This window comes from Rhodanobacter sp. B04, from assembly GCF_002001125.1.
Classification (GTDB): Bacteria; Pseudomonadota; Gammaproteobacteria; order Xanthomonadales; family Rhodanobacteraceae; genus Rhodanobacter.
Window position 1 is genome coordinate 167,389 of record NZ_MUNV01000026.1, and the last position, 52,900, is coordinate 220,288.

General features: G+C 62.0%; 71 protein-coding genes and 2 tRNA genes (1 of these 73 cut by a window edge). 31 read left to right on the forward strand and 42 right to left on the reverse strand.

Annotated features, from left to right (window positions below; all coding sequences use genetic code 11):
- Positions 1–137: 137 nt before the first annotated feature.
- From rnhB to rpsB, 14 genes are all read right to left on the reverse strand, one after another.
- Positions 138–800, reverse strand: coding sequence for a ribonuclease HII (gene rnhB / locus B0E46_RS15440; RefSeq protein WP_077556629.1), 663 nt, complete (start codon positions 798–800; stop codon positions 138–140).
- Positions 790–2,004: a lipid-A-disaccharide synthase gene (gene lpxB / locus B0E46_RS15445; RefSeq protein WP_077556630.1), complete on the reverse strand. Its 1,215-nt coding sequence runs from the start codon at positions 2,002–2,004 to the stop codon at positions 790–792. Before lpxB ends, rnhB begins: the two co-directional genes overlap by 11 nt.
- A gap of 58 nt (positions 2,005–2,062) precedes the next feature.
- On the reverse strand, positions 2,063–2,836 hold the full coding sequence (gene lpxA / locus B0E46_RS15450; protein WP_077556631.1) for an acyl-ACP--UDP-N-acetylglucosamine O-acyltransferase: 774 nt from the start codon (positions 2,834–2,836) through the stop codon (positions 2,063–2,065).
- Positions 2,833–3,306, reverse strand: a complete 474-nt coding sequence (gene fabZ / locus B0E46_RS15455; protein ID WP_077556632.1) for a 3-hydroxyacyl-ACP dehydratase FabZ — start codon at positions 3,304–3,306, stop codon at positions 2,833–2,835. The genes lpxA and fabZ overlap by 4 nt, the downstream gene beginning before the upstream one ends.
- Positions 3,299–4,345: a UDP-3-O-(3-hydroxymyristoyl)glucosamine N-acyltransferase gene (lpxD, locus tag B0E46_RS15460; RefSeq protein WP_077556927.1), complete on the reverse strand. Its 1,047-nt coding sequence runs from the start codon at positions 4,343–4,345 to the stop codon at positions 3,299–3,301. The genes fabZ and lpxD overlap by 8 nt, the downstream gene beginning before the upstream one ends.
- A gap of 124 nt (positions 4,346–4,469) precedes the next feature.
- Positions 4,470–6,884, reverse strand: coding sequence for an outer membrane protein assembly factor BamA (gene bamA, locus B0E46_RS15465; protein ID WP_077556633.1), 2,415 nt, complete (start codon positions 6,882–6,884; stop codon positions 4,470–4,472).
- Between the two features lie 195 nt (positions 6,885–7,079).
- The gene (gene rseP / locus B0E46_RS15470; protein ID WP_077556634.1) at positions 7,080–8,426 is read right to left on the reverse strand and encodes an RIP metalloprotease RseP; all 1,347 of its coding nucleotides are present in this window, start codon (positions 8,424–8,426) and stop codon (positions 7,080–7,082) included.
- Positions 8,427–8,462: 36 nt separating this feature from the next.
- On the reverse strand, positions 8,463–9,638 hold the full coding sequence (locus B0E46_RS15475; RefSeq protein WP_077556635.1) for a 1-deoxy-D-xylulose-5-phosphate reductoisomerase: 1,176 nt from the start codon (positions 9,636–9,638) through the stop codon (positions 8,463–8,465).
- A gap of 1 nt (position 9,639) precedes the next feature.
- Positions 9,640–10,458, reverse strand: coding sequence for a phosphatidate cytidylyltransferase (locus B0E46_RS15480; RefSeq protein ID WP_077556636.1), 819 nt, complete (start codon positions 10,456–10,458; stop codon positions 9,640–9,642).
- Positions 10,459–10,466: 8 nt separating this feature from the next.
- Positions 10,467–11,207: a polyprenyl diphosphate synthase gene (gene uppS, locus B0E46_RS15485; protein WP_077556637.1), complete on the reverse strand. Its 741-nt coding sequence runs from the start codon at positions 11,205–11,207 to the stop codon at positions 10,467–10,469.
- 25 nt (positions 11,208–11,232) lie between these two features.
- On the reverse strand, positions 11,233–11,790 hold the full coding sequence (gene frr / locus B0E46_RS15490) for a ribosome recycling factor (RefSeq protein WP_077556638.1): 558 nt from the start codon (positions 11,788–11,790) through the stop codon (positions 11,233–11,235).
- 85 nt (positions 11,791–11,875) lie between these two features.
- The gene (gene pyrH / locus B0E46_RS15495) at positions 11,876–12,598 is read right to left on the reverse strand and encodes a UMP kinase (RefSeq protein WP_077556639.1); all 723 of its coding nucleotides are present in this window, start codon (positions 12,596–12,598) and stop codon (positions 11,876–11,878) included.
- A gap of 205 nt (positions 12,599–12,803) precedes the next feature.
- Positions 12,804–13,682 (reverse strand): translation elongation factor Ts, encoded by an 879-nt coding sequence (gene tsf, locus B0E46_RS15500; protein ID WP_077556640.1) that lies wholly within the window; start codon positions 13,680–13,682, stop codon positions 12,804–12,806.
- 93 nt (positions 13,683–13,775) lie between these two features.
- Positions 13,776–14,642, reverse strand: coding sequence for a 30S ribosomal protein S2 (gene rpsB, locus B0E46_RS15505; RefSeq protein WP_077556641.1), 867 nt, complete (start codon positions 14,640–14,642; stop codon positions 13,776–13,778).
- A gap of 325 nt (positions 14,643–14,967) precedes the next feature.
- Here rpsB and map point away from each other — a divergent pair, with 325 nt between their 5' ends.
- The 3 genes from map (at position 14,968) to B0E46_RS15520 (ending at position 18,989) form a co-directional block, all read left to right on the forward strand.
- Positions 14,968–15,732, forward strand: a complete 765-nt coding sequence (map, locus tag B0E46_RS15510; protein ID WP_077556928.1) for a type I methionyl aminopeptidase — start codon at positions 14,968–14,970, stop codon at positions 15,730–15,732.
- Between the two features lie 75 nt (positions 15,733–15,807).
- Entirely contained in the window at positions 15,808–18,456 is a 2,649-nt protein-coding gene (gene glnD / locus B0E46_RS15515) for a [protein-PII] uridylyltransferase (RefSeq protein WP_077556642.1), read from the forward strand.
- Between the two features lie 83 nt (positions 18,457–18,539).
- The gene (locus tag B0E46_RS15520) at positions 18,540–18,989 is read left to right on the forward strand and encodes a CopD family protein (protein ID WP_077556643.1); all 450 of its coding nucleotides are present in this window, start codon (positions 18,540–18,542) and stop codon (positions 18,987–18,989) included.
- A gap of 20 nt (positions 18,990–19,009) precedes the next feature.
- On the opposite strand, the gene B0E46_RS15525 is transcribed toward B0E46_RS15520, so the two are convergent.
- Positions 19,010–20,020, reverse strand: a complete 1,011-nt coding sequence (locus B0E46_RS15525) for an NAD-dependent epimerase (protein ID WP_077556644.1) — start codon at positions 20,018–20,020, stop codon at positions 19,010–19,012.
- A 255-nt stretch (positions 20,021–20,275) separates the two neighbouring features.
- Between B0E46_RS15525 and thrS the strand changes: the two genes are divergently transcribed.
- The 9 genes from thrS (at position 20,276) to B0E46_RS15570 (ending at position 27,913) form a co-directional block, all read left to right on the forward strand.
- On the forward strand, positions 20,276–22,177 hold the full coding sequence (gene thrS, locus B0E46_RS15530; protein WP_077556645.1) for a threonine--tRNA ligase: 1,902 nt from the start codon (positions 20,276–20,278) through the stop codon (positions 22,175–22,177).
- 44 nt (positions 22,178–22,221) lie between these two features.
- Positions 22,222–22,749 carry a translation initiation factor IF-3 gene (gene infC, locus B0E46_RS15535; RefSeq protein WP_077556646.1) on the forward strand — a complete coding sequence of 176 codons (528 nt, stop codon included), beginning with the start codon at positions 22,222–22,224 and terminating at the stop codon, positions 22,747–22,749.
- Between the two features lie 299 nt (positions 22,750–23,048).
- Positions 23,049–23,246: a 50S ribosomal protein L35 gene (gene rpmI, locus B0E46_RS15540; RefSeq protein WP_038615747.1), complete on the forward strand. Its 198-nt coding sequence runs from the start codon at positions 23,049–23,051 to the stop codon at positions 23,244–23,246.
- Positions 23,247–23,262: 16 nt separating this feature from the next.
- A complete protein-coding gene (gene rplT, locus B0E46_RS15545; RefSeq protein ID WP_007804486.1) occupies positions 23,263–23,622 on the forward strand; it encodes a 50S ribosomal protein L20 in 360 nt (119 codons plus the stop codon).
- A gap of 109 nt (positions 23,623–23,731) precedes the next feature.
- On the forward strand, positions 23,732–24,727 hold the full coding sequence (gene pheS / locus B0E46_RS15550; RefSeq protein WP_077556647.1) for a phenylalanine--tRNA ligase subunit alpha: 996 nt from the start codon (positions 23,732–23,734) through the stop codon (positions 24,725–24,727).
- Positions 24,728–24,749: 22 nt separating this feature from the next.
- Positions 24,750–27,128, forward strand: coding sequence for a phenylalanine--tRNA ligase subunit beta (gene pheT / locus B0E46_RS15555; RefSeq protein WP_077556648.1), 2,379 nt, complete (start codon positions 24,750–24,752; stop codon positions 27,126–27,128).
- A gap of 1 nt (position 27,129) precedes the next feature.
- On the forward strand, positions 27,130–27,429 hold the full coding sequence (gene ihfA, locus B0E46_RS15560; protein WP_007804491.1) for an integration host factor subunit alpha: 300 nt from the start codon (positions 27,130–27,132) through the stop codon (positions 27,427–27,429).
- On the forward strand, positions 27,410–27,766 hold the full coding sequence (locus B0E46_RS15565; RefSeq protein WP_007804493.1) for a MerR family transcriptional regulator: 357 nt from the start codon (positions 27,410–27,412) through the stop codon (positions 27,764–27,766). The genes ihfA and B0E46_RS15565 overlap by 20 nt, the downstream gene beginning before the upstream one ends.
- Positions 27,767–27,836: 70 nt before the next feature.
- Positions 27,837–27,913, forward strand: a tRNA-Pro gene (locus B0E46_RS15570).
- Positions 27,914–27,983: 70 nt separating this feature from the next.
- Here the strand turns inward: B0E46_RS15570 and B0E46_RS15575 are convergent.
- From B0E46_RS15575 to B0E46_RS15675, 24 genes are all read right to left on the reverse strand, one after another.
- A complete protein-coding gene (locus B0E46_RS15575) occupies positions 27,984–29,201 on the reverse strand; it encodes a tyrosine-type recombinase/integrase (RefSeq protein WP_254425180.1) in 1,218 nt (405 codons plus the stop codon).
- 98 nt (positions 29,202–29,299) lie between these two features.
- Complete coding sequence (locus B0E46_RS15585) at positions 29,300–29,650, reverse strand: hypothetical protein (protein WP_077556929.1); 351 nt, start codon at positions 29,648–29,650, stop codon at positions 29,300–29,302.
- A complete protein-coding gene (locus B0E46_RS15590) occupies positions 29,647–30,144 on the reverse strand; it encodes a DUF1643 domain-containing protein (protein WP_217316359.1) in 498 nt (165 codons plus the stop codon). The genes B0E46_RS15585 and B0E46_RS15590 overlap by 4 nt, the downstream gene beginning before the upstream one ends.
- The gene (locus tag B0E46_RS17795; protein ID WP_168171220.1) at positions 30,137–30,283 is read right to left on the reverse strand and encodes a hypothetical protein; all 147 of its coding nucleotides are present in this window, start codon (positions 30,281–30,283) and stop codon (positions 30,137–30,139) included. The genes B0E46_RS15590 and B0E46_RS17795 overlap by 8 nt, the downstream gene beginning before the upstream one ends.
- On the reverse strand, positions 30,280–30,510 hold the full coding sequence (locus B0E46_RS17460) for a hypothetical protein (protein ID WP_139350572.1): 231 nt from the start codon (positions 30,508–30,510) through the stop codon (positions 30,280–30,282). Before B0E46_RS17460 ends, B0E46_RS17795 begins: the two co-directional genes overlap by 4 nt.
- Entirely contained in the window at positions 30,507–31,559 is a 1,053-nt protein-coding gene (locus B0E46_RS15595) for a phage Gp37/Gp68 family protein (RefSeq protein WP_077556652.1), read from the reverse strand. Before B0E46_RS15595 ends, B0E46_RS17460 begins: the two co-directional genes overlap by 4 nt.
- The gene (locus tag B0E46_RS15600) at positions 31,552–33,168 is read right to left on the reverse strand and encodes an ATP-binding protein (RefSeq protein WP_168171228.1); all 1,617 of its coding nucleotides are present in this window, start codon (positions 33,166–33,168) and stop codon (positions 31,552–31,554) included. Before B0E46_RS15600 ends, B0E46_RS15595 begins: the two co-directional genes overlap by 8 nt.
- Positions 33,169–33,209: 41 nt before the next feature.
- Positions 33,210–33,800 (reverse strand): hypothetical protein, encoded by a 591-nt coding sequence (locus B0E46_RS17465; RefSeq protein WP_139350573.1) that lies wholly within the window; start codon positions 33,798–33,800, stop codon positions 33,210–33,212.
- Entirely contained in the window at positions 33,797–34,126 is a 330-nt protein-coding gene (locus B0E46_RS15605) for a hypothetical protein (RefSeq protein ID WP_077556654.1), read from the reverse strand. Before B0E46_RS15605 ends, B0E46_RS17465 begins: the two co-directional genes overlap by 4 nt.
- Positions 34,123–34,452 carry a hypothetical protein gene (locus B0E46_RS15610; protein WP_077556655.1) on the reverse strand — a complete coding sequence of 110 codons (330 nt, stop codon included), beginning with the start codon at positions 34,450–34,452 and terminating at the stop codon, positions 34,123–34,125. Before B0E46_RS15610 ends, B0E46_RS15605 begins: the two co-directional genes overlap by 4 nt.
- A gap of 58 nt (positions 34,453–34,510) precedes the next feature.
- Positions 34,511–35,776, reverse strand: coding sequence for an RNA-directed DNA polymerase (locus tag B0E46_RS15615; RefSeq protein WP_254425181.1), 1,266 nt, complete (start codon positions 35,774–35,776; stop codon positions 34,511–34,513).
- Positions 35,777–35,862: 86 nt separating this feature from the next.
- Positions 35,863–36,297 carry a four helix bundle protein gene (locus B0E46_RS17470; RefSeq protein WP_139350574.1) on the reverse strand — a complete coding sequence of 145 codons (435 nt, stop codon included), beginning with the start codon at positions 36,295–36,297 and terminating at the stop codon, positions 35,863–35,865.
- A 9-nt stretch (positions 36,298–36,306) separates the two neighbouring features.
- Positions 36,307–36,852, reverse strand: a complete 546-nt coding sequence (locus tag B0E46_RS15625; RefSeq protein ID WP_077556658.1) for a DUF1566 domain-containing protein — start codon at positions 36,850–36,852, stop codon at positions 36,307–36,309.
- Between the two features lie 60 nt (positions 36,853–36,912).
- Positions 36,913–37,584 carry a DUF1566 domain-containing protein gene (locus tag B0E46_RS15630; protein ID WP_168171229.1) on the reverse strand — a complete coding sequence of 224 codons (672 nt, stop codon included), beginning with the start codon at positions 37,582–37,584 and terminating at the stop codon, positions 36,913–36,915.
- A gap of 340 nt (positions 37,585–37,924) precedes the next feature.
- A complete protein-coding gene (locus B0E46_RS15635; RefSeq protein ID WP_077556660.1) occupies positions 37,925–38,764 on the reverse strand; it encodes a DUF2303 family protein in 840 nt (279 codons plus the stop codon).
- Positions 38,765–38,769: 5 nt separating this feature from the next.
- Positions 38,770–39,117: a hypothetical protein gene (locus B0E46_RS15640; RefSeq protein WP_077556661.1), complete on the reverse strand. Its 348-nt coding sequence runs from the start codon at positions 39,115–39,117 to the stop codon at positions 38,770–38,772.
- Positions 39,118–39,120: 3 nt separating this feature from the next.
- Positions 39,121–39,429 (reverse strand): hypothetical protein, encoded by a 309-nt coding sequence (locus B0E46_RS15645; protein WP_077556662.1) that lies wholly within the window; start codon positions 39,427–39,429, stop codon positions 39,121–39,123.
- Entirely contained in the window at positions 39,429–39,653 is a 225-nt protein-coding gene (locus B0E46_RS17475) for a hypothetical protein (RefSeq protein WP_139350575.1), read from the reverse strand. The genes B0E46_RS15645 and B0E46_RS17475 overlap by 1 nt, the downstream gene beginning before the upstream one ends.
- Positions 39,650–39,853: a hypothetical protein gene (locus B0E46_RS15650; RefSeq protein ID WP_077556663.1), complete on the reverse strand. Its 204-nt coding sequence runs from the start codon at positions 39,851–39,853 to the stop codon at positions 39,650–39,652. The genes B0E46_RS17475 and B0E46_RS15650 overlap by 4 nt, the downstream gene beginning before the upstream one ends.
- Complete coding sequence (locus B0E46_RS15655) at positions 39,850–40,116, reverse strand: hypothetical protein (RefSeq protein ID WP_077556664.1); 267 nt, start codon at positions 40,114–40,116, stop codon at positions 39,850–39,852. The genes B0E46_RS15650 and B0E46_RS15655 overlap by 4 nt, the downstream gene beginning before the upstream one ends.
- Positions 40,113–40,340 carry a hypothetical protein gene (locus B0E46_RS15660; RefSeq protein ID WP_077556665.1) on the reverse strand — a complete coding sequence of 76 codons (228 nt, stop codon included), beginning with the start codon at positions 40,338–40,340 and terminating at the stop codon, positions 40,113–40,115. The genes B0E46_RS15655 and B0E46_RS15660 overlap by 4 nt, the downstream gene beginning before the upstream one ends.
- Entirely contained in the window at positions 40,337–40,543 is a 207-nt protein-coding gene (locus B0E46_RS17480) for a hypothetical protein (protein WP_139350576.1), read from the reverse strand. The genes B0E46_RS15660 and B0E46_RS17480 overlap by 4 nt, the downstream gene beginning before the upstream one ends.
- A gap of 189 nt (positions 40,544–40,732) precedes the next feature.
- Positions 40,733–41,266, reverse strand: a complete 534-nt coding sequence (locus tag B0E46_RS17485) for a hypothetical protein (RefSeq protein ID WP_254425182.1) — start codon at positions 41,264–41,266, stop codon at positions 40,733–40,735.
- Positions 41,267–41,476: 210 nt separating this feature from the next.
- Positions 41,477–42,148, reverse strand: coding sequence for a helix-turn-helix transcriptional regulator (locus B0E46_RS15675; RefSeq protein ID WP_168171230.1), 672 nt, complete (start codon positions 42,146–42,148; stop codon positions 41,477–41,479).
- Positions 42,149–42,220: 72 nt separating this feature from the next.
- On the opposite strand from B0E46_RS15675, the gene B0E46_RS17800 reads away from it, so the two are divergent.
- Entirely contained in the window at positions 42,221–42,433 is a 213-nt protein-coding gene (locus B0E46_RS17800) for an XRE family transcriptional regulator (protein WP_168171231.1), read from the forward strand.
- Between the two features lie 248 nt (positions 42,434–42,681).
- On the opposite strand, the gene B0E46_RS15680 is transcribed toward B0E46_RS17800, so the two are convergent.
- Complete coding sequence (locus B0E46_RS15680) at positions 42,682–42,936, reverse strand: hypothetical protein (protein WP_139350578.1); 255 nt, start codon at positions 42,934–42,936, stop codon at positions 42,682–42,684.
- Positions 42,937–43,019: 83 nt separating this feature from the next.
- Here B0E46_RS15680 and B0E46_RS15685 point away from each other — a divergent pair, with 83 nt between their 5' ends.
- The 8 genes from B0E46_RS15685 to B0E46_RS15710 are packed head-to-tail and all read left to right on the forward strand — an operon-like array spanning position 43,020 to position 46,460.
- Entirely contained in the window at positions 43,020–43,430 is a 411-nt protein-coding gene (locus tag B0E46_RS15685) for a hypothetical protein (protein WP_077556670.1), read from the forward strand.
- Complete coding sequence (locus B0E46_RS17805) at positions 43,427–43,570, forward strand: hypothetical protein (RefSeq protein WP_168171232.1); 144 nt, start codon at positions 43,427–43,429, stop codon at positions 43,568–43,570. Before B0E46_RS15685 ends, B0E46_RS17805 begins: the two co-directional genes overlap by 4 nt.
- Positions 43,570–44,532 carry a hypothetical protein gene (locus tag B0E46_RS17915; protein WP_217316360.1) on the forward strand — a complete coding sequence of 321 codons (963 nt, stop codon included), beginning with the start codon at positions 43,570–43,572 and terminating at the stop codon, positions 44,530–44,532. The genes B0E46_RS17805 and B0E46_RS17915 overlap by 1 nt, the downstream gene beginning before the upstream one ends.
- Positions 44,516–45,292 (forward strand): ATP-binding protein, encoded by a 777-nt coding sequence (locus B0E46_RS15695; RefSeq protein WP_168171233.1) that lies wholly within the window; start codon positions 44,516–44,518, stop codon positions 45,290–45,292. Before B0E46_RS17915 ends, B0E46_RS15695 begins: the two co-directional genes overlap by 17 nt.
- Complete coding sequence (locus tag B0E46_RS15700; RefSeq protein ID WP_077556672.1) at positions 45,289–45,510, forward strand: hypothetical protein; 222 nt, start codon at positions 45,289–45,291, stop codon at positions 45,508–45,510. The genes B0E46_RS15695 and B0E46_RS15700 overlap by 4 nt, the downstream gene beginning before the upstream one ends.
- Entirely contained in the window at positions 45,507–45,656 is a 150-nt protein-coding gene (locus B0E46_RS17810) for a hypothetical protein (RefSeq protein WP_168171234.1), read from the forward strand. Before B0E46_RS15700 ends, B0E46_RS17810 begins: the two co-directional genes overlap by 4 nt.
- A complete protein-coding gene (locus B0E46_RS15705) occupies positions 45,656–45,943 on the forward strand; it encodes a hypothetical protein (protein ID WP_077556673.1) in 288 nt (95 codons plus the stop codon). Before B0E46_RS17810 ends, B0E46_RS15705 begins: the two co-directional genes overlap by 1 nt.
- Before the next feature lie 40 nt (positions 45,944–45,983).
- A complete protein-coding gene (locus tag B0E46_RS15710) occupies positions 45,984–46,460 on the forward strand; it encodes a VRR-NUC domain-containing protein (protein WP_139350579.1) in 477 nt (158 codons plus the stop codon).
- A 240-nt stretch (positions 46,461–46,700) separates the two neighbouring features.
- On the opposite strand, the gene B0E46_RS17490 is transcribed toward B0E46_RS15710, so the two are convergent.
- On the reverse strand, positions 46,701–47,483 hold the full coding sequence (locus B0E46_RS17490; RefSeq protein WP_139350580.1) for a hypothetical protein: 783 nt from the start codon (positions 47,481–47,483) through the stop codon (positions 46,701–46,703).
- Positions 47,480–47,635, reverse strand: a complete 156-nt coding sequence (locus B0E46_RS17495; protein ID WP_139350581.1) for a valine--tRNA ligase — start codon at positions 47,633–47,635, stop codon at positions 47,480–47,482. The genes B0E46_RS17490 and B0E46_RS17495 overlap by 4 nt, the downstream gene beginning before the upstream one ends.
- A gap of 35 nt (positions 47,636–47,670) precedes the next feature.
- On the opposite strand from B0E46_RS17495, the gene B0E46_RS15715 reads away from it, so the two are divergent.
- The 10 genes from B0E46_RS15715 to B0E46_RS15750 all read left to right on the forward strand — a co-directional run.
- A complete protein-coding gene (locus tag B0E46_RS15715; RefSeq protein WP_077556675.1) occupies positions 47,671–48,321 on the forward strand; it encodes a hypothetical protein in 651 nt (216 codons plus the stop codon).
- Positions 48,322–48,431: 110 nt separating this feature from the next.
- Positions 48,432–48,507, forward strand: a tRNA-Trp gene (locus tag B0E46_RS15720).
- Positions 48,508–48,526: 19 nt separating this feature from the next.
- A complete protein-coding gene (locus B0E46_RS15725) occupies positions 48,527–49,033 on the forward strand; it encodes a glycoside hydrolase family 104 protein (RefSeq protein WP_077556676.1) in 507 nt (168 codons plus the stop codon).
- A complete protein-coding gene (locus B0E46_RS17500; RefSeq protein ID WP_139350582.1) occupies positions 49,030–49,239 on the forward strand; it encodes a hypothetical protein in 210 nt (69 codons plus the stop codon). The genes B0E46_RS15725 and B0E46_RS17500 overlap by 4 nt, the downstream gene beginning before the upstream one ends.
- Positions 49,224–49,490, forward strand: coding sequence for a hypothetical protein (locus B0E46_RS17505; RefSeq protein WP_139350583.1), 267 nt, complete (start codon positions 49,224–49,226; stop codon positions 49,488–49,490). Before B0E46_RS17500 ends, B0E46_RS17505 begins: the two co-directional genes overlap by 16 nt.
- On the forward strand, positions 49,487–49,963 hold the full coding sequence (locus B0E46_RS15730) for a hypothetical protein (protein ID WP_077556677.1): 477 nt from the start codon (positions 49,487–49,489) through the stop codon (positions 49,961–49,963). The genes B0E46_RS17505 and B0E46_RS15730 overlap by 4 nt, the downstream gene beginning before the upstream one ends.
- Positions 49,960–50,526, forward strand: coding sequence for a lipase family protein (locus B0E46_RS15735; RefSeq protein ID WP_077556678.1), 567 nt, complete (start codon positions 49,960–49,962; stop codon positions 50,524–50,526). Before B0E46_RS15730 ends, B0E46_RS15735 begins: the two co-directional genes overlap by 4 nt.
- Positions 50,527–50,705: 179 nt before the next feature.
- Positions 50,706–51,332 carry a hypothetical protein gene (locus B0E46_RS15740; protein ID WP_077556679.1) on the forward strand — a complete coding sequence of 209 codons (627 nt, stop codon included), beginning with the start codon at positions 50,706–50,708 and terminating at the stop codon, positions 51,330–51,332.
- A 122-nt stretch (positions 51,333–51,454) separates the two neighbouring features.
- Positions 51,455–52,060 (forward strand): hypothetical protein, encoded by a 606-nt coding sequence (locus tag B0E46_RS15745; protein ID WP_077556680.1) that lies wholly within the window; start codon positions 51,455–51,457, stop codon positions 52,058–52,060.
- Positions 52,002–52,900 carry the start of a terminase gpA endonuclease subunit gene (locus tag B0E46_RS15750; protein WP_077556681.1) on the forward strand. The gene runs 1,246 nt beyond the window's last position, so only the first 899 of its 2,145 coding nucleotides appear in the window; it begins with the start codon at positions 52,002–52,004; the stop codon falls past the right edge of the window. The genes B0E46_RS15745 and B0E46_RS15750 overlap by 59 nt, the downstream gene beginning before the upstream one ends.

A 52,900-nucleotide genomic window follows, 5' to 3' on the forward strand; every position in this document is an offset into this window, starting at 1 on the left:
TGTCGAGATCCCTGCAGTGAAGGATGCTCCAGCGCCGGAAAAAGTTGCATAGACGGATGGCCTGTATGGCAGCCACCATCATCGGCGGAGCGCATTTGCTGCCGCAAATCGACAGCATGGGATCAAGCAGCGCTGGATCAGAGCAGTCTCGCCCGATCCAGCAGCAGTCGCACCGGTGCAAAGCTGCTGCGGTGCTGCGCGCAGGGGCCGAGCTTTTGCAATGCTGTCAGGTGTGCCTGAGTCGGGTAACCCTTGTGCACGGCAAAGCCGTAGCCGGGATGGACGGCATCCATCGCCACCATCAGGCGATCACGACTTACCTTGGCGAGGATCGAAGCGGCGCTGATCGCCGGCTCCAGTGCATCGCCACCGATGATGGCGCGGCCAGGGCAGGGCAGGTCCTTTGGCAGCTTGTTGCCGTCGATCAGAGCTTCATGCGCGGCCGGTGCCAGGCCGGCCACGGCACGGCTCATGCCGGTCATGGTGGCCTGGAAGATATTCAGGCGATCGATCTCGTCGGGCTCGATCAGGATCACGCAATAGGCCAGCGCCCGTTCGATGATCAGCGGATACAGCGCCTCGCGCCTGGCTTCGCTGAGCTTCTTCGAATCATTGAGCCCGGCGATCGGACGGTCCGGATCGAGGATCACCGCCGCGACGGCCAGCGGTCCGGCCAGCGGCCCGCGTCCGGCTTCGTCGACCCCGGCAATGAAAAAGTTTCTTGCGCTGACTGCCACGCTGCCGTCGAGAGAGGCGCGCGGTGAGGGCTTGGCGCTCGCCACGGTCTTCTTAGCCGGCATCGCGCTGGTCCATCAATTCTGCAATGGCCGCTGCCGCGCGGTCGCCCGCTTGACCGTCCATGCCTCCGCGCAATGCCTGATGCAGCTGCTCGAAAGCAGCGACGATATGGCTGCGACGTTCGCTGTCGCGGAACAAGGCCAGGGTGGCGGCAGCCAGGTTCGCGGCGTTGCAGTCGTCCTGCATCAGCTCGGGCACCAGCCGCTCATCGCCGAGGCCGCAGGCGCGCGCCAGGATGTTGGGCAGCGAATAGATGTCCGTTTTCAGCATCTTCATGGCGCGCGCGATGCGATAGCTCATCGGGGTCACGCGATAGCCCACCACCATGGGCCGCTTCGCCAGCATCGCCTCCAGCGTCGCGGTGCCGGAAGCCAGCAGCACCACGTCGGCGGCCAGCATGGCCTCGTGTGCATGGCCATCGAGCAGCAGCGGTGCGGCTTCGTCGCGCGGACCTTTTGCCAACAGCTCCCTGAGCCTGGCACGGACCTGCGGATTGGCGGCCGGGATCACGATGCGCAAGCCAGGAATGGCCGCGGCCACCTGCGCTGCCGCGTCGATGAAGATCTGTCCCAGTCGCGTGAGTTCGGACAACCTGCTGCCCGGCAGCACGGCCAATACCGGTGCCTGCTGCGGCAGTTGCAGTACGTCGCGCGCACCGGTGCGGTCCGATACCAGGGCAAAGCGGTCGGCCAGCGGATGGCCGACGAAGCGCGCGTCGATGCCGTGCCTGGCGTAAATGGCAGGCTCCATCGGAAACAGGCAGAGCACGCGACGTGCGCTGCGTCCGATTTTCTCCGCGCGCTTCTCGCGCCATGCCCACACCGACGGGCTGACGTAATGCACGGTGAGCAGGCCGGCCTGCTTCAGCCGTTGCTCTACGCCGAGGTTGAAATCGGGAGCGTCGATGCCGACCACCACCGCCGGGCGTGCCGCCAGCAAGCGCGCCATCAGCGCCTTGCGCAGTCGCAGCAGTCGCGGCAGATGGCGGATCACTTCGCTGAAGCCGAACAGCGAAAGTTCGTGGATCTCGTACCAGGACTCGAAGCCCTGCGCCTGCATGCGGGTGCCGCCAATGCCGACGAAACGGGCCTGCGGATAGCGCTGGCGCAGCGCGACGATCAGGTCGGCGCCGAGTTGATCACCGGAATCTTCGCCGGCGAGAATGGCGATCAGCGGGGCTTGTGCAGAGACTTCGCCTGCTTGCATGTGGGTGTCTCCTGCAGGAAGTCAGGGCAAAAGCGCGTACCCGATTTCGCGGTAGGCGCTAACGGGCCAGCGAGCGCTCGCTGCGGCCCAGAAATTCCAGCATGGCCCGCACGTCCTCGCTCTGCCGGGCCTGTTCGGCCAGTTTTTCACGCGCCTCGGGCAGCGAGAGCCCTGCCATGTACAAGGTGCGGTAGGCGCGCTTGATCGCAGCAATGCGGGTGGCGTCGAAGCCGCGTCGCTTCAGGCCTTCGCTGTTGATCCCGCGCGGACGGCCCTGCTGTTCGTTGGCCATCATCACGAATGGCGGCACGTCGTGGCCGACCAGGCAGCCCATGCCGATGAACGCATGCGCACCGACCTTGCAGAACTGGTGCACGCCGGAGTAGCCGGACATGATCGTCCAGTCGCCGATCTCCACATGCCCGGCCAGTGCCGAGTAGTTCGAAAACACCACGTTGTTGCCGACCTGGCAGTCGTGCGCGATGTGCACGTAGGCCAGCACCCAATTGTCATTGCCGATGCGCGTGACGCCGCCGCCGTCGCCGGTGCCGCGGTTGAGGGTGGCGAATTCGCGGATCAGGTTGCGGTCACCGATCACCAGTTCGGTGCGTTCACCGGCGAATTTCTTGTCCTGCGGTGCGCCGCCCAGCGAGGCGAACTGGGCAATGCGGTTGTCGCGGCCGATCCGGGTCGGCCCCTCGATCACCACGTGCGGGCCGATCACCGTGCCGTCGCCGACCTCCACCTCGGCACCGATCACGCTGTAGGCGCCGATGCTGACGTTGGCACCGATGCTGGCGGATGGATCGATCTGCGCTGTGGGGTGGATCATTTGTCGGATCTCGCCGCGCACATCAGTTCGCAGCTGGCCACTTCCTTGCCATCGACCAGCGTGCGCGCCACGAACAGGCCCATGCCGCGCATCAGGCGTTTCAGGGTCACTTCCAGACGCAACTGATCGCCAGGTACGACCGGCGCGCTGAAGCGCGCATTGTCGACCTTGACCAGATAGAACAGCGGGCTGCCCTTGTCACCCTTGAGATGCCGGCTGATCTGGGTCAGCAGGCCGGCGGTCTGCGCCATCGCCTCGACGATCAACACGCCGGGCATCACCGGATGGCCGGGGAAATGTCCCTGGAAGAATGGTTCGTTGATGGTCGCGTTCTTCAGTGCGACCACGCTGACGTCTGGCACGATCTCGATCACCCGATCCACCAGCAGGAACGGATAGCGATGCGGCAGCAACTGCTGGATCTGCTCCACGTTGATCGGCAACGTCAGGGTCCCGGTTTTCTCACTCATTGTTGCTGTCCTTCTCCAGCGCCGACAACCGGCGCGCGTACTCATCCAGATGCTTGAAGCGTGCCGCATTCTTCCGCCACTGGCGGTTTTCCTGCAGCGGCACGCCGGAAGAATATTCGCCCGGCTCGCGGATCGAGTGCGTAACCAGGCTCTTGGCGGTAATGGTAACCCGGTCGGCGAGTTCAAGATGACCGAGTACGCCCGCGTTGCCGCCGATCATGCAATATCGGCCGATTTTTGCACTGCCGGCGACCGCCGCGCAGCCGGCCATGGCAGTGTGCGCACCGACATGGACGTTGTGGGCGATCTGGATCTGGTTGTCCAGCCGTACATCCTCTTCCAGCACGGTATCGTCCAGCGCGCCGCGGTCGATCGTGGTGTTTGCGCCGATTTCGCAGTCATCGCCGATGCGCACGCCGCCAAGCTGCGGCAGCTTGATCCAGCTGCCGTGGGCGGAAGCGTTGCGATCAAAGGCGAGACCGAAGCCGTCCGAGCCGATCACGGCGCCGGGATGCACCAGCACGCGTTTGCCCAGGGTGACCCGGGTCACCAGGGTCACCCGGGCGACCAGCCGCGACTGCGCGCCGACCGTGCAAGCTTCGCCGATGATGCAATGCGGCCCCAGCACGGCACCGTCTTCGATCACCGCGGCGTCTCCGATCACGCAGCACGGGCCGATGCTGGCGCTTTGGCTGATCTGCGCGCTGGCGGCGACCACGGCGCTGGGATGTATTCCCGCCGGCGCGGCCGGCAGGCGTTCGAACAGCGCGGCGATTTTCGCGTAGGCCACATAGGGATCATGCGCGACCAGTGCGGCGACAGGGCAGCCGGCGAGATCCTCCTCGCGCAACACCACTACGCCGGCACGGGTGGCTGCCAGCTGTGCGGTGTACTTGCTGTTGGAGAGAAAGCTCAGCTGGCTGGGGCTGGCGCCTGCCAGCGTGCCGACGCCGTCGAGGCGGATGCCGCCGTCACCGTGGCAGGCCAGACCGAATCGTTCGGCGAGTTCGGCGAGGGAGTAGGTGCTGTTCGCGCTCAAGATGCTCTCCGTGAAACGGTGTTCATTGTATCGGCTCAGCCATGCCGGCGCGCTCGACGGCACCGCAAAGCAGAAAGCGCGGCATGGCCGCGCTTTCCTTGCTTCGCATGTTCGCCCGTGGCGGTCAGAACTGGCTGCCGAAGGTGAACTGGATACGCTCCTCGTAGTGGCTGTCCGATGGCTGGGTACGGAACGGCACGGCCAGGCTGATGATCAGCGGGCCGATCGGCGCCTGCCAGTGCAGCGAGATGCCCGCCGAGGCGCGCAGCGTGCTGGCGCTGAAGCTCTGGATGTTCTGGTAGGCGTTGCCGACGTCGGTGAATACCGACACGCGCGCAGTGTTGGTGTCTTTCAGGAACGGTAGCGGCAGGTAAAGCTCGGCGGTGCCGAGCACCTTGAACGCGCCGCCGACCGGCTGCGCGTAATAGCCACCGTCGCAGTAACCGTTGCTCGCCGGAGTGGTGCCATCGATGCAGACTCGCGGTCCCAGCGTGTTGTCCTGGAAGCCGCGCACGTCGCGCACGCCGCCGGAGTAGAAGTTTGCCCAGAAGGGGAAGTCCTGGCGCATGTCGGGTGGAGCGGCTTCGCCGGCGGCGGCGTAGACGGCCTTCAACGCGTCGTAGGCCTGGTCGCTGATGCCATTGCTGCCGTAGGTCTTGCCGTAACCTGCCTGGCCATCCAGATACAGCACGAAGCCCTTGCCGATCGGCCAGTAGTGGTTGATTTCGGTGGTCAGCTTCCAGTACTGCACGGTCGAGCCGGGCAGTGCGATGTCGGTCGACACGGAGATCAGGCCGCCGCGGGTCGGCGCCCAGTAGCCATTGCGGGTATCGTGGTTCCAGCCCAGCGTACCGGTCCAGGAATGAATGGTCTGGTTGCCGATTTCGTTCTGGTAATCGATCAGCATCTGCGGGCTATAGCCCGGAATCAGGTTGACCTTGTTGCTGCTGATGCCCAGGCCCACGCGGACACCGTCGGTTTCGGTGATCGGGATACCCAGGTAGCTGGAGAAGGCTTTCTGACTAGTGGAGTAGTCCGCGAAATCGGTGTTGCCGTAATCGGTCTTGGAATAGTTGGCGCTGTAACCGATGCCGATGCCGTTGTCGGTCAGGTACGGGTTGTAATAATTCATCCCGTAACTGGTGGTGTAGTAGCTGCGCGAACCGCTCACCGAGAAGCTGTCGCCGGTGCCGAAGAGGTTGTTCTGCGTGACCGAGGCATTCAGGATGATGCCTTCGAGCTGCGAATAGCCGACGCCGAACTGCATGCTGCCGGCGGACTGCTCCTCGACCTTGACGCTGATGTCGACCTGATCCTGCGTGCCTGCCACCAGTTTCTTGTCGATGTCGACCTTCTTGAAGAAGCCCAGTCGCTGCAGGCGGATCTTGGAACGGTCGATCGCCGCCTGTGAATACCAGGAGCCCTCGAGCTGGCGCATCTCGCGGCGCAGCACGCCGTCCTCGGTACGGGTATTGCCCTGGAAGATCACCCGGCGCACGTACACGCGCTGCCCCGGTTCGATGTACATGGTCAGGTCGACGGTGCGCTTGTCCTTGTCCAGCTTGGGGATCGGGGTGACCTTGGCAAAGGCGTAGCCGATATTGGCCAGCACGGCCTTGATCGCCTTCGAGCTTGCCTCGATCGCGCCACGGTTGAAGGTTTCACCCGGCTTGATGAAGATCAGCTGGCGCAAGGTCGCTTCCGGCAGGATCAATTCGCCAAGCAGCTTGACGTCGGTCACCTTGTAGATCTCGCCCTCTTTCACGCTGGCGTCGATGTACATCCCGCGCTTGTCCGGCGAGATCGAGACCTGGGTGGAGTCGACCCCGAAGTCGGCATAGCCGCGATCCATGTAGTAGGACTGCAGCTTCTCCAGGTCGCCGGAGAGTTTTTCGCGTGAATACTGGTCGTCCTTGGAATACCACGACATCAGGCCGCCGGTATCCGACTCGAAACCCTTGCGGATCTGCTTGTCGGTGAAAGCGTGGTTGCCGAGGATGTTGATTTCCTTGATCTTGGCGACTTTGCCCTCGCGGATCTCAAGGTCGATGGAGACACGGTTGCGGTCGAGCTGGGTTACGTGCGGGATCACCGACACGTTGTACTTGCCGCGGTTGTAGTACTGGCGAATCAGCTCCTGCTGCACGTTGTCCAATGCCAGCCGGTCAAACGTCTCGCCCTCGGTCAGGCCGATATCCTTCAGGCCCTTCTTCAGGTCCTCGGTCTTGATGTCATGGTTGCCGCGGATGCTCAGCTTGGCGATCGACGGCCGCTCGACCACCTTGATCACCAGGATGTTGCCGTCGCGGTCAAGCGTGACGTCGCTGAAGAACTTGGTGTTGTACAACGCACGAATGGCCCGTTGGGCCTCGTCATTGGTCAGCCGGTCGCCCTTGTTGATCGGCAGGTAGTTGTACACGGTACCGGCGGAGATGCGGCTGAGGCCGTCGATGCGGATGTCCGACACCACGAACGGGTCGAACGCGAACGCATTGGCGGAGAGGGAGGCAAGCAGGATCAGCGCGGCGATACGCTTCATCGTCGGTTCCGTTGGGTTATTTCGATGAGGCAGCCAGCGTGGCCGCCTCGATCAAGAGCATGAAACAGGGCCTGACCCTGTCTCGAAAGGGTGTTTGCACTCCGCCGGAGTGCCTGGTTTGACTTGCCGCCGCGCTGCACTGCGGATAGCGCAGGCAGGCTCGCATCGACATGCCGCGATCGCCGCTGATCATGGTCATGACAGCAGCATGCGGTGAATATCGTTGTAGAACGCCAACCCCATCAGGGTGAACAGCAACGCCAGTCCGATGTATTGACCGACGAGCATCACCTGTTCACTGACCGGGCTGCCTTTGGCCAACTCCACAAGATAATACAGCAGGTGCCCGCCATCCAGCAGCGGGATCGGCAGCAGGTTCAGGATGGCCAGGCTCAGCGACACCAGCGCCAGGAACTGCAGGAACCAGGACAGGCCCATGCTGGCTGACTGGTTGGCCACCTGGGCGATGCCGATCACGCCGGACAGGTTGTTGGCGGAGGCCTGCCCGCTGACCATCTTGCCGATCAGGTTGAAGGTTTGCGCGGTGTTGAACCACGTAGCCCGCAACGCGGCGCCGAAAGCCCGGACCGGGCCGTAGCGCAGGGTCACCTGTTCGGGCCCGGGACCACCCACACCGATCACCCAGTTGACGGGCTGGCCTTGCAGCGACTCCCGTTGGGCATCCACGGCCAACAGCATCGGTCTGCCGGCGCGCTCGATGGCCAGTTGCAAATGGGGCGACTTGGCTGCTTCGGCGGGTATCAGCTTCTGGAACACGGAGTAATCGGCGACAGGCTGGCCGTTGACCGCCACGATGCGGTCGCCGCCCTGCATGCCGGCCAGCGCAGCCGGCTTGCCCGGCAACACGTTGGCGGCAATCGCCGGGGAGGGCGCCAGGTCCAGGCCGAGTTTCTTCAGGTATTGATCGATGGGCTGACCAGCTGGCAGCTGCTCCAGCGGTATCACCAGCTGGCGCAAGCTGCCGTTGTTGCCGCGCACAGTGAGTGGCAGTGGCGTGCGCCCGAGCAGTGCATTGGCCACGCTGTCCATCGCGTCGGTGAAGGTGCCCACCGGGCGGCCATCGATGCTGAGGATGCGATCACCTGGCTGGATGCCCGCCTCGGCGGCTAGGCTGTGCGGCGCGGCGTTGACGATGGGGGCTACGTCCGGCCGGCCCAGCATGAACATCAGCCAGAACGCGGCAATCGTGAAAATCAGGTTGAAACCGGGCCCGGCCGCCACGATCGCAATGCGCTGCCACACGGATTTGCCGGTGAATTCCTGGTCGCGCAAGGCGGGATCGACTTCCCCCTCGCGCGCATCCAGCATCTTGACGTAGCCGCCGAGCGGGATCGCGGCGATCTGGTATTCGGTGCCGTCGCGGCCGATGCGCTTCCAGATCGCGTTGCCGAAGCCGATCGAAAAACGCAGCACCTTGACGCCGCAGCGGCGCGCGACCCAGTAATGGCCGAATTCATGAAAGGTCACCAGCACGCCCAGCGTGACCAGCAACCAGAACACCGAGCCGAAAAAGGAAGTCATCAAGCGCCGTAAAAGGGAGTCATCGAACCAAGGATATCAGCAAGCATTGCGCAGAATACGGCGGGCCGCCTCGCGGGCGACCCGATCGCGTTCAGCAAGGGTCCCAACATCGACCACGGCTTGCGCCGGCAGTTCCGCAAGTACGGCCTCGACCACGTCAGCGATCGACAGGAACGGCAGCGTGCCGGCCAGAAATGCGTCCACGGCAACTTCGTTGGCGGCGTTCAGCACTGCCGGGGCGTCGCCGCCGGCGCGCAGCGCGTGGAATGCCAATGCCAGGCAACGGAAGGTGGCCAGGTCCGGGGGCTCGAATTGCAGCGGTGCGCAGGCGGCCAGATTCAGGGGCGCCACACCGGCTTCGACCCGCTCCGGCCACGCCAGTGCATGGGCGATCGCGGTACGCATGTCCGGATTGCCGAGCTGGGCCAGTACCGAACCATCGACGTATTCGACCAGCGAATGCACCAGACTTTGCGGATGCACCAGCACGTCGATGGCTTCTGCCGGGGCGCCGAACAGGTGATGTGCCTCGATCACCTCCAGCCCCTTGTTCATCAGGGTCGCCGAGTCGACCGAGATCTTGCGGCCCATCACCCAGTTCGGATGCTTGCAGGCCTGCTCCGGCGTGATGTCGACCAGCTGCGACCGGCTACGGCCGCGGAACGGGCCGCCGGAGGCGGTCAGGATCAGCCGGCGCACGCCGCTGGCGCGCAGATCCGGACGTCCGCCCGGCAGGCATTGAAAGATCGCATTATGTTCGGAATCGACCGGGATCAGCGCACCACCGCCGGCCGCGACCGCCGCCAACAGCAGCGGGCCGGCCATCACGATGGATTCCTTGTTGGCCAGCAGCAAGTGTTTGCCTGCACGCGCGGCGGCCAGGGTGGAATCCAGCCCGGCGGCACCGACGATCGCCGCCACCACGGTGTCGCACAGTTCGCCGGCCGCGGCGGCAGTCAGCGCAGCATGACCGCTGGCCACTTCGCAGCGCACGCCGGCGGCGGCCAGGCGTCGTGCCAGTTCGGCCTCCAGTGCCGGATCGGCGATCACGGCCAGCTGCGGTCGATGCCGGGCGCACAGCTCGGCCAGCGCCTCGACTTGCCGGTGTGCGGTCAGCACGCTGGCACGGAAACGATCCGGGTGCCGCGCGATGACGTCGAGCGTGTTGCCGCCGATCGAGCCGGTCGCGCCAAGGACGGCGACGTGCTTCATCTCAAAGCCCCAGCAGCAACAGGCCGGCAGCGAACAGCGGCAGCGCCGCAAAGACACTGTCGAGCCGGTCCATCAGGCCGCCATGGCCGGGAAACAGGGTGCCGGAATCCTTCACCTGGGCGTGCCGCTTCATCAGGCTTTCGATCAGGTCGCCGACGATCGATATCGCCACGGTCGGCATGGCCAGCAAGGCCAGGCCGAGCAGCTGGCTTCCGCGCACGTCGAGCAGCCATCCGCCGGTCAGGGCGACCAGTACCCCGGCCACCATGGCGCCGTAGGCGCCGGCCCAGGTCTTGCCGGGACTGATCTGCGGTGCCAGCTTGCGCTTGCCGAAGAAGCGGCCGCTGAAATAAGCGCCGATGTCGGCGGCCCAAACGATCACCAGGGCGAGCAGGGTCCACCAGTGGCCGTGCGGCACTCGTTCATGGATGCTTACCAGGGCGATCCATGCCGGGAATATCACGAACGCGCCGGCCAGCAGTTTCAACATGCGGTTTTCGCTGGTCGGAGCAGCGGCGAAGGCGAAATGGCGCAGCCAAAGGCAAGCCAGCAACCACCATGCGACACCGGCAAGCAGCAGCACCGAGCTCGTGATGCCGGCATGTGCGTACCACAGCATCGAGAACACGACGGCGGCGGCGACAAGCAGGCCGATCCGGGCGGACCGGTTCTTCAGCCCGCTGAGCTGGGCCCATTCCCACAGTGCCGCGAGGAACGCCGCTGCGCAGATCAGTGCGAACACCGAAGTCGATGGCAGCAGGATGATCAGGATCGCCAGCGGTGCAAGCAGCAGGGCGGTGAGGGTGCGCTGTAGCAGCATCGGAATCCTTAAGGAGCGGCGGCGATCTGCTCGCCGGTGCGACCGTAACGACGCTCGCGACGGGCATAGTCCTCGATGGCCCGGCGCAGGCAAGCCTGGTCGAAGTCCGGCCACAAGGTGTCGGTAAAGTACAACTCGGCGTACGCCGCCTGCCACAACAGGAAATTGCTGATGCGGCATTCGCCGCCGGTACGGATGAACAGATCCAGCGGCGGCAGCTCGGCCAGGCTTATCCACCGGTTCAGCCGGGCCTCGTCGATCTGGTCGGGGCGCAGCTCGCCGCGGAGCACGGCTTCCGCCGCCAGGCGACTGGCTTGCACGATGTCCCAGCGGCCGCCGTAGTTCACCGCGATGTTCACGTGCAGCCGGTCGTTGCCGGCCGTGCGGCTCATCGCCAGCTGCATGCGCTGGCGCAACGGTTCGTCAAACGCGCTCAGGTCGCCGATGAAGCGCAGGCGCACGCCGTTGGCGTGCAGCTCGTCGACTTCCTTGTCCAGTGCGCGCACGAACAGGCTCATCAAGGCGCCCACCTCGTCCTGCGGGCGCTGCCAGTTTTCGCTGGAGAACGCGAACAGGGTCAGCGCATGCACGCCTTCGCGCATGCAGGATTCGATCGCGGCACGCACGGCCTTGCGCCCGGCATTGTGGCCAAAGCTGCGCGGACGATGGCGAGCCCGGGCCCAGCGACCGTTGCCATCCATCACGATGGCGATGTGGCGCGGAATCTGCGAGGCCTTGCCCTTGGTCATGCGAGGAGGAACCGTGATGGCCCGGTCAGAGGGCCATCAGCTCCTCTTCCTTCGCCTTGACCACGGCGTCGACGTCCTTGACGGCCTTGTCGGTGAGCTTCTGGATTTCATCGTCGACGCGGCGGTCATCGTCCTCGGTGATCAGCTTTTCCTTGAGCAGATCCTTGACCTGCTGCAAGGCATCGCGGCGCACGTTGCGGATTGCGATCTTCGCGTTCTCGCCTTCATGGCCGACGTGCTTGGCCAGTTCCCGGCGGCGCTCTTCGGTGAGCGCGGGCATGTTGAGGCGGATCACCGTGCCGGCGGTGGTCGGCGTGATGCCGATGTCCGAGGCCATCAGGGCTTTTTCGATCGGTGCCACCATGGTCTTCTCCCATGGTGTGATGATGATCGTGCGGGCATCGGCCAGCGATACCGAGGCGACCTGGGTCAACGGCATGTCGGCGCCGTAGTAAGGCACCTTGATGTGCTCCACCAGCGCGGTGCTGGCGCGGCCGGTACGCAGGCGGGTGAGGTCGTGCTTGAGCGAGTCGATGCTCTTGCCCATGCGGGTCTGGGCATCGGTTTTGATGTCGTTGAGCATGTGGCGTGTCCCGGTGAATCTGGCAACGTTCGATTATAGCAGTGCCGGCAGCTGCAGCCTGGCGCCGGAGAATGTTTCGGCGAGTTCAGCCGCCGTCGACCAGGGTGCCGATCGCTTCGCCGTGCATGATCCGCATCAGGCTGCCCGGCACGGTCATGTCATAGATGCGCAGCGGCATGTCGTGGTCGCGGCACAGCGCGATCGCGGCGGTGTCCATGACGGCCAGCTTGCGCTCGATCACATCGTCGTAGCTGAGCCGTTCGTAGCGGGTGGCATCCTGGTGCTTGGCCGGATCGGCGGTGTATACGCCGTCCACCTTGGTTGCCTTCAGCAGCAACTCGGCGCCCACTTCCACCGCACGCAGGGCCGCAGCCGAATCGGTGGTGAAGAACGGGTTGCCGGTGCCGGCGGCGAACAGCACGATGCGCCCCTTCTCGATGTGGCGGATCGCACGACGGCGGATGAAATCCTCGGAGACGTCATGGATCTGGATCGCGCTCATCACGCGGGCGAAGCCGCCGCGCCGCTCGATCGCATCCTGCATGGCCAGTGCGTTCATCACCGTGGCCAGCATGCCCATGTGGTCGCCGGTAACCCGGTCCATGCCGGCGGCAGCGAGGCCGGCGCCGCGGAAAATGTTGCCGCCGCCGATCACCACGCCGATCTGGATGCCGGCGCGTTGCACCTCGATGATCTCGTCGGCAAGGCGGCCGATCACCTTCGGGTCGATGCCGTAATCGGCGTCGCCCATCAATGCCTCACCGGAGAGCTTGAGCAGGATGCGGCGGTACTTGGGCTGGTCGCTCATGAAATCTCCGGATTTGTGTGGGGCAAACCGCTGCATTGTAGCGGTAGCGGGCTCCTGCCGGAACGCTGGCCTCGGGCTGTCGCTGCAATGGCCGCAAACTTCCCGCCGCCACGAATCGGATGGCGGCGTGATTTCGTGAGCGGCGCACCCATGAAAAAGCCGCGGTTTCCCGCGGCTTTTTCGCAGCCTGATGGCGCGGAGCGGCTTAGACCTGCATCGCCTTGGCCACTTCGGCCAAGTAGTCTTCCTGGACCTTCTCGATGCCTTCGCCGACGGCCAGACGGGCCACCGAGATGACATCCGCGCCTTCCTTCTTCAGCGCGTCTGCGACGGTCGTGTTGGTGTCCAGCACGTACGGCTGACCGAGCAGGGTGACTTCGGCGATGATCTTGTGGACCTTGCCGGCGACAATCTTCTCGAGGATCTCGGCCGGCTTGGCCTTTTCCTTGTCGGACATCTGGCTCAGCGCAATGTCCTTTTCCTTGGCCAGGAACTCGGCGGGAACGTCATCGGCGCGGACATAGGCCGGGTTCATCGCGGCGACATGCATCGCGATGCCCTTGGCCAGCTCCTCGGAGCCGCCCTTGAGTGCGACCAGCGCGCCAATGCGGCCGCCGTGGGTGTAGCTGCCGATCACGCCATCAGTCTTGACGACGGCCATGCGGCGCACGTCGATCTTCTCGCCGATGGTGGCAATCAGGACCTTGGCGGCTTCCTCGACGTTGCTGGCACCCGGGTAGGCGGCAGCCTTCAGCGCGTCGATGTCGGCGGCGCCGGAATTCAGCGCGACGTCGGCGACGGTGTCGCTGAACTTCAGGAAGCTGGCATCTTTGCCGACGAAGTCGGTCTCGCAGTTGATCTCGACCAGCACGGCCTTGCCCGGTACCTGGGCGGCCACGATGCGGCCTTCGGCGGCGATGCGGCTGGCCTTCTTGTCGGCCTTGGCCAGGCCGGACTTGCGCAGCCATTCCATCGCGATCTCGATGTCGCCGTTGTTCTCGACCAGCGCCTTCTTGCATTCCATCATGCCGGCGCCGGACCGCTCGCGCAGATCCTTGACCAGTTGGGCGGAAATATTGCTCATCGGTAGTCCTCTAATGCTTTGATGGCGCCGCGGCAAGGCATGCCGCGGCGCGTTATCGCTTGTTGATCCGACGTCGAAGCGTCGTGATCGCGCTTACTTGGCGGGTGCGCCGTCGTTGCGCGGGCCACGACCGCCATCACGACGCGGAGCGCCGGCGCCCTTCTTCGGGGCGGCGTCGCGGCGCGGGCCGGACGGCTTGCGATCGATCTTGGCGACCGGGTTGCCTTCCTCGTCCAGCTCGACGAAGTCGTTGGCGTCGCCCTGGGCGGCGGCCGGGGCGGCAGCCTTGCCTTCGAGGATCGAGTCGGCGGCGGCGCGGGCGTACAGCTGGATCGCGCGGATCGCGTCGTCATTGCCCGGGATGGCGTAGTCGACCAGTTCCGGATTGTAGTTGGTGTCGACCACGGCGATCACCGGGATGCCGAGCTTCTTGGCTTCCTGCACGGCGATGTCTTCGTGGCCGATGTCGATCACGAACAGCGCGTCGGGCAGACGGTTCATGTCCTTGATGCCGCCCAGCGAGGCCTGTAGCTTGTCGCGCTCGCGGCGGCGGGCCAGCACTTCGTGCTTGACCAGCTTGTCGAAGCTGCCATCGGTCTCGGCCGCTTCCAGTTCCTTCAGGCGCGAGACGGACTGCTTGACGGTGCGGAAGTTGGTCAGCATGCCGCCGAGCCAGCGCGAGGTGACGAACGGCATGCCGGCGCGTGCGGCCTCTTCGGCCAACGGCTCGCGGGCCGAACGCTTGGTGCCGACGAACAGCACGGTGCCGCGCTTCTGCGCCAGGCCCGACAGGAAATTCATCGCGTCGGTGAACAGCGGCAGGGTCTTTTCGAGATTGATGATGTGGATCTTGCCGCGCGCGCCGAAGATGTACGGCGCCATCTTGGGGTTCCAGTAACGGGTCTGGTGACCGAAATGGACGCCGGCTTCGAGCATCTGGCGCATGGTGACTTGTGCCATGGGTGTAACTCCTTGCAGTGGTCCTTGAAGGACCTGGGGGTTGGGACCTCCACGCATCCCCGGCTTCGACCGCGGCTTGCCCGATTTTTATGGTGGACAGGCCGCAGCACCCCGAAGGCGGTGCCGATACGTGTGTGGCGTTGGTTTGGGCTTGTACCGCAGCGCGGTTACAATTCCGGTTCGCTTTGCAGGTTGATCGGGGCGCGAAACGCTCCATGCGATCTGCAAAACTCCGAAATTGTAGCCGGTGTACCGGCAGGGCGGCAAGTCACTGACGGAATTCAGTATTGAATTGCGGGACTTGCAGCATCATCTAGGCGAAATCATGGCTATTACCCTGAAAACTCCCGAGGACCTCGAAGGCATGCGTGTTGCCGGCAAGCTGGCGGCCGAAGTGCTGGCGATGCTGAAGGAGCACGTGAAGCCCGGCGTCACCACCGAGGAGCTGGACCGGCTGGCCTACGAGCACATCGTCAACGTGCAGAAGGCGATTCCGGCCAATGTGGGCTACCACGGCTTCCCGAAGACCCTGTGCACTTCGGTCAACCACGTGATCTGCCATGGCATTCCGAACGAGGGCAAGGTGCTCAAGGACGGCGACATCGTCAACCTCGACGTCACCGTGATCAAGGACGGCTGGCACGGCGACACCAGCCGCATGTACATCGCCGGCACGCCGTCGGTGCTGGCCAAGCGGCTGGTCGATACGACGTACGAGGCGATGATGCGCGGTATCCAGGCCGTGCGCCCGGGCGCCACGCTGGGCGACGTCGGTCACGCGATCCAGCAGCATGCCGAGGCGGCCGGTTTTTCGGTGGTGCGCGAATACTGTGGTCACGGCATCGGCAAGGTCTATCACGACGAGCCGCAGGTGCTGCACTACGGCAAGCCCGGCACCGGTGTCGAATTGAAGAAGGGCATGACCTTCACCATCGAGCCGATGATCAACGCCGGCAAGCCGCAGACCAAGCAGCTGCCCGACGGCTGGACCGTGGTGACCAAGGACCATTCACTCTCGGCGCAGTGGGAACACACCATTGCGGTGACCGACGACGGTTTCGAGATACTCACGGCGTGGCCGGACGCCTGAAGGCGCAGCCATAAGCGCGATGCGGAATCATAGGCCCGGGCAGGCCGACAGGCGCTTGCGGAGTTCCATCTGACCATGTTGCCGACACCAGGTCGTGTTGTGTTGCCGCCACTGCCGCGCCTGCCTGTGGCGGTGCCGCGCTCGGGCGTTTCCGCCGAAGCGCGCCGTGCCTTGCGCCAGTTGCTGGGAGACGTCGACCGGGCACTCGCCACTGCGTTCAGGGATGGTGCCGATGCCAGTGTCCTGGCGCGACGCCGCGGCGAGTCGGTCGAGCGGGTGGTGGCGCACGTGTGGATGGCCTGTCTCGGCGAGGTCAGCGAGGCGGCGCTGTTCGCGGTCGGCGGTTTCGGTCGCGGCCTGCTGTTTCCTTATTCGGATGTGGACCTGCTGGCGCTGGTGGAAACGCCCGAGCCGGCGCGCCTGCGTGCGCTGGAGCAGTTCTTTGCCACGTTGTGGGATGTCGGCCTCAAGGTCGGTCATGCCGTGCGCGATCCTGTGCAATGCCGCGCGTTGGCGGCTCAGGACGCCAGCGTCTTCACCAGTTTGCTGGATGCGCGGCGGCTGGCCGGTGACCGGGCGCTGGATGCCCGGCTGCGTGCCATCGTCGATGATCCCGCGTTATGGCCGCCGCGCGAGTATCTGGCCGCGCGGCTGGCCGAGCGCGACGCGCGGCACGCCCGTTACGACGACACCGCCTACAACCTCGAGCCCAATCTCAAGGACGGCCCGGGTGGCCTGCGCACGCTCGATTCGTTGCGCTGGATGGCCCGGCGGCTGGCGCACGTGGACGACCTGCATGGCATGGTGACGGAGGGGTTGCTCGATCCTGCCGAACAGGCTGCGCTGGAACAATCCGAAGCCACGCTGCGTCGTTATCGCTACGCACTGCATCTGGAGGCTGGCCGTCCCGAGGAGCGGCTGCTGTTCGACTATCAGCGCGCGCTGGCCACGCGGCTGGGGTTCGAGGACGAACACGAGAAAAACCTCGGCGTCGAGCAATTCATGCAGGGTTATTACCGTGCGGCCAGCCAGGTCGAGCGGCTCGGGGTGCAGGTGGCCGAACGTTTCGAGGAAATGCTCGAGCAACCGGGCACGGCTGAGCCGGTCGGCAGCGACTTCGTGCGCTATGGCAAACGGTTGGCGGCGCGGGACCCGCAACTGTTCATGCAACGACCCGCTGCGCTGGTGGAAATCTTCATCGCCCGGCTGGATCAGCCGGGCGTGGCCGGCTTCAGTGCCGACACCATGCGCCGCATTCACCAGGCGACCGCCGTGCATGGTGGTGCGCTGGCGGATGACCGCGACGTGCTGGCGGCTTTCCTGCAACTGCTGCGGCGCGGGGCGCCGGCGGTGGAGGCCTTGTGGCGGATGAACCGGCACGGCTTGTTGGCTGCGATCCTGCCGGCCTTCGGCAAGGTATTCGGCCGCATGCAGTACGACCTGTTCCATGTCTACACGGTCGACGAACATACCTTGCGCGTGCTGCGCAACATGGCGCGGTTTGCCGACCCGGCGGCACAGCGCGAGTTTCCGCTGGGTTGCGAAATCTGGTCGGGATTGCCCACGCCGGAAGTGCTGTTGCTGGCCGCGCTGTTCCACGATATCGCCAAGGGTCGCGGGGGTGATCACTCGGTGCTGGGCGAGGAGGAGGCGCGCGATTTCTGCACACGGTTGGCTCTGCCACCTGGCGATGTCGAGCGCGTCGCATGGCTGGTGCGCTGGCATCTGCTGATGAGCACCACCGCGCAGCGCCAGGACATCACCGATCCGGACGTGGTGCACCGGTTTGCCGAACAGGTCGGCAGTCGCGAGCGGCTGGGTCAGCTGTACCTGCTGACGATTGCCGACATCATCGGTACCAGCCCGCGACTGTGGAATGGCTGGAAGGACCGTCTGCTCTCCGACCTGTGCACCGCCACCCGCTATGCCCTGCGCAGTGACGTGGAACTGCCGCGTGACATCGGTGTGCGCGTGCAGGAATGCTCCGAATACGCGCTGGCGCTGCTGATGAACGAGGGGCATGCGGAAGCGGATGTCGTCAGAGTCTGGGCCGACTTCCCGCAGCTCAGCTTCCTGCGCCACCGGCCCGAGCAGATCGCCTGGCAGGCCGCCGCGATCCTGCACGCGCAAGGTTCGGTGCCGCTGGTCGCCGTGCATCCGTTGTCGGTACGTGGCAGTACCGAACTGTTTGTCTACGCGCCTGATCGCGATGGCCTGTTCGCGACCGTCACCGCCGTGCTGGATCGCCTGCGCTTCTCGGTGATGGAGTCGCGCATCCTCAGCTCGCCGACCGGGATGGCACTGGATACGTTCCTGCTGCTGGATGCGGACAGCCAGCAGCCGGTCAGCACCGCCCGCGCCGAAGAGCTGCAGCAGCGGTTGCAACGTGCATTGACGCAATCCAGCGGCGTACAGCCGAGCAGGCGCGGCATGTCGCGCCATCAGAAACATTTCCAGATGGCCCCGCAGATCAGTTTCCACGCGGCGGGCGACCGCACCCAGCTGGCCCTGATCGGCGCCGATCGGCCCGGCTTGCTGGCCGCCGTGGCACAGGTCATGTTTCACGCCGAAGTGCGCGTGCACGACGCGCGCATCGCGACGTTCGGCGAGCGCGTGGAGGATTTCTTCCAGCTGACCGACCGCCACGATGCGCCGCTCGGCGCCGCGCAACAGGAGCGCTTGCTGCAGGCGCTGCTGGAGCGGATCGGCGTCACCAGGTACTGAGTGCCGCAGTGCCAGCGTGAGCAGACGGCCCCGCGCTATCATCCCGCTCGCTGCGTATTGCAGCGCTTGCCGGTGATTCCGTCGTGGCCTATCTGTTGATCAAATCGTTGCACCTGCTGTTCGCCATCGCCTGGATGGCCACGGTGTTCTATCTGCCGCGGATCCTGGTGAATCTGGCCGAGTCGGCCAGTGAGCCCGACGTGCAGGCGCGGCTGCAGCTGATGGGGCGACGCCTGTACAAGTTCGGCCACAATATGTTCGGTATCGCGTTCCTGTTCGGGTTGACGTTGTGGCAGGGCTGGCGCGTGTTTCCCGGGGCGTTGCCAAACATGGTGGCTTCGATGCACTGGATCGATGCCAAGCTGACCTTGGTGGCCTTGCTGCTGGCGTATTTCATATGGTGCGGCCGCATGCTCAAGCGCAGCGAGAAGGGCGGCGCGCTGCCCTCGTCACGTACCTTGCGCTGGTTCAACGAGTTGCCGGTGCTGCTCTTGCTTGGGGTGATCTACCTGGTGATCGCCAAGCCCTTCTGAGGCCTTCCTCGGCGGCGCGATCAATCCTTCGCGTGGTACTCGCGATACCACGCGACGAAGTTCTCGACGCCTTGCTCGATACTGGTGGTCGGCGCATAGCCGACATCCCGGCGCAGCGCGGACACGTCAGCCCAGGTGTCAGGCACGTCACCTGGCTGCATGGGTAGTAGGCGCTTTTCGACGGTGCGCCCGAGGTGCTGTTCCAGCAATTCGATGAAGCGCAGCAACTGCACCGGCTGGTCGTTGCCGATGTTGTAGACACGATACGGGGCATTCGAGGTGCCGGGATTCGGCAGCTCGGCGTTGTAGTTGAGGTCCGGTTCGGCGGAATGATCGAGCGCGCGGATCACGCCTTCGACGATGTCGTCGATGTAAGTGAAGTCACGGCTGTGGTTGCCGTGGTTGAACACATCGATCGGTTCGCCGCGGCTGATCCGGTCGGCAAACAGGATCGGCGACATGTCCGGTCGCCCCCACGGCCCGTAGACGGTGAAGAAGCGCAGGCCGGTGGTGGGCAGGCCGTACAGATGGCTGTAGGTATGCGCCATCAACTCGTTCGCCTTCTTGCTGGCGGCGTACAGGCTGACCGGGTGATCGACCGCATCCTCCACGGCGAACGGCAGTTTGCGGTTGGCGCCGTAGACCGAGCTGGACGAGGCGTAGACCAAATGCTCGACGCCGCCATGCCGGCAGGCCTCGAGGATGTTGACAAAGCCGACCAGGTTGCTTTGCACATAGGCGCGCGGATTCTGCAGTGAATAGCGCACGCCGGCCTGTGCGGCAAGATTCACCACCCGCTGCGGCTTGAATGTGGCGAACGCGCGATCCACCGCGGCAGCGTCGGCAAGGTCGGCGCGTTGATGGGTATAGTTCGGATGCTCGGCGAAGCGCGCCAGTCGGGCTTCCTTCAGCGCCGGATCGTAGTAATCGTTGTGGTTGTCGTAACCGTAAACCACATCGCCGCGTGCCAGCAGACGCTGCGCCAGGGCGGCGCCGATGAAGCCGGCGGTGCCGGTAACCAGAATGCGCATGGACGATCCTCGGGATGACTCGTTCAATTCTATCGCTGAAGGTCCATTCGCATGGCCGTATTGGCGAGGATTGACAGGCAATTTGGGCTAAACTAGCGTTTCGGCATTATCCACAAGACCTAAGGTGGCCCGCGCTTCGCCGGCCGAGTGTGCGACATGGCAACTACACGCTGCTCCCGCTGATACCCACGACGCCTTGTGCTTTTATTTGAAGAAGGGCGGATGCCCTTTTTTGCTTTTCAGAGAATGCTTCCCATGATTGAGATCACCCTACCCGACGGCAGCAAGCGGCCGTTCGATCATCCCGTTACCGTGCAGGACGTGGCCGCCTCGATTGGCGCCGGTCTGGCCAAGGCCACCCTGGCCGGCAGGGTTGACGGTCAGCTGGTGGATGCCAGCTTCCTGATCGAGCGCGATGCCAGCCTGCAGATCGTCACCGACAAGAGTCCCGAGGCGCTGGAAATCCTGCGCCATTCCACCGCGCACCTGATGGGGCAGGCCGTGCAGCGGCTGTATCCCGGCGCGCAGGTCACGATCGGCCCGGTGATCGACAACGGCTTCTTCTACGATTTCGCCTACGAGCGCCCGTTCACGCCCGACGACCTGCCGAAGATCGAGGCGGAGATGGAAAAGATCGTCGCCGAGCAGTTGCCGGTGACGCGCAGCGTGAAGTCGCGCGACGAGGCGGTGGCGTTCTTCCGCGGCCTGGGCGAAAACTACAAGGCCGAGATCATCGAGTCGATTCCGTCCGACGAGTCGCTGTCGCTGTATTCGCAAGGCGAATTCACCGATCTTTGCCGTGGTCCGCACGTGCCGAACACCGGCAAGCTGCGCGCGTTCAGGCTGATGAAAGTGGCTGGCGCGTACTGGCGCGGCGATTCCAACAACGCGATGCTGACCCGCATCTATGGCACGGCGTGGTTGAACGACAAGGACCTGAAGGCTTACCTGCTGCAGCTCGAAGAGGCCGAGAAGCGTGACCATCGCAAGATCGGCAAGCAGCTCGACCTGTTCCACCAGCAGGAAGAAAGCCCGGGCATGGTGTTCTGGCATCCGAACGGCTGGGCGATCTGGCAGGCGGTGGAGCAGTACATGCGCGGCGTGTACAAGCGCAGCGGCTACCAGGAAGTGCGCTGCCCGCAGGTGCTGGACGTGTCGCTGTGGAAGAAGTCAGGGCACTGGGACAACTACGCCGAGAACATGTTCTTCACCGAGTCGGAGAAGCACACTTACGCGCTGAAGCCGATGAACTGTCCCGGCCATGTGCAGGTGTTCAACACCGGCCTGCACAGCTACCGCGAGTTGCCGATCCGCTACGGCGAATTCGGTGGTTGCCACCGCAACGAGCCGTCTGGCGCGCTGCACGGCATCATGCGCGTGCGTGCGTTCACCCAGGACGACGGCCACATCTTCTGCACGGCCGAGCAAATCGAGTCGGAGGTCACTGCGTTCCACCGCCAGGCGATGCAGGTCTACGCGGATTTCGGTTTCGAGGATCTCGGCCTGAAGATCGCGCTGCGCCCGGACAAGCGCATCGGCGACGACGCGGTGTGGGATCGTGCGGAGGCGGCCTTGCGTGCGGCGTTGTCCGCCGCCGGCGTGGCCTGGGAGGAGTTGCCGGGCGAGGGTGCGTTCTACGGCCCGAAGATCGAGTACCACATGAAGGATTCGATCGGCCGCGCCTGGCAGGTCGGCACCATGCAGGTCGATTTCATGATGCCCGAGCGCCTGGGCGCCGAGTACGTGGACGAGCACTCACAGAAACAGCATCCGGTGATGCTGCACCGGGCGATCGTGGGCTCGATGGAGCGCTTCATCGGCATCCTGATCGAGCACCATGCCGGCCTGCTGCCCCCCTGGCTGGCCCCGGTACAGGCGGTGGTGCTCAATATCACCGACGCGCAGGGCGATTATGTGAGCCAGGTGACGCAAACCCTTGTCGACAAAGGTTTCCGGGTACAATCGGATTTGCGCAACGAGAAAGTCGGCTATAAAATCCGCGAACATACGATGCAGAAAGTGCCTTATCTCCTCGTGGTCGGTGACCGCGAGAAAGAGACAGGTGCGGTTTCCGTACGTACCCGTTCGGGCGAGGATCTGGGCAGCATGCCGCTGGCCGATTTCGTTGAGCGACTGGTGACCGAAACACGGCGCTGAGCGCCGAGCGGTCAGTTTCATTACTTCTTCTGGAGGATCGTGGTATCGCTACCACCGACAACAAGGGCAATCGTCGTAACCTGGAAATCCGCGTTCCGCGGGTGCGTGTAATCGGCGCGGATGCCGAGCAGCTTGGTATCCTGACCCGTGACGAGGCACTGGCCATGGCGCAGGAAGCGGGCATGGATCTGGTCGAGATCCAGCCCAACGGCGACCCGCCGGTCTGCCGCATCATGGATTACGGCAAGTTCAAGTTCGAAGCCCAGAAGAAGGCGCAGGCCGCCAAGAAGAAGCAGAAGCAGGTCGAGATCAAGGAAGTGAAGTTCCGTCCGGTCACGGACGTGGGCGACTACCAGATCAAGCTGCGCAACATGCTTCGCTTCCTCGAGGAAGGCGACAAGGTCAAGGTCACCATCCGTTTCCGCGGCCGCGAGATGTCGCATCAGGATCTAGGCCAGAACCTGGCCAAGAAGATCCAGGAAGACGTTGGCGAGAACGGCCAGATCGAGTCGTTTCCACGGCTCGAAGGGCGCCAGATGGTCATGATGATCGGCCCCAAGAAGAAGCAATAAGACTCTTTTATCCCCTCTCCTCCTGGGAGAGGGCTGGGGTGAGGGCTCAAGGCTGGCCTCAAGCCCACAAGCCCGGCTTCCGCGCAGGCCCTGCACGCTCACCTCAATCCTCTTCCAAGGGTAGAGGAGGCAATCGTCAGCATTTCGTGCTGGCATTGAGCCTAATGAACCCGTACAATCACGGGTTCGACCCGCATGGAAGGGTCGTGAACCGATCGTGGCAGGACGGAAAGTGTGGCTCGGTTCCTTCGGGAATGGTCACCGCCTGATCAGTCAGAAACCAGATACGGAGCATTCTCATGCCCAAGATCAAGACCAACCGGGCGGCGGCGAAGCGTTTTCGCAAGACCGCGTCGGGCAAGTTCAAGGCAGGCCACGCGTTCAAGTCGCACATCCTGACCAAAAAGTCGACCAAGCGTAAGCGCGGTCTCCGTGCCACCAACCACGTCAAGGCTTGCGACACCAAGGGTGTAGCACGCATGTTGCCGTACTTGTAAGGCGAGGAGATAAACCATGGCTCGTGTAAAGCGTGGCGTTACCGCCCGTCGTCGTCACAAGAAAATCATCGGTCGTGCCAAGGGCTATTACAACGCCCGCCGCAAGGTCTTCCGCGTTGCCAACCAGGCCGTCATCAAGGCCGGTCAGTACGCCTATATCGGCCGCAAGCAGCGCAAGCGCCAGTTCCGCGCCCTGTGGATCGTCCGTATCAACGCCGCTGCGCGCATGTTCGGCCTGTCCTACAGCCGCCTGATCAATGGCCTGAGCAAGGCCGGGATCACGGTTGACCGCAAGGTGCTGGCCGACATCGCCGTGCACGACATCAAGGCGTTTGGCGTGATTGCCGAGAAAGCGAAGGCCAGTCTGGCCGCTTGATCGTCGGACGCTCCTGCGTCAGCGCGATATGATGTAAAGCAAGCGGGGAGGAGGCCATGGTCTCCTCCCCGTTTTCGTTTCTGTGGATCCTCAAGCCGGAATCGCATCGATGGATGATCTGGACAGCCGCGCCACGCAGGCGCTGGCCGAAATAGACAAGGCCGACACGCTGGAGGCGCTTGATGCACTGCGCGTCAGCCTGCTGGGCAAGAGCGGTATTGTCACCGCTGCGCTGAAGGCGCTGGGTGCGTTGGCGCCGGACGAGCGCAAGGCGCGCGGTGCCGAGGTGAACCGGGTCAAGGATCGCCTCGCCGATGCACTGGCTGCCCGCAAGCAGGTGCTGGAGCAGGCCGAGCTGGATCGTCGCCTCGCCTCCGAGAAGCTCGACATCAGCCTGCCCGGACGCGATGGCGAACGCGGTGGCATCCATCCGATCACGCGTGCGCTGGAGCGCATCGCGGCGATCTTCGCGCGGCTCGGTTATCAGCGTGCCGACGGTCCGGAGATCGAGGACGACTGGCACAATTTCGAGGCGCTGAATTTCCCGCCGCACCATCCGGCGCGCGCCATGCACGACACCTTCTACTTCGGCGACGGACGGCTGCTGCGCACGCATACCTCGCCGGTGCAGATCCGCTCGATGATCGGTCGGCAGCCGCCGATCCGCATCATCGCGCCGGGCAAGGTCTACCGCAGCGATTCGGACCAGACCCACTCGCCGATGTTCCACCAGATCGAGGGTTTGCTGGTCGACGAAACGTCCAGCTTCGCCGATCTCAAGGGCACGTTGTCCGAATTCATCCGCGCGTTCTTCGAGCGCGATTTCGAGATGCGTTTCCGCCCCAGCTATTTCCCCTTTACCGAGCCCTCGGCCGAAGTGGACATTCGCTGGGACGCCGAAGACGGTTCCACCCGTTGGCTGGAGGTGCTCGGCTGCGGCATGGTGCACCCGACCGTGCTGGCCAACTGCGGCATCGATCCGGAGCGCTATACAGGTTTCGCCTTCGGTCTCGGTGTGGAGCGCTTTGCGATGTTGCGTTACGGCGTCTCCGATCTGCGCGCGTTCTTCGAGAACGACCTGCGCTTCCTGAAGCAATTCGCGTAACTGCCGGGTAGGAAACGACACGATGAAATTTTCCGAGAACTGGCTGCGCGAGCTGGTCGAGATCAAGGCCGATCGCGCCGCACTGGCCCATGCGCTGACCATGGCTGGGCTGGAAGTGGAGGAACTGACCGTGCTGGGCGAAGGCCTGGCCGGCGTGGTGGTGGCCGAGATCGTCGCCGCCGAGAAGCATCCCGAAGCCGATCGACTGCAGGTGTGCAAGGTGGACGCGGGGCAGGGCGAGTTGCTGCAGATCGTCTGTGGCGCGCCGAATGCGCGCGTCGGCATCAAGGTGCCGCTGGCCATGGTGGGTGCGACCCTGCCGGGTGGCATGTCGATCAAGGCGGCCAAGCTGCGTGGCGTGGAATCGTTCGGCATGCTCTGTTCGGCCAAGGAGCTGGGCATCGACGCCGATGCTTCCGGCCTGCTTGAGCTGCCGCTGGATGCACCGGCAGGTCAGTCGCTCGCTGAATATCTGGGCTTGCCCGACGCCAGCATCGAGCTGAAGCTGACGCCGAACCGTCCCGACTGCCTTGGCCTGGTGGGGCTGGCGCACGATGTCGCAGCGCTGTTTGGCAGCGCAGTGAAAGTGCCGGCACAGGCTGCTGCGGCAGTTACCGGCGCAGCACGCCGTGGCATCCGGCTCGAAGCCGGCAAGGATGCGCCGCGCTATCTGGGCCGCATCGTCGAGGGTGCCGACCCATCCGCACGGACCCCGCTGTGGCTGGCCGAGCGCCTGCGCCGTTCCGGCCTGCGCCCGATCAGTGCGGTGGTCGACATCACCAACTACGTGATGTTGGAACTGGGCCAGCCGCTGCATGCATTCGACAACGACACGCTGCAGGGCGACATCGTGGTGCGTCATGCGCACCCTGGCGAAACACTGAAGTTGCTCGATGGATCGAGCGCAAAACTCGATGCCGGCTTCGTGTTGATCGCCGACGAACACAAGTCGCTCGCGGTGGCCGGCGTGATGGGTGGCTACGACTCGCGTGTCGCCGATGGCACCCGCAACATCTTCCTGGAATCCGCACACTTCGCACCGGCCGCGATCATGGGGCGTGCACGCAAGCTCGGCATGCACACCGATGCCTCGCACCGCTTCGAGCGCGGGGTCGATCCCGAATTGCCGCGTCGTGCGCTGGAACGTGCCACCGAGCTGTTGCTGTCGATTGCCGGCGGCGATGCCGGCCCGGTGCTGGTCGCCGAGAATCTGGCTGACCTGCCAAAACCGGCCACCGTGGTGCTGCGCCGGGCACGCCTCAGGCGCGTGCTGGGCGTGGATGTTGCCGATGCCGAAGTGGCGCGCATTTTCACGGCGCTGGGCATGCGGGTCGAGGTGCATGCCGAGGGTTGGCAGATCACCGCGCCCAGCAGCCGCTTCGACATCGAGCGCGAGGAAGACCTCGTCGAGGAAGTGGCGCGGATCTTCGGCTACGACAACATTCCCACGCATTCGCCGGCCGGTGCGCTGGCACTGGCGATCGAGCCGGAAGCGCGTATCAACGAGCTGGCGCTGCGCGAGCAACTGGCCGCTCGGGGCTATTACGAAGCGGTGAACCTGTCCTTCGTTCCCGCCGAGCTGCTGGCGCGCTGGGGCTTCACCGAACGACTGGTGCCGCTGGCCAATCCGCTGTCCGCCGATCTGGCGATCATGCGTCCGTCACTGCTGCCGGGCCTGATCGAGGCGTTGCGGCATAACCGTGCGCGCCAGCAGGAGCGCGTGCGCTTGTTCGAGGTGGCCCGGGTATTTGCGGCGGGCGATCCGCCGGTGGAGACCCCGAGCCTGGCCATCGTTGCCTGCGGCAACGCGCATGGCGAACAATGGGGCGAGCCGTCCCGTCAGTTCGACTTCCACGATCTCAAGGGTGATCTGGATGCCCTGATTGCCTGGGGCGGTGAGCCGCAGCGCTGGTCGGTGCATGCCGACGACCTGCCGCCCTGGCTGCATCCGGGCCGTGGCGCACGAGTGGCGCGCGATGGCGAAACCGTCGGTTACCTCGGTGCGTTGCATCCGCAGCTGGCCAAAGTGCTGGATCTCGGCGCCGACGTGCACGTGCTGGAAATGGCGCTGGAGCCGCTGTTGGCACGCCGCCTGCCATTGGCACAGCCGGTTCCGCGATTTCCTGCGGTGCGCCGGGACATTGCGATGGATCTGCCGGAAGAGATCAGCTGGTCACAGATTGAGCAGGCGGTTCGCGGCAGTCTCGGCACGCGGCTGCAGGAATTGCGGCTGTTCGACCGCTACAGTGGCAAAGGGGTCGAAGCAGGCCGAAAAAGTCTCGCTATGGGCTTGATTTTACAGGACGCTTCACGCACGCTTACTGACGACGACGCGGACCGCTGCGTACGTGAAGCGATCGCTGTGTTGGAGCAGACATGCAAGGCAAAGCTGCGAGGATGAGATGGCGCTGACCAAGGCGGAAATGGCCGAGCGGCTTTTCCTCGATGTGGGCCTCAACAAGCGTGAGGCGAAAGAATTCGTGGACGCCTATTTCGAGGTCGTCCGTGGGGCGCTGGAAAACGGCGAGCAGGTGAAGTTGTCCGGTTTCGGCAATTTCGATCTGCGACTGAAGAACCAGCGACCGGGACGCAACCCGAAAACCGGCGAGGAGATTCCGATCTCCGCGCGCCGTGTGGTGACGTTCCGGCCGGGGCAGAAACTCAAGGTGAGAGTCGAGGGTTATGCTGGATCAAGGGAATAACACCGAACTGCCCGCCATCCCGGCCAAGCGCTACTTCACCATTGGTGAGGTGGGTGAGCTTTGCGGTGTGAAGCCTCATGTGCTGCGTTACTGGGAGCAGGAATTTCCTGCGCTCAACCCGGTCAAGCGCCGCGGCAACCGCCGCTATTACCAGCGCCATGACGTGCTGATGATCCGGCAGATCCGTTCGCTGCTGTACGACGAGGGTTTCACCATCACCGGTGCGCGTGCGCGGCTGGAAGGCCCGCAGGCACGGATGGAGGCGAGCATGTCGCACCAGATCGTGCGCCAGGTGCGGATGGAGCTGGAGGAAGTGCTGACCCTGCTGCGTCGCTGAGTCTGCATAATCGTCGATGGCTTCCGGCATGGCCCGGTGAGCTGTTAGACTAGTCGTCTTGCCGAACAGTCGGGGCGTAGCGCAGCCTGGTAGCGCATCTGCCTGGGGGGCAGAGGGTCGTGGGTTCGAATCCCGCCGTCCCGACCAATTCGCAAGAAGATTCAACAAGTTACGCGCGTAAAAATCGGCAACTTTTCGCCGTATCCATTAAACCTCCCTATTTCCTCCCTATAGGGCTGAGCTGGATACCGGTTCGCACCTCGGTCCATGGCACTTCGTGACCTTCCAGATAGTGCTCGGTCATGCTCGGGCTGGTGTGCGTCATCAGCGCCTGAACCTCGGCCACTGACCATCCAGCCTCGCGCAGCTGTGCGCCGCCAAGACTGCGGATCTCATGGAACGTCGGCGGATTGTCGCTCACGATTCCGGCCGCCTCTCGCGCATCAGCAAACTCCCTTGACAACTGTTCCGGCATCACCTGGGTGTGGTGCTCGCGTTTCTTCGCTCGCTGGTCGCGTGGTCGCGCCTTTTCGGGCAGCCGGTGGATCAGGTAGGGCGACAGCACGTCATTGCGGCAGCGGGCCACTACGTCAGCCAGCGAGCCATCGAGCGCGATCTTCACTCGCGCACCGGTGCTGTTTTCCGTCTTGCCGGGAATCGCCCACAGCGCGCCGTCATGCACGTCGGCGAACTGGATTGACACCACGTCCTCACGGCGCAGCAGCGTCAGCAGGCTGACGTCCATCGCGTTCTGCAGCCACGAGGGAGCCTGCAGCCAGATCGCGTCATAGACGTCCTTGGTGAGCCTTTCCCGCTGGCGCTTGTAGCTGGTCTTCCGGGTCTGCATCGCTGGGTTCGACTCAATCCAGCCTTCCTCCACGGCGCACGCGAAGATCCACGTCAGCGCGAGCCGGAACTGCTGGCGCGATCGCGGTGATTCGGTGACCTCGCGTATGAAGGTGGCGCAATCGCGCACGGTGAAGCCGACCATCTGCCGCGTGCCGATCTTCCTGTCGATGCGATCGATGACGCTTTTGTACAGCTCTGCGGTTTTCGGCGCCCAGTTCCGGCCCGGCATGTCGGCGGTGCGAAAGACCCCGATGGCATCGGTGATCGTTTCCGACTTTCCGGCCACGCGACTAACCAGATTGTTGCCCGGGGATAGCAGCCCATTGAGCGTCCGCGCCGCGGCGAAGGCCTTGGCCTGATCTTTGCCCATCCATGAATCTTTCCGCGTGACGGGATTGCGGTATTTGAACCCGTCTTTGCAGGTATACAGATTCGCCGGCCAACCTGCCCGGCCACTGGTGCGCGCTCGTCCCATCATCGGAAGATTACCCCGCTTGCAGGACGCGTTGCACCAGGTCGTCACCTTCGGCTGACCAAGCATCGTCGTCGATGAACCAGCTTCCGCCGATTTTCTTTGATGGAACAATGCCTTCCTGCATCCATCGGCGGAGGGTAGTTTCCGGTGGCGCACTGCCTTCAACGAAGGTTTTCTCGGCCCAGGCGCGGGGGGTCATGAGTTTCATTTCATTTTCCCCTCAACTTGGTTTGCTCTGAACGCCATTCTTTCCAACTTGGATCTGTCTGCTTATGGTGAATCCACTCAGCAGTATCAGGGGTTGGCGTGAAAGGTTTTTTGATGCGCGGATAGCACTGCGAGCACAAGTTGAATGGAAGTCGGTCAGATTCTGGATGGCGCATGTGCTCGCTAAAGAAGTACAGGCCGCACCCACGATCACCGCCATAGGGTTCGTCGCCGCACACATATGAAAGTCCGCGATCAATCTCTGCCGTGCAACCAGAGTGATCGCAAATCGATGGCACGCCATAGCCAATGTCACGCTTCCAGCGTTCGTCATAGCCGACTGCCCAGCTCATGGCGTCACCCAAAGGGTAGGACGCGTGTTGTCCTTCACGTACAGCGGATGCTTCGGGCTGCCGTCCTTGTTGAGCTGCAGATAGTGCACGTGCGTACCAACCAGCGATTGCCTTACCTGCGTAGCCTGGTTGAGATATGAACCGTCCTTGCCCCATGCGCAAACCACCAAATCGGCAGCTGATACCGCGTCCATGATCCGGGAAAGGTTGTATTGACCGATCGGCGAACCTGCGGCCTTCATGTCTTCCGGTGAAGTGGCACGCCACGCAAACAGATTGACCACGTGCAGCCAGTCGTAGCCCCAAGCCTTCGCAAACTTCATGCATTTGCGAATCGTTTGATCATCGACTTCAGCGTCCGCGGTACTCGGATTTAGCATGATGAAAAGGCAGGTGAGGGCACCTTCCTGCTGCAACTGGCGGCGCAATAGGTACCGGTAACGGCCGCATGGGGACAATACCGCTGACCGATCCAAAGCGAATAGATCAGCCACGAGCCTTCTCCCTGAGCACTTTCTTCCGCTGGTCTGCGCAGGCCTGGCATACCTTGCGCCCACGGATGATCACCGGCTTGCGACCTTCGAGGATGGCGCGCACCATCGGCGCGGAGAAAAGGATAGGTCGTTCTTTCATGCTTGCGGCTCCGTTTCATGGCCAGGGCAGCCGGTCTTGTAGTCGAAGCCTTGGCATACCGGCCCGAGCGGAATTACCTCATGGCCAGCGGCGACATGGTCGAGCAGCACGTCGCGCGCTCGATCAGCGGACAAGCGGCGACCGTCTGAGTGGCGGAACATTGCACCGAGCTGTCGCTGCGTCATCTTGAGCGCGCCGCGGACGTCCATGCAGCAGTGAACAATCATGGCTGCACCAGCGGGTAGGCGTTGTGTTCCACGCCGTCGAGCAGGCGCCCTGCGCCTTTCTTGCCGATCTTAATCATGTCGGCCGGCTTCACGCCTGGCGGGTGAAAGACGGTGGCCTTCTGCATCGGATAGGGATCGCCTGGCGCGAAATCATAAATTTTGTAGGGCGCGAACTCTCCCCACTGCTTGAAGAAGAACGGCACGCGGGCGCTGGCGCATTGGTCACGCAGCGATCGCGCCCAGTCGGGATGCATTGGTCGTGCGCCAAGACCTGACTCGCCCCCGGTAACAACCCAGTGCAGTCTTCCATTGATACCGGTGCGGTCACTGAATATGCCGTCCGCGCCCGGCGCGTAACGACTTTGAAGATGATTCTTCAGATTGAGCGGCCCAAGCAGCGGTTCGCACGACAGCCATCGCACACCTGCAGGGCATTGCAACAGCAGCGGGATACGTTCGTCAGCGGTCGCCTGGTTCTCTACGCTGACGCCGCACCAGATGTGAGAACGGATATGCATTGCATCTTGCTGCGCCCACTTCGCCGCGGGGCTGTTTTGCATCGCTTCGGTCGGGCAAAGTTTGAATCGCTCAGCATGAGCTTTCTTTTTGGCTAGTCGTTCGGTGACATACGCCAACATGCGCTCAGGCCGTTTGGTGAGGATCTGAAACGTGTGCGTGCCACGGAATGTCCAGCGCCGGGTTCCTGGATTCCAGGAAGTGTCGTTGCAGCGCTCCATCACCTCGAATATCTGGTCGATCCACTCGTCGGGTACCGACTCGTGGAACAAGTCGGACATGCTGTTGACGAAGATCCGGCGCGGCTTCCTCCAGCGCAACGGCTGGTCGAGCACTTCGGGAATGAAGCGCACCTTTCCGTTCCAGCCCTTGGTGACCGGATGGATCAACCCTTCATACGGCAAACCTGGTCCGCTGAACCGTGCGGCTACCCGTTCGGCATAGCAGTGTTGGCATCCGGAAGACACGCGAGAACAACCACGCAGAGGGTTCCACGTGGCATCGGTCCACTCGATGGCGCTGTGATCAGACATTGGACCGCTCCGGAAACAGGATGTCGTTGGCACGGCAGTGGCTACCTTCGTCGGTCATCAGACCGTTGCGCCGCAGGTCCGACAGGTAGGTGTTGAAGGTGCCACCGCTGGCGGTCATGCCGACGGCTTCGGCGATGTCTCGGCGAGCAATGCCACGCGACCCGGCGGCCACGATAGTTTCAAGCATGGTGAAGGCACCGGCTCGCAACGCACCGCGCCACATAGCCATGACATCAGCATGGGTGGTCGGCTTGCTGGGCAGCTTGTCGCCGAGCGAGAGGATGCCAGCTTCGGACGCGAACAGCAGACTGCTACGCTCCACCAGGTAGCCTGCGCGGCGCAGATCGGAGAGATACGTGTTGAACGTGCCGCCCTTGTGGCTGAACTTGGTGAGCGCCCCCACTTGCGGTTTGGAGTAGCCGGCCGGCGATCGCGCGGCAAGCTCCTGCAGGATGCGCACGGCGCCGGCCCGAAGGCCGGATACGGTCGATGCTATCGGTGAGGTCCGAATCTCGCGAGTTGGCTTCACGAGATCGGCGAGATCGCGCGCGTCCAACTTTATATCGCCCGACAACATGGTCTTTGGCAACACCAAGTCAGCCAGCTGCTGTATCAGTCGCTGCGCCTTCTTGAACTCTGGCGGGATCACGATGGTGGCGGCCACTGCCGCCTCAACGCGGCACTGCACGTCCACTTCTGTCATGCCGCTGGCGCTCGGTGCGCCGGCTCGCCTTTCTGCTCCGCGAAGCTGACGGGTTAGCGTCGCAACCTGAGTTTGCAGATCCTCGACGGTGCGTGCTTCGATGTCCGCATCCTTCTGTAGGTCGGCCAGCTTGGCGAGCGAGGCGCGCACCTTGGCCGACGCTGGCGGGGGCGCCTGCATCAGGCGCTGACCAGCTTTCGGGTGACTGGTGCTGACCGCTGCCACGGTGACCAGGGTGGGTTCCGGATGCAGAGCCGGACCGAAGGCGAAGAACGAACCGGCCGGCATCGCGCGCAGGGCGGTCAGGGCTTCGCGGCTGACCATGCCCAGTTCATCCGCCGCGCGCTTCACGTCGACGTCCAGCCCGGTGCGGCCGATCAGCTTGTTGAGCAGTTCGGCCGCGGTGTCCTTGTGCAGTTTCGATAGGCGCTGGGTGGCGGCGACCAGGCATAGACCGCGCTTGCGGCCGCGAGTGGCGATGTCTATCACGGCGCTGGCCGCCTCGGCGCTGCCGGTCTGCGGGCAAAAGATATGCGCCTCGTCCAGCACCACCATGACGGGATGCCACAGTTTGCGCGGCGCGTTGACCAGCGCATCGAGGAACCTGCGCACGAACTGCTGGCGCTCATGCGCCTTGAGGTCGTAGATGTCGAGCACGGCGCTCACGCCGGATTCCAGCAAGCGCCTGGCCAGCAGCGCGGCAGTCTGTGGTGTGGCCACGGCGTCGGCATCGTGCGGCGCGGCGATGATGTAGTCGAACTTTTCGCGCAGGGTGGCGAACTCGCCCTCCGGATCGATGATCAGCTGCTGGACCAGCGGCGCAGTCTGTTCGAGGATCCGGCGCAGCGTGTAGCTCTTGCCGCCGCCGCTGTTGGCCTGCACCAGAAGTCTGGTTTCCAGCAGCACGGGCAGGTCGATGACGTGGCCGGTGGCAAGGTTGGGGATAGTCATGCGGTTGCTCCGACGCGAATGCCATCGATCAGGGAAAGCTCGATAGACATGTCGGGCGCGCATTTGACGTCACGTTTTCGCACCACGGCTTTCATGGTTGCGACATCGAGCGACTTCCACGGCTCAAGGAACATCGCTATCCGTGCAGCTGCTGTGCCGGGCGAAACAATCAAATCTTCGAACCGCAGATCAAGCGTGTTCCGGCCGGCGAAGGTTCCACGAGCTGTGGCCCGATCAAGTGCGAGCTGTTTCATGCATCGGCGTTGTGCGCTGCGATTGTTGAAGCCGTATCCGAGCATTTCCACGAACTTGCATTGAGACTTGGCCTGCTGTTCTGGATCGCGATCCAGCCAGATCACTGCGGTGAGTGCAGACCGCGGAATACCTACACGCTGCGGATCGAGAATCTTCACCGCTTTTCCAGCCTGTTCAGAAAACCACGCCGGCTCAACGCGGTGCTGAGTAGCAGCGTCTTCGAAGGCTGGCGCTTCGCCAACACATGGAAAGCCAGCAGCATGGAGCATCTGCATAGTCAGGCTTGTCCCACAGCGGCCCAGTCCAGCCACCACAACCACGTAAGGCATCATGCTGAAAGCGCCTCAGCAAGGGTCGGTGGCATCAGTTCGCCGTTGGATAGCGGCGGTAGGATCTGGACGAGAAAGGGCTCGCTCGGCTTGCGTCGCAGAAGGCTGCGCGCGTCCAGGTAGAAAATGGCCTGGGCGACAGCCTCGCGTTCGAAGTCATCACGGATCACGGTACTGAGGTCGTGCCATCGGTGCGCAGGCGTCATGAAGCTGGATTCCACTGGCGCGTCCACCCGGTCGTCACGCCACTGCGTGAACGATTCGATATCGGCCCGTGATGTCGCATAGGCGATCTGGTGGGCGAGGGTATTGAGTTCGGTGCGGGTCATAGCAGCGGGCTCCATGGATCAATGGCTGGATCAGCGCTGCCGAAAGAGTCGGCAAGGCGCGGGCGTCGCTTCGGTGATGCGTAGACGTGGCAGGTCCAGTCGACCGGGTCGACCGGCTTCTCGTCTAGCCTCTGGACGGCCACGGAATAGCGGCAGGTCGCACCATTCGGCAGCGGCATGCGGTTGCGGATCACCCGCACGCTTCGCACGCGCGCGTAGCTGACGCGACCGCCTGGCGTGACGTGGCGCACGAGGTGGCCAGGCTCGGGCGAGCCTTCGCCAGACCAGTCGATTCGCCAGCGCGCATGGCCGCGTCGAATGAGCATCAGGCTTGCGCCTTGTACATGGCTTCGACGTCACTGGTGCCACTGAAGGTTTCACGGATCATGATTGGCGCACTCGAATGGATACGGGTTGCCCTTCCAGCTGGAAGGTGTAGCGGCGCCGTGTAGATGTGAGGTTGTCTAGCCAAGGGTGACTCGCCAGAATGCGTTGGGTCAGGCGGTAGCTATCGGCGTGACGCAGGTGACCTTGATAGCTTGCCCAGCAAGAGTTCAGCTGGCGCAGTTGCTCGGGTGTAGCGATCGCTTCGCGACCATGGATGTGATCCTGCTTCCAGGCCAGCAGCTTCTGTTTGGCATGCTGCAGAACACGTGCACGAACGCGGGTGTGCGTGGGGAACACAACGTAGCCAAGGAAGTCGCAGCCTGCGCTCAGTGGGCGAAGGCGGATATCTGCTTTCAGCTTCAGGTGCAGACGATCGGCAAGGAACTGCTCGATCTGGATCTGCCAGCGTTCAAGTTGGGCGCGATCACGATGGACCAGCACGAAATCGTCGACGTAGCGCAAATATCGCTCGGCTTTCAACTCGTGCTTCACGAACTGGTCGAACGCGTCCATGTAGACGTTCGCGAAGAACTGCGAAGGTAGGTTGCCGATCGGTAGGCCGCAATCCGGCGCGGAGTTCTCTAACCGCTTATGGCGTGGCACAAGAAGAAGGTCATCGGCAGATTCGAGGTGCAGAACGCCACGCTGCTCGACGTGCTTGGCGAGCAACGCATGTACCACCTGCATGGTCATATCGCTCGCGCCGGAGCGCTCCAGGCGCTTCTTGAGCATCGCCCACAAGACGCGGCGATTGATCGAATAAAAGAAGTTGTGGATGTCGAGCTGCAGATACCAGCCGCCGCCTTGGCCGCTGGCGACCTGGCGGATGAACTGACCAAGGCGCCGGACCGCTGCATGCGTTCCTTTGCCTCGCCGATTCGCATAGCTGTCGTGAATGAATGTCGGCTCGTAGACCGCTTCCACCTTCGGCACGACGAGGTGGTGAACCACCATGTCACCGAACCCGGGTGCATGAATCTGTCTGGCTTTTGGCTGAGTGGCGATGAAGCTGGTAGACCGACCTGGCTGCCAGGTGCGGGTATTCAGCGCCTTCTGGATCCCGATCAGGTTTTCCATCCAGCGCAGCTCGAACTTCAGTTGATCGACGTTCGGCTTTTTCTTTCGACGTGCCGTGCGCATGCAGTCGTAGAGCATGCGCACGCTGACCTCACCCTGACACTCACTGGCCGGCGCCGCGCGCCGCACCGGCCGCGCCCGCAGCTGGTTGTTGGCGTTGTTGTTGTTCACGTTGCCGTTGTTCATGTTGACGTAGAAGAAAGAGCGGGACGAACCCGCGTCCCCGCGCGCTTGCGATCCAACCACGCATCCATTCGGGTAGCAGGGCATCGTCATCGATTGGCCTCATATCGCGAGGCGGCGCGGGTACTCAGTGTCATGGCACGCTGTCCAGGCGCTGACGCCTGGACACTCTGGCCTTTCGGGTGAAAATCACGGTGCCATCCACCAACCTGCTTGCCAAGTTGGATGGCCGAACGCATCAGAGCCTCGAACTGACCGAAGCTGCTGAACTGTTGAAGCCGCTGACCAAGCTGCAGCCGCTGTTTCAGATCGTCCACCTGGTCAACCAGCTCTCCCAGCAGTTCAGCGCGCTTCTCTGGCTTGCGCGCCGCACTATTGGCGGTGGTGAGCACCTTCCAGGCATCGGTAGATAGACTCGTGCCGAAGCTGTAACGGTGCGCCCGCGAGAACTTCGAGACAGCTTGCTCAATGTCACGAGCAAGCGTCTCAGCCAGACGCACGGCAGGTGGTAGATGGAAGGTCATGTCAGGCTGTTATTGACCAATAACCAAGCACTGACTGGCCGGCGCCGCGCGCCGCACCGGCCGCGCCCGCAGCTGGAAGTCGGCGCTGCCGTAGCTCACGCTGCCGAGGTGCACGCTGACGTAGAAGAAAGAGCGGGACGAACCCGCTTCATTCAGCGACCATTTTGTCTGCTGACGTGTCCAGTAACCTCCCGATACTGCATCGGGATATAGGCTCAGATCGGCCGCCGGATCCTCACAGGTGTAATCGACCGAATGCACGCCTTCGGGTACATCAGGCAGCTGCCAATCGCCGTAACCGGCGAACGAAAGAGCGCCGGCCAGCTTCGCCGCATCATCGGGAAGCAGGCGCACATCAAAGCCAGGCGCACGCACCGATTCCATCAGTCCGGTGAGCGGGTCATAGACCAACGCATGATCGATGGAATCCGCCGGCAGATGGATGTGATCGCTGCTGAGCTTAGCCAGGCCCTTGTAGAGCTGGCTGGGGAAGATCACCAGGCCGTCAGGCGTGGTGACACTGGGTGGCACTGGCGTGCCGGCTGCGTCGTTCATGGTTGACTCCACAGGAATGGGAAAGGGAGGGCGCTTTGCGCCCTCCGGACAGAGAAACAATTACTGACTGGCCGGCGCCGCGCGCCGCACCGGCCGCGCCCGCAGCTGGCTGTCGGCGCCGTAGCTGTACACGAAGCCGTCGTACATGCTGACGTAGAAGAAAGAGCGGGACGAACCCGCTTTTCCCTTCGACCAAGCCGTCTGTGTAGACGTCCAAACGGCTTCGCCTTTCGTTTCGAAGATCGGCGGCAGACATGGGCCATGGCGATCAAGATCGAGGATCGTCAGCTGTTCATAGCGGTCAGGCAGGTACCAGTCGGAATAGCCGCCGAGCTTGAAATTCGAACAGGCCTTCGATGACGCATCCCACTCCAGCTCGTCGATTTCCTTCTGCGACCACATCAGTCCGGTCACAGGGTCATAGACGATGCCGCTTCCAGGTTCGGACGTGAAGCGATTGGGATCGGGCTTCAGCAGTGCGCGGATCTGGCTGGCGACCGACTGCACCGTCAACGGCGCGAACGAAGCCGCATCGAAAGGCGCTGCCAATGTGATGTATGCCTTCTCGATCAGTATCTGTGGTGCGGTCGATTTGCTCACTGGGTTACCTCGTTGTGGTGAGTGAAGTACGGCGGTGTACGGGCTTGAGTACCGAATCAGTGAAGGCTTGGGCACCCGGTTGGTGACGTTGTTCGGCTCCCTCGCAGGTCCGCCGTGACCAACCGCTTCCATCGCATCAGCGCACGTCCTTCCGTGCTGCACTGCTGTACATGGAGCGAGCCGGTACCGGTGCTTGTCCCAACCCGGTACCCGACAACCGGAACGCGTTACTCCACGCATCCGGCCCGCTCCATGTGCCCTGTGCTACTCGACAGGGCGGCGAGGAAGCCTTACGTGCTTCGTTGGTCGGGCAGCATTTATCGGACCGCCATGTCGCCATCTCTCTGGAGTCACACCACTCGATCAGCCCACAACAGGCCCGGCAGGTGTCGCGTCGTGTAAGTGGCCGGATATACCGCCGGCCGTCGGTGTCGCCCCACAGGAAGGGCCAGTTATGCTGTTTTTCGGACGATTACGACCCCGGGTTGAATGTTCCGATGGTCAACGGGATGTTTTCGCCAATCTTGGTGCCGAGCACGTGCTTGAACTCACGTGCGATAGCTTCGATGTTTGACTCACGACGTTGCCAGCGCAGCACCAGGATCGGCTGGGCGCCCCCGGTAATCACTGACAACTTCAATGCAAAGCTGCGGGATTCCAATCCATCGTATGGCTCCGTGGCGAGCCGGAACCCAACAGGCAACACATCGGTGCTACGTGCCTCTACGTCCTCCATGGCGCTGCGCGCTGACCCGGTAGCGGTGACGTCGCTGGTCGATTCAGTCTTGCTGCTGATCTTCATCTTGCGGATGGCAGCTACCGCGCGCACCAGCGAACCTTCGCCGGTAATGTCCGATGGAAAGTCAGCGACCAGAAAGTCGTTCCAATCCTCAAGCCACTCAGTGATCTTGGTTTGGTCGAGTTTCACGCCATCAATACCCTGCACGGCCCGGTAAGCTGCCGTGGGTTGCATCGTGAGCGTGGCATTCCAGTCACCATGGCCAGGCGCTGGTACGGTGCCGAGATTGAAGAACATCTTGGCGGCCATCTTGTCGATGTCGACAAAACCGACGGCGCCGTACCCTGGTGTTGGCTGCGCAGGGTTGCAACTCTGCACGTAGGATGCAAAGTCGTCGATTGACGTCGTACTGAGCGCTCCACGGTAACGGTCACGCTCATCCTTGAACTTCTCAAGCGTCTGAAGTGTCTGCCCGGCTTCGAGCACGATGCCGGAAATGCCATTGCCGTTAACCTGAATCAGGCGCTTCCCGGCCGCCTCAACGGCGGTGTTTTGGAGTAGTTGAATGTCCACGGCGGTTAACCCTTATCCGGGACGGCTTTGGAGCCGTCTTTGTCGAACATCTTTTCCTGCTTTTCAGGCAGAGACGTCAGGACGCCGCCGACACCTACGTAGACCGGGGTTTCGGTCTTGTTCTCTTCGGTGACGCGGCCGTTCGGTGTTGGCTTGATGAACTTGAGCGAGTGATGCACGTTCACCTGGTTGCTCGTGCCTATTTGCTTGACGTCGAACGTCAGCACGACTTTGCCGGCCTTGTTGGTGGTGACGGCGCCCAGCGCAACTTCCGTCAGGGCACGAGTGACCTTCTGGATGAATACGCCGGCATCAAGCTCACCGAGCAGGTCATAGAGCTGGTCCTGTTGCATGAGTTACTCCGTGGTGAGAGACTCGGCATCGCCGAGTGTGGATGAATCGCGTTTCACAACGGGCAATGGCGACGGATCCGGAACGGTCACCGACCACGTGCCCGAATGCGGTTCCTCGATCCGTGTAAGTGCGCGGATCGCCAAATGCCCGCGGTCGTAGGCCGCTGGTGATTTCTGCCATTTCTTGCGCGGCGCACCTTTCTGGTGAACGCCCTTGCGCCGCCAAGTTTCCTGCGCGGCATACCAGTTGAGGGCTTGGCGCATGACTTCGTTTTCTCGCAGCAACCGGCGCCGGCTCTTGAAGCCGAACATCAGGCGTGATCCTTCGGCAGCGGATTGACGCGACCATGGAGCGCCACCAACACTTCGCGTCCTTCGATCAGGCGCACACGCGGAGCCGCTGCGCCGGCGTTCTCGCGATCCTGCATATCGGCGGCATGCCGCAGGCTGTAGCGCGCCATGCGCTCAGCGGCTGTCGGCTGATGGCAATATGCCCAACGCGATTTAGGGAAGAACAGAGAGGCAAGGAGGCTCATGAGCAGATCTCCTGGAAAGAAAAGGGGCTGACCACGACAGCATCGGCACACGGGGGAATGATCTCTGCCACCGTGGTCAGCTTTGAAAGGGTGGACGGGTAATACTTGACGCTTCGCTGCATCAGCAGCATTTCGACGCGAGCAATCGACGCCTGGTCTTCCGGCGAATAAGTGCGGAGGTCTTCCATCAGGCAGCTCACGGCTGCATCCTCAAGAAATGCAGGAAAGCCTGGACAGCCGGCAGGTGGTACGCCCATGCGCACAACGGGAAGATGACGAACATGGCAATGACCAGTTCCCAGCGCGCGGCGTTCGTCTCATCCGCATCATGGTCAGAGCATCCCGACGTGTCGTGCTGACGGACGCGGGCGAGTAGGGCGTCTACCTGAAGCTGCGCGGCGATCTGCTGAGCGCGTTCGGCTTCGTGCAGGTAGGTAGCGCGGTGGGGGATCAGGCGGCTCATGCGGCACCGCCTACGCGGGCGAGCGCAAACCGGCCGTTGCTACGCGACCACCCGAAAACTTCACGGCCACGAACATCAATCCAAGTGCTGAAAAGCTCGCGGTTAGCGTCCCAATCTTGGCTGGGCATAACGTCACGATTTTCTGAGCGGAGCGCATCGAAGAAGCGCTCTTTGCTCACCTCGTTCGCCTCGATCACCGCCATCACGTTCACAGGCGCGCTCATGCCGCTATGCTCCGCGCACGTGCTTCCTCAAGACTCACCAGAGAGCGGCAGGCCGCCGCAAGCTGCTGCACCTCGGCCCAGCTAAGGAAGATCGATGTGTCGGGGCCCACGCACAGCCGTGCGCAGATTTCCGGTGCCGGCGGATTCGACACGGCGACGATTGACACCGTCTTGTTCACTTCGTTGGTCAGGAAGCTGGCCATCTCGATCTCCGTCGCCTGGTAGCGTGGGAGAGAGATTACGGCATTCCGTAACTGCCTGTCAACGGGATTCCGTAAAGTTCGTGCAGAAATAATTTGAAGCGGCGCATTTGACCAAAAAAAACCTCGCCGAAGCGGGGTTGATCAGAAAATTCGGTATATCAGTGTTTAGCCGCCATCGCTTTGATCCAATCACTGCGTTGGTAACGACCCTTCCTGCACCTCGACGTTTGTGACCTTCAAGGAGTGTAGATCCAGCGTGCAGAAGTAGGACATTGTGGAGAAGGCATGGAACCCATTTTGAAATTCCACTTTATCACCCACATAAATGATGGCGTCATGTGCGTCGTCGGCCCAGGCTCTTCGGCTGAACATCGGGGTCAACCACCCATCCGTCCATTTCACCTCGTAACGCGCCTTGGCTTCCACCAAAGGCTTACATAGCACTAAGGCATTGGGCATAAAACGGTCTGTGGGGCATTGGATGTCCTTTAGGCATTCCTCATCCGAAATTGTCGCCGTCGCCGTCGTGGATGATGCAACCGGTCGGGATGCAATTGATGGCACCGCTGGCGCGGCTGCTGCCGCTTGCTGCGCCGTGTCGGCTGCTTGCTCGGCATCCTGCTCGAACGCTGGCGTGTCACTCTTATCGTTTGTCGGATAGTGATCACCCGAAACCGAACACGCACGCCATAAAGCAATGATGATGACTATGAGCATAATCAAGCGTATGCGGTTATCCCGTTTCCTCCGCGCGACCTCTGCTTGGGCGGTCAGTACGTCTGATTTGCCGCTCTGCTCAGTGATGCGTAGGGGAAGGGCCGACCCTTGTTGCGGTCGACCACAATGCAGGCATGCTGGGGCGGAATCACTGATGTCATTGCCACAATCTGGACATTTTATCAGCGCCATGAGTTCCCTTTTTTGGTCAGTGCATCAGACCTTACGTTTGTGAGCCGGTAACTGACCGCCATAGCCGCTAACCTTCTCGATATCTCCGGTGTCGAACGTGAAACGTTGACGTCCCCTAATCGATTGGAAGGTTTGCTGTACATCGCTTTTGAATAGGAATTCCATGATGGCCTCGCGTCCATCAGTCAGCACCAGGTGAGCATAGTCGCCAGCAACTGGCGGTTCCGCGTCGAAGACCAGAATGGTGCCTCGCTTGATGACTGGATCAAGTGCATCCGTTCCAACTTGGATGGCAAAGGCTCCTTCTGATGCCTCCCATTTGACATGCCCTACATCGTCATCTTTCTGCGCACTTGTCCAGAATCCGTCCTTATCCATAATTGCGTTGCCCCTGATCTCAACCCGCGTAGCGCGAGACGATTCAGGGTGCAAGGGTTGTGCCGCACCATCTGAGATTGGCGCCAGACTGAAGCTTACGCGTGGTTTCCAGAGCTTTACACCTTTGCCTGTTTCAAGCCAATCGGCGTTGAGACCGAGTTCGTCAGCGAATCGATGTAGTTTGGTGGTGGACTTGGAGTCTCCTCTTTCGAGATCGTAGAGCGTGGTCGGTTTTAAGCCGACCGCTTTAGCCAGCACCTCCACGCTCATACCCAGTTCCAGGCGTCGTTCGCGAATTCTGTCGCCGATCGTATTCATAACTGCATTGCAACGGAACTCCGCTACGGAATGCCGTTGACTATTGATTACGGAATGCCGTAATCTGGAGTTATGAAAGCGACGCCCTGGGCAACCCGCATCAACGATCTTCAGGCCGCCGGCATGACTTATGCCGATATCGCCGAATTCACCGGTCTCGCGCCGTCCACTGTCGGTGACCTCGCGACCGGTCGCAGCAAATCGCCGCGCGGTGATTCCGCTGTCCGTCTTCATGAGCTACATGCCGAGAAGTGCGTGAAACTTGCGGCGAAAGGGGCGGCTTGACATGGTCGCCGACAATCCTCGCAGACCGCCGCCTCCGATGCCGCCTGAACTCTCTGGCACCCCAGCTGATGACGCAGTGCTGCGCCAGCTGCAAGAAGAATGCGAGCAACGCGTCGCGTCGATACCAAGCGCACAAAAGCTTGGACCGGAGACTTTGGAGGCTGAGTGCAAGGCCCAGGGTCGTGATTGGGCTGACGTGGTGGCACGACGCCGCGAAGCCGCCTTGTGGAATCCCATGCCATGGGGTTTTACGGAAGATGTCCGAAATGATTCGCCAGGCGCATCAGCTGTCCGTTCAACGCTTCCTGGAAAGCCTTCGACTGGCCCCAATAGTCGTGATCCATCGACGCGTCGATCCACGGGTTCACGCGTGCGCGCCATAGCTCGGCGACTTTTGGCAAATCTGGGTGCGTGGTGATGAGCACCTTGAATGCAAATTCCATGGCTGTGAGTCGGGCTGTTGCCTCGATCAGTAGCTTGTCTGCTTTGTTGAGTCGTTCCACGAAGCTCTCCGCGTTGGTGGCTTGTACCTGGGCAGGCACAGGTTATCGCGCGGAGAGCTTCTCTATTTCTGGGCTGGTGCGTCATGGGTGAGCATTCTTTCCTGCAGCACCTTGGCAACGCTAGGCAACATCAGGCAACCGGTGGCAACCAGTCATCGCTGGCGCTGGCGTTCGGCGTGCACCATGCCCCGAAGGACGCTCCAGCCAAGCTGCTGCGTCAGATTGAGTCCGAAGCCCAGGCGCTCGCGGTCTCGATCGCAGCCTCCCATTCGAAGCTCGATTACGTCGCCGCCTGCATCGGTAAATCCCGCGGCTACGTGTCGCGCCTGCAGTCCGGCAAGCGTTCCATCCCATTGAAGCTGGTCGGCCCGCTATGCGCCGCTACGGGCTCCAATCTACTGCGTCAGTACGTCGAGCTGCAGGAAGCGCTGAACCGATTCGAAGACGACAAGGATTCGGTCAAGCGTCTGGCGCGCCTGCTGGAGGTTGCATGAAGAAGCGGGCGATCTATGGCTGGGCTGTCCTGACGGAAAGCGCCAGTCAGCATTGGCACATCTTCAAGACCCAGAAGCTGGCGCGTGAGTACAAGCGCCAGCATGGCGGTGTGATTTACAAGATCGAAAGGTCGAGCTGATGGCTGGCGACTGGATCAAGATGCGGTCCGACCTCTTCACGCATCCGAAAGTTGTACGCATTTCGTCCGCATTGAAAGCGGACATGTTGCGCACAGTTGGCGGACTTATGTCCGCATGGTGTCTGTTCGACGCGCACTCCAGCGACGGAAAGTTGGACGGCTACACCTTGGAAGCGCTGGATGAACTTCTGCGATGGACAGGTTTCGCGGCTGCGATGGTCGCGGTCGGCTGGCTTCATTCAGTCGTCGATGAAACCGGCTCAAGCCTTGTTTTGCCTGAGTTTGATACGCACAACGGGCAGTCGGCAAAGCGCCGGGCGCAGGAGTCGGACCGTAAACGAAACGTCCGCAAGGCGTCCGCATTGGATGCGGACAAAAAGCGGACCAGAGAAGAGAAGAGAAGAGAAGAGTCTTTAACAGCTTCTCTCTCTACGGACGCGCACGCGCAAGCAGGCCCGGGCGAACTTCCGGCAGACCAAGCTCGCGGTGCGGTGCTTTCGGCGATCGCGTTGAAAAAGATCGGTGTGCGCATCCAGCCACAGGACCCGACGCTGCTGGCGCTGGTGTCCGAGAAGTTCACGGTGGCCGAACTGGCGCTGATTGCCGCGGAGAAGGCGCTGAAGGACGTGCACCTGTGGAACGACCCTGACACCCACCCCGAACTGCACGACCTGCTGGCCAGCGGTGCCACCCAGGCGCAGATGAACCTCACCACCGCGCAGTTCCAGGCGGTCAAGAGCGCCGCCGCTTGCGTGGGCATCAGCTACATCGCATCGACCCTGCGCGGCCGACGACGAGACGCGGCCGACAGCCAATCGCCGCAGCGCGGAGCCAAGGGCGCCCGCAAGCATCCAGCCAATGAAAATTTCGAGGGGAAAAAGTATGTCGGAACACCAGTCGACCAGCTCGCCCCCGACCTCCGAGCCGCCGTTGAACGAGAACTCAATGGCACCGGCGGTTGAACTGTGCACCTGCGCTTGTGAACGGCACGGGCCGTATCAGGCTTACCGGTTTCCTAACGGCGAGCCTGCTTCACCTGGCGTCAACGACTGCCCGAAATGCGTTGACGAGATGACGGAACGCTACGGCGCGGAGAACCGCCGCCGGGCCGCTGCGGCACTCGAAAAAAAGAAGCTGCAGAAGATCCTGGACATCGCAAGCATCCCGCCTCGGTTCGCTGACCGCACCATCGGTAACTACAAGGCGACGACGACGGAGCAGCGCGTCGCTCGATCGGTATGCCAGGGCTTCGCCGAAAGCTGGGAAGCCCAATCGGTACGGGGCGGCAGCTTGGTGTTGACCGGCGGTCCCGGCACCGGCAAGACGCACCTTGCCTGCGCGATCGCCAACCAGATCATGGTGAACCACCTTGCCACCGTGGCGTTCGGCACCGTGGCCAGCATCCTGCGCACCGTCAAGGCGACGTACGGCGGGAAGGGCGACGAGAACAAGGCGCTCCACGACCTGCGCCGGCCAGACCTGCTGATCATCGACGAGATCGGTGTGCAGAACGGCAGCGACCACGAGCTGACCTTGCTGTTCGAAATCATCAACGAGCGCTACCAGCACCTGCGCTCGATGATTCTGATATCGAACCTCGACGCGGCGGAGCTGGAGAAGTTCCTCGGCCAGCGTGTCGCCGATCGGTTCCGCGAAGTCGGTCCGGTGCTGTCGTTCAACTGGACGAGCTACCGCGGCCAGCAACAGCAGGCGCTGGTATGATCCGGCGCGTCCAAGGCAACCAATGCGACTACGGCATCGTGTTCTGGATCCGCTTCGCCGAGTGGTGCGCAGCGCGGCCGAAGCTGCTCGACGCCATCAGCATGGTCGAGGGTACTCAGCACATACGCGACAACTTCAATGTTTCACGTGCAACGGCCTACCGCTGGCTGGCCGCGTGGCGCGAAGTTCACCCAACCATTCCAGGGGATAGACCGTGAGCAAGATGACGTCCGCACAAGTCGCAGAGATCCTGTGGCAGCAAAACGCTTGGCGCCGTGACGACAGCGAAGAAGCCCCGCTGGAACAGGTCAACCCGACACAGCCAGGCAATCGCTTGCAGGCGGCTGGGCTGGGGAATCGCTGATGGCCTACCAGCGCCACAATCCGGAATACGTTCCTCCTGGGATGAACGCCAAGTTGCTGGCGATGCGCGTCACCTGCAAGTACCACCGCCGCATGTACAACGCGAACCACATGTTGGCCGGCCGGATTGAGGCCGCTATGTGTCCGCGTTGCCTCCGTGATCAGGAGTGGGCACGCCAAGCGAAGGTTCAGATGGAAGTGCAGGGCGAAGTCATCACTGCCGAATCGCTGCTGGCAAAGGCTGAGGAACTCTCCGGCTACCGACTGGCGAGGTACCACCATGGGTAGTCGTCACAGCAGTGCCTTGCGCTTCAGCAGTGTGGCAGCCATGCCTGACTCGATCCGCAACAAGGTCGAGGCGCAAGGGAAAGGAGCTCCGGCGGTGCCGCGCATTCGTCAGCCACGTGCACCAACTCAAGCGCCCGGACAACCGCGGCAGGATCCGGAACATCAGGAACAGGTCAACTTCTTTCGGCGAATTGGTGAACTGGCTGTTCTTGATGCTCGCTATGCGATAGCGGCGCGCCGAACGTTCGCCATTCCAAACGGCGGTGGCCGCTCAAAACGCGAAGCTGGCCGGCTGAAGGCAGAAGGCGTCACCGCGGGGGTATCCGACATCTTCTGCAGCATCGCCCGTGCTGGACGTCATGGGCTATACATCGAAATGAAGTCCCTGACTGGCTATGCCAGCCGCGAACAGAGCGAGTGGATCGCTGAGTCGATCCAGCTTGGATATGAGGCGGCGACATGCCGTGGAGCTGATGTGGCGTTCGCGCTTTGGAAGGGGTATGTCGATGCGACTTAATCGAGTAGCCGCCGTGACGCTCACTCGCGCGCGATTGCATGAACTGCTTCATTACGACCCGGAAACAGGCGTCTTCAAGTGGGTGCACGACCGAGTCGGTAAGGGAGCTGGCCGCAAGAAGGAGATTGCGGGATCGAGGCATAACCGCGGCTACATCTCAATCCGGCTAGATCGCAGCTTATTTTTGGCAATGTTATATTTTACGTACCCAAAGGAGAGGTGCGTAATATGAACGCGCAATCAAGGGATGGATGCGGCTACGATTTCAAGGCATCTAGCTTGGAGGCTTTCTATAACTGCATCAGCCTTATTCGCGAAAGCCCTAAGCCCGTCAATAATATTCACCGGATGCGGAAGAACGGTATCCTGAAAAATTATCTGGAATCCAAAACGGTGATTGCGACTCACATTCGCGTCCCCTTTCCACCGTATCAATTCTGCTTCGTTTTTCTCCGTATCCCACCTTGGATGGTTAATGCTGAGAGATGTGACATTTCCGGATACATCAGGGATGTTGGACGTGGAGATACGGGTATCAACGGAAAGGCCCACGGTGTGTTTGTTATTAGCCAAGCTGGCCAATCCCCGAATAACGTCATTGCCTCCAGAGTAGCTGTCCGATCTGGAATATGGCTCATGTTTGGAGATTGCGTCCCGCAATCTTTCATCGATCTTCCTAATTCGATGTTCCAGATCGCTCGGGTTTTGGCTCCAAGGGAAGTTACTCTTACTGTTAGAAATCCCAATAGCGCTCTGAGAGGCGAATACAGCCTGATCAAATGCGTGCTTAATGTTTGTGAGAGCTTCAGTCGTTTTTCTGCTGAATCCATCAGGAAAAGGGACTTTGAGCCTCAGCTTTTGGATATTCTCTCCGGTTTGCGTATCAACTTGGGTAATGATTTCTGTAACATTACCCTTAAAGAAAGCAGTTGCGGATTCGTGCAGCTCGTTGATTGCATCATTTGCCCATTTGACAGATTGCTTGGACTCAGCGAAATAGGCTATGACTAAATCTGCGTTCATTGCTTGTTTCCAGGATCAATTGGACGCTTACGCGCGATCAACTGAATCGCCACCTCGAAGTTTTTTTCGTCCTCTTCCGTTACAAGACGTTCTGCGGTCTCAACGAACCGCGCAGACTGCTCTTTATCGTCAGGCTCAGGTTTCTTCTTCATATCCGCAAGTTTCTCGAATCGATCAGGGGAAAGTGATGACGCATCCTGCTTATTTGCTGGCAAGGCTCAATCCTGCGAATGCGCGATTCGATGTCGGATCGGGCGGAATCCAGGAACTGACGCAGCAAGACATCGCGGCGTCCATCGCATTCATCCCACAAGGAATCGGTCGCGAGCTGCTGTGTCGGGTTTGGTGGCCGGAGGGCGCTAAGCTCAATGCGGCTGATCTGGACAAACGCTTGATCGATCTGCAATTCGGTGAATGGCGCGAGCGCATGGACGCGCTGGTGACTGCCCAGATTCATGAGCAGACCGCTGAAACGGGGTGGGCACGCAAGCAGGCGCAAAACGAACTGGTTCGCGCGCGGCATCACATGTGGCCACGCATCGACGAAACGTATAGCTTGATTCGCAGGGCGGTGGTGAATGAGCTGATCGACCCACGCACCTGTCCTGACTGCAAGGGCCGCGGCGCCGGTATGGCTGGCGAACTGGTCAGGGGATGCATGCGCTGTGCAGGCACCGGCAAGACGATACGCGGTCCGGTATGGCGTGCCGCTCAGTTGCGCATGAAGCATCAGAGCTACCGGCAAATGTGGGAACAACCCTACGAATGGTTGTTTGAAAAATGTAACGACGAGGTGCATCAGGCGACAAGGGAGTTGTCGAAAGCCGCGTCAGTTTAGTAGTTGTTCACCTACCGATTAATTCCTACAATGCCCTTGACGCTCGCCACCACTGGAGCAATTGCGTACCCGAAACCCTGCCAGAAATGGCGGGGTTTCTTCGTTACTAATAGTCGCTAGCTCAACTGGCAGAGCGCGGAACTCCAAATTCCGAGGTTCTAGGTTCAAGTCCTAGGCGGCTAGCCAATATCTCAGGATATCCGATATGCCACGCATCACTGCCGACCAAGCTGGTGGTGCAAATCGTTGCGCGTTCTTGGACATGATCGCCGCCAGCGACACCGGCGCCGCCCTCCTGCCGCTGACCGACGACGGCTACAACGTCATCGTCGGTTCGACCCCGCAGCATCTGATCCTATTTCCTACGTTGCCGGATGGTTCGCCTGACTATTCCAAGCACCCGGACGAGTTTGAGGCTGAGGAAGACAGCACTGCAGCGGGGCGGTACCAGGAGAAATACTCGAACTGGGTGGCCTATTCGAAGATGCTTGGCTTGTCCGACTTCGGGCCAGTGAGCCAAGACCTGATCACGCTTCAGCAAATCCGTGAAGCGCATGCGCTTCCATTGATCGACGCGGGGAAGCTGCCTGCAGCGATCACATTGTGCGCCCATCTCTGGGCTTCTTTTCCTGGCGCTGATTACGGTCAGCATGAGAACAAACTGGCCGATCTACAGGCGGCCTATACGACAGCAGGGGGCACACTGGCATGAGTGACGGTTCTCAGGGCGAGATCAATCACCACGAAATGCGCTTGCTGCGTGCCGAGGTGCGCGAACTATCGCAGCAGGTACATGACCTAGTCGAGGCCTGGAATACAGCTCGCGGCATGGTCAAGTTCATCAAGCTGCTGGGAAGTATAGCGACAGCAGGCGGCGCGATCTGGCTGATGATTCAAGCGATATGGCCGAAGAAATGAAGAACACCGTTCTCGCCGGATGTCTTGCCATCCTAACGCTGCTACTTACCGGTGTCATCGATGGGTATCTGCTGGCGCGCGGGCTTCCTTCCGGGGCTGACAGCGTATTAGTGGGAACGATCGTCGGTGCATGGAATGCTGCCACAGGCATCGTGCTTTCCTATTTTTTCGGCAGTTCTGCAAGTCATGACAAACAGTCCGCCGCTGCCGATTCAATGGCATCAACCATTACCCCAAAGGTAACCCCATGAAGATCAAAACCATGATTGTGGCGCTTGTCGCCATGCTGTTGCTGGCTGCCTGTGCCACCACTGGCCCGAAGCCGCTGAGTCCCGCACAGATCGCCGCTGTTGCGTGCCCGCAGATCAATCTGGCGATGACGCAGCTGACCGCGTTCAATGCCGTCGCCGAAGCCAATCCGGCCACCAAGGCGTTTGCCACGAAGGCCAATGCCGACTTGATTGCCGCTCAGCCGACCATTGCCGCCGTCTGTGCGGCCGGCGCGACGGTGACTGCCACGAACGTACAGGCGCTGGCCCAGCAGGCGCTGCCGGCGCTGGGAACCATCGTAGGCACGCTGCCATTGCCGCCAACTCAGCAGGCGCAGGTGCAAGGCGCGCTGGTGCTGGCTGAGACAGCGATGGGACTGGCTGGCGTCGTGGAGCAGCAGATCCAAGCCGCGAAGTCGGCCGTTCCCGCAGCGGCATCCAGCGTCGGTAAATGAAACCGGTCGATTTCGCCCTATTGTCCGCGCGTGCCTACACGGACGCGCCGACCATTGGGCAGCCAGATAGCGCCTCGCGCATGCACCTTTACGGAAACGTGCATGTGTTTCGCGGCAGTGATGATATCGACTCGTGGTTGCACAATTTCGATATTGAACTGGTAGATGTGCCGAACCTCGGCAAGCTGCATGCCGGTTTCTGGAACGCCTGGCAAGCCATCCGACTGGAATGCCTGGCGCTTCCGCCACCCTATGCCGTAGCTGGTCATAGCCTCGGTGCCGCCTTGGCGATCATCTGCGCCGCCGAATGGGCGGTTCGTGATGTGAGTGTTCCGGTCTACGCTTTCGAGCCGCCTCGACTCTGCGGCGATGAGGTCATGGCGAACCTGCTACTGACGGTGACGGTTCCGTTCTGTGCGACCCGCAATGGCCGTGATCTGGTGACGGAAGTGCCGCTTGAGCTGACGTTACCCGGGCCGCTGACACTTATCGGTGCGCCTTCGATGCCGGTCGACAACATCGTTGATCACAACATCAATCGGGTGATCTCGGCCCTCGGGTGAATGCCATGTGGATCAAACTCACCATTTTCGGAGTCGCGCTTCTATTGGTCTGCGCTTGGGGTTGGTGGGAGATCCGAACGGATCGCCGCGAGCGCGAAGAAAGGGAATTGTGGGATGACATGACACGGTCGACGGATGAAATGGGGAAGCGCTGGCCAGAGCGTAGCGATCTGTAACCTATGTCTGGCGTCGACATCTCCATTCGATCGAATATCAAGGAGGTCAGCAAAAAGCTGACGGCATTGGCTCACAAGCAGATTGATTACGCCACTACCTTGGCTCTGAACTCGCTCGCCAAGCGTGTTCAGATCGCGGAGCAGGGCCAGATCAAGGCCACGTTCAAGCATCCCAAACCGTTCACTGTGAATGCGGTGGGCATGCGCGGGGCGACCAAGCAGACGTTGACGGCCATCGTATTCATCCGTCCGGTTGCTGCCAAATATCTGGCGCCCTATGAGGATGGCGGTTCGCATGTGCTGCCTGGCAGAGCGTTGCTGAATCCGAAGAACATTCGGCTTGATCAATATGGTCAGCTCACACGCGCCACATTGAAGCGTCTCAAGGCTATGCCTAACGTCTTCATCGGACCAGTGAAGACAGCGCATGGAACAGTCAATGGAGTATGGCAGCGCATCAAGGCGAGCCGTGGGAAGCCTGCACATCTGAAGCTGTTGATCCGCTTCGGTGATGCGTTGCCAGTCAACAAGCGGCTCCAGTTCGGTTCGACAGGGAAGAAGGTCATCGAGCGCGGTTTCGTTCAAGCGTTCACCGATGGCATGGCCAAAGCCATGGCAACGGCAAAGTAAATGGGTCCTTCCGGTCAACCTATGCAACGTGGGCATTGCGCGTCGCGTTAGTTCACCAGCTATAGGGTCTGAAAGGTGTTTGCACTCCTGTTTGCAGTCGCGCCAACTGATTGTTCTGTTCTATGAACGATGGCATATCGATTCGCGAGTTTTCCAGGCGCGAGCACGTATCCGACACGCTGGTTCATCGGGCGATAAAACAAGGCCGGCTGCGGCTTAACGAAGACAAGAAGCTCGATCCAAAGCTGGTTGGTTCGCCTTGGCGAGAAGGCAACGCAGTCGGTGGAAAACCGGCGCCGAAAGCTGCAAACACCGTCCAACAGGTGTTTGCACCCAAAGCTATTTCACCACTGGCGGCCAATATCGATGTTCCGCTTGACGAGTCGCTCGAGGACGCCGCCGAGCGTCTACTCAAAAGCGGTGCGGTGCGCATGCTTCCGTATGGCGAAGCGCTCCAGAACAAAGAGAACTACCTGGCGCTGTTGCGGCAGCTCGAATTCGAACAAAAGTCAGGAGAGTTGATCGAGTTGTCGATGGCTGAGCGGGTGTTGTTCGAAGGCGCCCGAGCTCAGCGGGACGCGTGGCTCAACTGGCCAGCCCGGGTCGGCGCAATGATTGCCGCCGATCTCGGCCTCGAGGCTGACCGGGTCACCGAGATATTGACGACACATGTCCATAAGCACATCGAGCAGCTCGGCGAGCCAGACGTCGACTTCAGGAGCGAATAAGCGGGAACGCTTGGCGCATGCCTGGAGTCGAGGATGGACACCGCCGCCGCGCATCAGCGTGCCCGACTGGGCCGATCGGTACCGGCGCCTGGCCAAGGAGTCTGGCAGTACATCGGGCAGGTGGGAGACGGCGACCGTCGAAGTGGCGCGTGGGCTCATGCTTGCGGTCACCGAGCCGGGCGTGCACGTCATCACGGCGATGGTCAGCACGCAGATCCTGAAGACGGCGCTGCTGGAGAATATTTTCGGGTATTACGCGCATCTGGATCCGTCACCGATGCTGCTTTTGCAGCCAAAGGAGGATGCCGCCGAGCAGTTCAGCAAGGAGCGCATTGCCCCACTGATCCGGGTCACACCGGTGTTGCGGGAGTTGATCGGTGTCGGCAAGACCCGGGCCTCTGATGAGACCCTGCTCTACAAGGCATTCCCGGGCGGTTTTCTGGCGCTTGCTGGCGCCGGCAGCCCGGACAATCTGGCGCGGCGCCCGATTCGCGTGCTGCTCTGCGATGAGGTCGACAAATATCCGATCACCCGTGAGGGCGATCCAATCGCGCTGGCGGAAGAGCGCACGGCCAGCTTCGGAGCCAACTGGTTGTCGGTGCGGGCCTGCTCGCCGACGGTCGAGGATGAAAGCCGCATTGCGGCCAGTTACGCCGAGTCAGATCAACGCCGGGCATCGGTATGCTGCCCGCATTGCCAGCACCGGCAGTTCCTGGATTTCTTCAAGCACGTCCAGTGGGACAAGGAAGGTGGTACCCACCAGACGCGCAGCGCCCGTATCTTCTGCGAGCGGTGCGGTTCGGTATGGTCGGAAGGTGAGCGCCTGCGGGCACTCCAGAC

Excerpts from the sequence above, each read along its gene's own strand:
- B0E46_RS17795 (WP_168171220.1), bottom strand. The coding sequence starts at position 30,283 with ATGAAAGAACGACCTATCCTTTTCTCCGCGCCGATGGTGCGCGCCATC.
- B0E46_RS15660 (WP_077556665.1), bottom strand. The coding sequence starts at position 40,340 with ATGAGCGCGCCTGTGAACGTGATGGCGGTGATCGAGGCGAACGAGGTG.
- B0E46_RS15735 (WP_077556678.1), top strand. The coding sequence starts at position 49,960 with ATGAAACCGGTCGATTTCGCCCTATTGTCCGCGCGTGCCTACACGGAC.
- B0E46_RS17805 (WP_168171232.1), top strand. The coding sequence starts at position 43,427 with ATGAAGAAGCGGGCGATCTATGGCTGGGCTGTCCTGACGGAAAGCGCC.
- B0E46_RS15480 (WP_077556636.1), bottom strand. The coding sequence starts at position 10,458 with ATGCTGCTACAGCGCACCCTCACCGCCCTGCTGCTTGCACCGCTGGCG.
- B0E46_RS17915 (WP_217316360.1), top strand. The coding sequence starts at position 43,570 with ATGGCTGGCGACTGGATCAAGATGCGGTCCGACCTCTTCACGCATCCG.
- fabZ (WP_077556632.1), bottom strand. The coding sequence starts at position 3,306 with ATGAGTGAGAAAACCGGGACCCTGACGTTGCCGATCAACGTGGAGCAG.
- map (WP_077556928.1), top strand. The coding sequence starts at position 14,968 with ATGGCTATTACCCTGAAAACTCCCGAGGACCTCGAAGGCATGCGTGTT.
- B0E46_RS15630 (WP_168171229.1), bottom strand. The coding sequence starts at position 37,584 with ATGGAAGCGGTTGGTCACGGCGGACCTGCGAGGGAGCCGAACAACGTC.
- B0E46_RS15640 (WP_077556661.1), bottom strand. The coding sequence starts at position 39,117 with ATGCAACAGGACCAGCTCTATGACCTGCTCGGTGAGCTTGATGCCGGC.
- pheS (WP_077556647.1), top strand. The coding sequence starts at position 23,732 with ATGGATGATCTGGACAGCCGCGCCACGCAGGCGCTGGCCGAAATAGAC.
- B0E46_RS17490 (WP_139350580.1), bottom strand. The coding sequence starts at position 47,483 with ATGAACGCAGATTTAGTCATAGCCTATTTCGCTGAGTCCAAGCAATCT.
- B0E46_RS15605 (WP_077556654.1), bottom strand. The coding sequence starts at position 34,126 with ATGACCCGCACCGAACTCAATACCCTCGCCCACCAGATCGCCTATGCG.
- B0E46_RS15710 (WP_139350579.1), top strand. The coding sequence starts at position 45,984 with ATGCCTGACTCGATCCGCAACAAGGTCGAGGCGCAAGGGAAAGGAGCT.
- B0E46_RS15700 (WP_077556672.1), top strand. The coding sequence starts at position 45,289 with ATGATCCGGCGCGTCCAAGGCAACCAATGCGACTACGGCATCGTGTTC.
- B0E46_RS15565 (WP_007804493.1), top strand. The coding sequence starts at position 27,410 with ATGCTGGATCAAGGGAATAACACCGAACTGCCCGCCATCCCGGCCAAG.
- B0E46_RS17800 (WP_168171231.1), top strand. The coding sequence starts at position 42,221 with ATGAAAGCGACGCCCTGGGCAACCCGCATCAACGATCTTCAGGCCGCC.
- thrS (WP_077556645.1), top strand. The coding sequence starts at position 20,276 with ATGATTGAGATCACCCTACCCGACGGCAGCAAGCGGCCGTTCGATCAT.
- B0E46_RS15585 (WP_077556929.1), bottom strand. The coding sequence starts at position 29,650 with ATGAGCTGGGCAGTCGGCTATGACGAACGCTGGAAGCGTGACATTGGC.
- B0E46_RS15705 (WP_077556673.1), top strand. The coding sequence starts at position 45,656 with ATGGCCTACCAGCGCCACAATCCGGAATACGTTCCTCCTGGGATGAAC.
- bamA (WP_077556633.1), bottom strand. The coding sequence starts at position 6,884 with ATGAAGCGTATCGCCGCGCTGATCCTGCTTGCCTCCCTCTCCGCCAAT.
- B0E46_RS15595 (WP_077556652.1), bottom strand. The coding sequence starts at position 31,559 with ATGTCTGATCACAGCGCCATCGAGTGGACCGATGCCACGTGGAACCCT.
- B0E46_RS17500 (WP_139350582.1), top strand. The coding sequence starts at position 49,030 with ATGAGTGACGGTTCTCAGGGCGAGATCAATCACCACGAAATGCGCTTG.
- B0E46_RS15475 (WP_077556635.1), bottom strand. The coding sequence starts at position 9,638 with ATGAAGCACGTCGCCGTCCTTGGCGCGACCGGCTCGATCGGCGGCAAC.
- lpxA (WP_077556631.1), bottom strand. The coding sequence starts at position 2,836 with ATGATCCACCCCACAGCGCAGATCGATCCATCCGCCAGCATCGGTGCC.
- glnD (WP_077556642.1), top strand. The coding sequence starts at position 15,808 with ATGTTGCCGACACCAGGTCGTGTTGTGTTGCCGCCACTGCCGCGCCTG.
- B0E46_RS17470 (WP_139350574.1), bottom strand. The coding sequence starts at position 36,297 with ATGACCTTCCATCTACCACCTGCCGTGCGTCTGGCTGAGACGCTTGCT.
- B0E46_RS15615 (WP_254425181.1), bottom strand. The coding sequence starts at position 35,776 with ATGAACAACGGCAACGTGAACAACAACAACGCCAACAACCAGCTGCGG.
- rseP (WP_077556634.1), bottom strand. The coding sequence starts at position 8,426 with ATGACTTCCTTTTTCGGCTCGGTGTTCTGGTTGCTGGTCACGCTGGGC.
- B0E46_RS15685 (WP_077556670.1), top strand. The coding sequence starts at position 43,020 with ATGGGTGAGCATTCTTTCCTGCAGCACCTTGGCAACGCTAGGCAACAT.
- B0E46_RS15525 (WP_077556644.1), bottom strand. The coding sequence starts at position 20,020 with ATGCGCATTCTGGTTACCGGCACCGCCGGCTTCATCGGCGCCGCCCTG.
- B0E46_RS15625 (WP_077556658.1), bottom strand. The coding sequence starts at position 36,852 with ATGAACGACGCAGCCGGCACGCCAGTGCCACCCAGTGTCACCACGCCT.
- pyrH (WP_077556639.1), bottom strand. The coding sequence starts at position 12,598 with ATGAGCGACCAGCCCAAGTACCGCCGCATCCTGCTCAAGCTCTCCGGT.
- B0E46_RS17465 (WP_139350573.1), bottom strand. The coding sequence starts at position 33,800 with ATGATGCCTTACGTGGTTGTGGTGGCTGGACTGGGCCGCTGTGGGACA.
- B0E46_RS17480 (WP_139350576.1), bottom strand. The coding sequence starts at position 40,543 with ATGGCCAGCTTCCTGACCAACGAAGTGAACAAGACGGTGTCAATCGTC.
- B0E46_RS15740 (WP_077556679.1), top strand. The coding sequence starts at position 50,706 with ATGTCTGGCGTCGACATCTCCATTCGATCGAATATCAAGGAGGTCAGC.
- B0E46_RS15730 (WP_077556677.1), top strand. The coding sequence starts at position 49,487 with ATGAAGATCAAAACCATGATTGTGGCGCTTGTCGCCATGCTGTTGCTG.
- rpsB (WP_077556641.1), bottom strand. The coding sequence starts at position 14,642 with ATGGCACAAGTCACCATGCGCCAGATGCTCGAAGCCGGCGTCCATTTC.
- B0E46_RS15675 (WP_168171230.1), bottom strand. The coding sequence starts at position 42,148 with ATGAATACGATCGGCGACAGAATTCGCGAACGACGCCTGGAACTGGGT.
- B0E46_RS15645 (WP_077556662.1), bottom strand. The coding sequence starts at position 39,429 with ATGTTCGGCTTCAAGAGCCGGCGCCGGTTGCTGCGAGAAAACGAAGTC.
- B0E46_RS15610 (WP_077556655.1), bottom strand. The coding sequence starts at position 34,452 with ATGCTCATTCGACGCGGCCATGCGCGCTGGCGAATCGACTGGTCTGGC.
- B0E46_RS15725 (WP_077556676.1), top strand. The coding sequence starts at position 48,527 with ATGCCACGCATCACTGCCGACCAAGCTGGTGGTGCAAATCGTTGCGCG.
- B0E46_RS15715 (WP_077556675.1), top strand. The coding sequence starts at position 47,671 with ATGACGCATCCTGCTTATTTGCTGGCAAGGCTCAATCCTGCGAATGCG.
- rplT (WP_007804486.1), top strand. The coding sequence starts at position 23,263 with ATGGCTCGTGTAAAGCGTGGCGTTACCGCCCGTCGTCGTCACAAGAAA.
- tsf (WP_077556640.1), bottom strand. The coding sequence starts at position 13,682 with ATGAGCAATATTTCCGCCCAACTGGTCAAGGATCTGCGCGAGCGGTCC.
- B0E46_RS15745 (WP_077556680.1), top strand. The coding sequence starts at position 51,455 with ATGAACGATGGCATATCGATTCGCGAGTTTTCCAGGCGCGAGCACGTA.
- uppS (WP_077556637.1), bottom strand. The coding sequence starts at position 11,207 with ATGACCAAGGGCAAGGCCTCGCAGATTCCGCGCCACATCGCCATCGTG.
- B0E46_RS15695 (WP_168171233.1), top strand. The coding sequence starts at position 44,516 with ATGGCACCGGCGGTTGAACTGTGCACCTGCGCTTGTGAACGGCACGGG.
- B0E46_RS15655 (WP_077556664.1), bottom strand. The coding sequence starts at position 40,116 with ATGAGCCGCCTGATCCCCCACCGCGCTACCTACCTGCACGAAGCCGAA.
- lpxB (WP_077556630.1), bottom strand. The coding sequence starts at position 2,004 with ATGCAAGCAGGCGAAGTCTCTGCACAAGCCCCGCTGATCGCCATTCTC.
- B0E46_RS17505 (WP_139350583.1), top strand. The coding sequence starts at position 49,224 with ATGGCCGAAGAAATGAAGAACACCGTTCTCGCCGGATGTCTTGCCATC.
- B0E46_RS17495 (WP_139350581.1), bottom strand. The coding sequence starts at position 47,635 with ATGAAGAAGAAACCTGAGCCTGACGATAAAGAGCAGTCTGCGCGGTTC.
- rpmI (WP_038615747.1), top strand. The coding sequence starts at position 23,049 with ATGCCCAAGATCAAGACCAACCGGGCGGCGGCGAAGCGTTTTCGCAAG.
- B0E46_RS17460 (WP_139350572.1), bottom strand. The coding sequence starts at position 30,510 with ATGATTGTTCACTGCTGCATGGACGTCCGCGGCGCGCTCAAGATGACG.
- rnhB (WP_077556629.1), bottom strand. The coding sequence starts at position 800 with ATGCCGGCTAAGAAGACCGTGGCGAGCGCCAAGCCCTCACCGCGCGCC.
- frr (WP_077556638.1), bottom strand. The coding sequence starts at position 11,790 with ATGCTCAACGACATCAAAACCGATGCCCAGACCCGCATGGGCAAGAGC.
- pheT (WP_077556648.1), top strand. The coding sequence starts at position 24,750 with ATGAAATTTTCCGAGAACTGGCTGCGCGAGCTGGTCGAGATCAAGGCC.
- ihfA (WP_007804491.1), top strand. The coding sequence starts at position 27,130 with ATGGCGCTGACCAAGGCGGAAATGGCCGAGCGGCTTTTCCTCGATGTG.
- B0E46_RS17475 (WP_139350575.1), bottom strand. The coding sequence starts at position 39,653 with ATGAGCCTCCTTGCCTCTCTGTTCTTCCCTAAATCGCGTTGGGCATAT.